Origin of the sequence: Gracilibacillus oryzae, assembly GCF_009498735.1 — a bacterium.
GTDB lineage: Bacteria > Bacillota > Bacilli > Bacillales > Amphibacillaceae > Gracilibacillus > Gracilibacillus oryzae.
On record NZ_ML762442.1, the window covers coordinates 7,386 to 65,056 of the forward strand.

The following is a 57,671-nucleotide window of genomic DNA, read 5'->3' on the forward strand; positions in this document are numbered from 1 at the left end:
ATGACAAACCAGTGAAAATAGACTGTCAATCACACTCGCCTCCTCTATTTGGTAATAAATTCTGCCCACTAATGCACTGGAAAATAGCAGTTTATGTAGAATCTAAGCACATTAGTGAGAAGGATATATTATTTGTTAGGGTTTAGATTAATGGTTGTATGATCTAGCGCTACTTTTTCCACTTTTACATTAGCCTCTTGAAAAAGTTCAATGGCATATGGGTGATTCTTGTAATCTGTCGCATAATATACTGTTTTGATTCCGCTTTGAATAATTGCCTTACAGCAATTCAGACAAGGAAAATGGGTAACATAAATTTCCGCACCCTCTGTAGATGCCCCAAACTTGGCACATTGTATGATGGCATTCATTTCTGCATGAATGGTACGTACACAGTGACCGTCTATTACATAGCATCCTTCATCAATACAGTGGACACTGCCTGACACACTGCCATTATAACCGCCTGCAATGATTCTTTTGTCTCTTACTATTGTTGCACCAACCATCAGGCGCTCACACGTGCTTCTCAATGCCAATAAATGACTTTGAGCCATAAAATATTGATGCCAAGATATTCTCTCCATGAAAATGCTCCTTACATTTTTATTTATCTGTCTTCTTAAAAGTTTAGCGATACATGTCGAATGCGTCAATACACTTATGGAATTTGAATCAAATCCTGAATTCTTTCCACTGTTTTTTCCCCAATGCCGCTCACATTTGTCAGATCTGTAACCGTCTTAAACCTGCCATTCGTCTCTCGGTATTCTATAATGGCAGCTGCTTTTACTTCACCGATTCCTGAAATTGTCATCAACTCTTCTTTTGTAGCCTGATTGACTCTTACTTTCCCGTCACTGGTCTTTGCAGTTTGTACGGCCGTTCCCTCCTCCTGCCCAGCAATTAAAATAACCATTTCATCATAAACTCGTTCCGCCATGTTAATGGATTGACTGTTTGCTTCTTTCGTTAATCCTCCTGCCCTTGCAATCACATCCTTCACACGATCCCCTTCTCTAATTTCATAAACACCAGGATGGACAACCTCTCCTTTAATATCTACCATTTTGGTAATCTCCTCTTCCTCCATCTCCGTATCTTCTTCAACTGGATCAGCTTGCATGTCTATAGAAACATTCTCTTGCACCTGCTCGCTTTCCGTTTTCACAGAAGGATTAATCAAAATCCACAAAAAAATGACAAGCCCAAATACAATAACATACCAGTATTTTCTGAAAAATGTCATAAAATCTATCCTTTTACATAGAATGATATAGTGATTTTTATAGATAAGTATTTGCTTTACTTATGCGGAAAAAACAAAGGAGGCGAATAAAAATGAAATGGGGAATTATCGGTACAGGGAATATGGGGCAAGTCTTAACACATGCCTTTATCCAGTCTCAGCTGCTTAATCAAAACGATCTGTACGTTACGAATAGAACAATAGATAAGGCCTATCTGCTAAAGGAAACATATCCTAATATCCATGTTGAAGAAAATGTCTCGGATTTAATTGCTGCTGTTGATACGATTTTCATTTGTGCAAAACCAGGTCAAATTATCCCACTGTTACATGAAATAAAAAACAGTTTATCAGAAGTTCAGCTGCTTGTATCCATTACAAGCGCCTTGTCGATTGCTGATATTGAATCAATTGTAGACTGTCAAGTGGCAAGAATGATCCCTAGTATTACGAATCAGTCCTTAGCTGGGGTTACCTTGCTTACATTCAGCAGCAAAATTAACTTACCGCGGAAGGAATCATTTATCAAAAAGGTGAAAAGTTTCTCTGAGCCTGTGGAAATAGAAGAGAATATTGTACGGATTGCGTCCGATATTGTTTCGTGCGGACCGGCATTTTTTGCCCATTTAGCACAACAATTTATTCATGCGGCGAGCAATTCAACAGATATTTCAAACGAAAAAGCAACAATTCTCATGGAAAAAATGTTTGAAGGCTTTGGCACATTACTGGCAGATAATCATTTCAGCCTGGAAGAATTAATCGATAAGGTCTGTGTTACTGGAGGAATTACTGGTGTCGGGATTGCAAGCCTGGAGGAACACGGGAAAGATTTATTTCCATACTTAATTAAGGAAACACACCATAAGTTTTATGAAGAGAAGCAGCATATACGTGAGGAACTGAGTAGAAATATTTAATATTATTATAAAGCAAAGTTTAACAGAAAACTAGTAATATGCAATGATAAGATAATGTGAAGGTTGGGACATAACAAAAATAATTAATTTAAAAACGAACAAAAAATTCTCAAATTTTCATTCACTATTGTACTAATTTAGATACTGTTAGCACACCGCCGGGAAAAAATACTCGCTTTCACCACGGGTATAAGGGCGTCATCTACTCAAGCAGAATGCACTTGAGTAGTGTCTTCTTTACCACGGGTACGGCGGTCTGCTAACTTGGTAAAGAAACCCTCTTTACCAAGTGGATATTCAGCTCGCAATTTCCTTTGTCCCATCCTCTTTCTTAACCTGCATATACCTCCACATGATCTCTGCCGCTTCGTTTGGCTCTGTATAATGCCTGATCAGCTTCGTAGTATGCTTTTTCAAAGGTAAAGTCTTTTTCCTTGTCGTTTGTTGACATTCCAATACTGACTGTAATGGTCTCTTTTTTCTCTTTTTCTATCAGAATTGGTACTTCAGCCAGCAGTTTCTGAAATTCTTTAGCGATTTTCATTGCTTCATCCTGTTTTTTATCAATTAAAACAGCGAATTCTTCCCCGCCGATTCTTCCGACAATCGCATATTCACTTTTACATATAAAATATTCATCAAGTAAGTTGGCTAATCTTTTTAATACTTTATCACCAATAATATGACCGTAATTATCATTAAATTGCTTGAAATAGTCTACATCCAAAAGTAAAAAAGTATAATCATTATTGTCTTTGACTCTATTATTAAAACTTTCAATAAAAGAGCGTCTATTGGAGATGTTGGTCAAGTCATCATGATGAGCTAAATGATATAATTTGTTTTCAATGGCTTTCTTTTCTGTCAGATCCGTTATCACTAACAAGAGCATTTCATTTTGTTCATTCTTCCCTATTGGAACAATATTCAGCTGAAAACAGGAAGAGCGGTATTTCCATTCAAAGCTGATATTCTTCCTTTCTTGAACAGGCAGTATGATGATTTCATTGTACTGAAACAGTTCCTTTACATTCTTCCCTAACAGCTGATCATTACTTGCTTCCCATCCAAAAGTATGATGTAGAATATTACGTCCAGAAGGATTAATTTCTATCAATCTACAATGAAAGTCAAATAAAAGAATCCCTTCATCTAATGACTCCAGTATTTTTCCTCTCGATATCGGCCAGATAGAATTATAGTCATACCTTTTATTGACCATAATAAGCAAAATGGCCATGATTGAAAAAGATAACGCGACCTCTCCGGGAATGGAAACAGGGATAATGGAAAAAAACATAATAAAAGTCAAAGGTGTAACAATGGCGATAGCAGAAAGGATATGGCTGATTCTGAAGGAAGAAGGCAAGTCATTCATATTTCTCATTAATAAAACAACAGTGAAAATGTTTAAAAAGTTTGGATAGGCATATAGCAGCATTCCTAATCCAGTTGGGGTAACCGATATTTCGGTAAGATTCCATGTTTCCACAAGCTGAATACTTGAACGCATCCAGCCATGCCACTGGTTTGTAAAGATAAGCAACAGAGAAATAATCGAAGGAACTGCGAGCAGACATAAATACTTCAATGTCTTCGGATTATTCTGTTTATAAAGCTCCTGTGCATAGCCGAATAATGTGACTGGACTTAAAAAGATGGTAACCTGCTGTAAATTTCTTAACCACAGCATGGTGTGATAATCATCAATTAATAACTCTAAAGCAGTAAGCAAGACAAATATACCGATGAACAACATCGTAACAGATAATAATATTCGACTAAGGGTTCTTGGTTTCTTCAGTAAAATAATCCCAACAAAAAAAAGGAATAAGCCAAACATTGATAAATAGTATGTATATGGTTCTATCCACTCCAACATTCACGCCTCCAAAATAACTTTTCTAACTATAGTGAAGAATGGTGTAATTTATCATTTTTTCTCATGTTTGTTAACTGAAGTCTACCATTCTTCCTCCTTTTTAGCTACCCTTTTCCGCCTTAATTATGACAAGTAATCCATTCTGCTTCCCCTTTATTTGTCTAAAACTAAAATCAATGTCGATCCGTTTGAGGAAGTTTCCAGCAAAAGCTGTTTTGCCATTTTCATCATTAAAGTAAAACCTTGACCAAGAGAACTTTTTGTAGAAAACCCCGCTAACAATGTTGCTTTAGGAATTTCACTTAACAGGAATCCCGGTCCATTATCTTCAATGACAACATATACCTCATCTTCTGTCTGGTAAATATTCATTTTTCCATTATTAGCGTGTTTAATCACATTTGTCACCGCTTCAGAGATAATAAGCTGGTAGCTCATTATCTTGTCTCCGTCTGTAAGTATTTCCTCAAAAGCCTTCTTAGCTTTGTTTCTGGCATACGCTATATCATGCTTATCCATCAGAAATGCCGTACATAAATGTTCGCCTTTTTTATACTGATCAACCTTGTCAGAAGAAATAAGAAGTAATTTCCCTTGGGTTGCGGAAAATAGTACATCTCGGTATACCTTCCAGTCACTCTTAGTATGTACTATCATTTCACTCATTTGAATTTGTTTCAATAATTGATAAAAATGATCAAGAAAGCCTTTCGGATATGATAATTTGCTTAATTCGTTTTCTATCATAGTGCTATTCTTTATCCAGTCCAGGCCTTGTTCTGCAAGCTCATACAATTCCAGTACGCTCTGATCTTCTATTTCGCTTTTTCCATTTATTTGTACTAATTTCATAAAAAGTGACTGATGCTTCTCTTTATCTGTAAAAATAGCTAACTGACTAACAATCCAGGCAATGGTGAATGTTGATTTAAGTTGATCATAGGAATCATTAATGATATAGGAAGGATGGTTACTTTGATCGTCGATTGATTTCTTACGTTTTGTGTTTCTTTTCCGTCTTGAAAAATATTTTCTCATTACTGATTTTCCTTTATATTTTAAAATAACTTACGATAAAGTGAGACTTTTTAGTTTCTGTACCTACTGATATTAGCGTAATTTAACTGGAATCTTAGTGTCTATACTAAATTTCTTAATTGCAAATAATTATAATATAAATTTTCAAGTCTCATTTTTCTTCACACTTCATTTTAATTTACCTCAATCTCCCTGTTAAGTACAAACGTTCAGCAATTGGTAATATTTTCTTATATGGGTATCTGCCATATTCATCTGTTTCCTATAAGATGGATGATACTAATCTGACTTTGATTAAGAAAACGAACTGGTAATCTGGTTGTTCCCGCCCCACTGTCAATATAAAGTAATTTTCCCTCTTCCCATTCATAGATCCCCTGGTCAAAGGCTGGAAATACCCCCTGATCAGGCACGACGACAGAACCGACATACGGGAATCTTATCTGCCCGCCATGGGTATGTCCACTTAAGATCAAATCAATCGGTCTGCCTGATAAGTGCTTTACAACATTCGGAATATGTGAAAGTAACAGGATGAAGTTATCAGGATTAGCATGTTCAAGCAAATGAATCAATTTTTCACTTTTCGCTAATTTTCTGCCTGTACCGATAATATGAATTATTCCTTCATTGGCTTGCATATGAACTTCCTTATCGTCCAAAACTTGAACGTGTTGTTTCTTCAATTGCAACAATAGTTCACTTGTTAGCGGATTATCCCATTCATGATTCCCTGTTATATAGAGAATATTTGGGTTTACTTTTCTCATTTCCTTTACCAGAAGAATAACGGAATCAAGTTTTGTCGTTTTTCGATCAATTAAATCACCTGTTATCACAATAAGGTCTGTTTTCGCTTTTTTGATTTCTTTCAATATTCGTTGGTGATTTTTGCCAAACGTTTTATTGTGAAGGTCACTTATTTGTAAAATAGAATAGTTGTTTCCTTTCTTTAATTTATCTGTCAGCAGTGTAACAGAAGCTGTTTTAATAAAATTGGTATCATAATAAACCTTGCTGAGCAGGCCGAAAGTGGAGATAAGTCCTGTCATATACAAAAGTTTTTTCAGCATGATACTGCCCCTCTTTCTCGACATTTTTCATTTTCTTATTGTAAATTGCCATTAAGTTAATTTTTTTTTGAAAATTATGTAGTAATCTTATTATTTTTTTCGTCTATTGTACAGAGAGATATGATGGAAGGGGGGAGAGAGCTATTCAAGATGATGTACTAATTAACAAAGTAAGAACAGGAAACAAACAGGCATTACGTTTGCTGATCGAGAATTATAAGCACCATGTTTATAAAGTTGCTTATAGTGTCGTCCATGATGAGAAAGAGGCAGAAGATGTAGCACAGGAAACGTTTATAAAGATGATCGATGCTCTCCCATCCTATCAAAATCAAGGATTTAAAACATGGATAAGTAAAATTGCCTTACATAAAGCAATAGATGCCAAAAGAAAAAAGCAGCGTAAACAAGAAGAGCTGACAAGTTTTGAAGAAGATTACTTATATCCCGACGAAGGTCGTGTTGATCAAATGATATTAGAGAAAGAACAAAACCGCCTTGTTCATAAAGCTATTGATCAAATGCCAGCCAAATTTCAGGATGTAGTGAAACTATATCATCTTGAAGGCCGGTCATACAAAACGATTGCAGACAAGCTTGAACTGAAAGAAACAACTGTAAAAATGAGGCTCTACCGCGCGAGAATGTGGATGAAGGAAAATTGGAAGGAGGAAGATTTCTAATGGAACATATTCAAAATGAAAAGCTGTCAGCATATTGCAATAATCAGTTACCGGAAGAAGAACAAACCATCATTGATAATCATCTGACAGAATGTGAATCCTGTTTCTCTCTTTATCTTGAGGCGATTGATAACTGTCATATAGACCATTCAGTTTCAGAGTCTTTTACTGATAAAACTATGGAGGAATTAGAATTGTCTCCATTATTTAATCAAGAGTCCCGTCCATCATCCAAAAAGAAAAATCGCATAATGGCCCATTATCTTCTGGCAGCTGGCCTGACATTGATATTTACATTTAGCGGTTTATTTGAAAGTGTACTTCATTTATCCGAACAGACAGATGCTGTTCCTAAAGTTTCTGTATCGGAACAGTTAATGAATAAAACAACCGATTTTCTTGATCAAATAAAGGAGGACAACAACAAATGAACAAATCACCAATATTAGCGTTATTTCTCGCATTGTTTCCCGGCTTTGGCCATATTTATTTAGGCTATAAAGTCAGAGGAGTACTTTATCCGCTTTTCTTTTTAGGAGCTTTAGGTTTAGGTATCGTTACCGGTATATTAATCTATAGTGATGCTGCTTTTCTCCTATTCTTTGCATTAGCAGGAGCTGTATGGTTTATCAATATGATGGATATAATAATCACCCTCATCAGTCGCAAAGCAGTACCTGCTGCCAATACAGGGGATGACTATTCTACTTCCAATCTGATTCAAAATGAACGTTTCACTACAATTTTACTATCATTCATGCCAGGCGTGGGCCATTTTTATTTAGGGCTTACCCATCGGGGATTAACCCTTTTGGCAGCTTTCTTCGGGATTATTTCAATGGTTTTGTTTATCTCATTCTTAACAAGCGGCGTCTTTATGATCTTTTTACTAGCACTCCCTATCATATGGGTGTACGGCTTGTTTGATGTCATTCAATTACTGAATAAAAAGCAGGCAGGTGAAATACTGCAGGATAATACCATTATGGATGATTTCGACCAGCTGCGGCAGGAAAACAAGAAAAGCAAAATTCTCGCAACAGCATTATCTATCTTCCCAGGTGCCGGCCATATGTATTTAGGTTTGCAAAAAAGAGGATTACAGTTAATGGCTGCATTCTTGTTATCCATCTATATTCTGGATGTATTGCATTTAACCTTTTTCCTTTTTGTTATCCCGATTATCTGGTTCTTCAGCTTTTTTGATGCCTTGCAATCCGCTAATAAATACGAAGAAGGTTCCCTTGATGACATTCCGATTTTCAGGCAATTAGCCAATCACCAGCGCTGGCTCGGGTTGGGTTTAATCCTGTTAGGCTGTTTCTATCTGCTGGATTCGATTTTTATGCCTTTTATTGCAGATCAATTTCGAGAAATCTATGACATCTATATCTGGCATTATTATGATCAGTATTTTCAAGTAACCATTGTTTGTCTCCTATTAATCGGCAGTGGGCTTAGATTAATGATTGGCACAAAGAAACGGAAGCAGGTGAAAGAATAATGAGACAATGGCGCGTAGGTTCCATTTCAATGGGGTTAACTTTAGTAGGTTTAGGCATTATCTTGTTTATCTCTCAATTTTTCCATTGGGAGATAAGCAAAATAGCAGTGAGCTGGATTCCTGTTCTGTTAATTGTTTTAGGAATAGAGATTCTAATCTATCTGTTTACGGCGAAGAGTGAACAGCCTGTGATTAAATATGATATATTCTCCATTCTTTTTATTATCTTTATCAGTTTTGTCTCAATTGGATTTTATGTTGGAGCAAGTTCAGGGGTACTCGCTGCTGTAGACAATTATATTAATGATCAACAAGTGTCTGGTTCACTTCCTGTGATGGAGGAAGTGATTGATGAAAATGTAGAAAAAGTTGTGATTGATTCTCAAAATCATTTAACGAAAGTAACTGCAACTGAGTCAGAATCCATCTCTATTTTTGGTACTTATCAGACAAACAGCAATAAAAAATTAACAAAAGATCAAATAGCTTCGATCCATAAAGTTGGAGAGACTGTCTATATCAGTCTTTTCCCATCACCAACTGACCATGGATTAAACTATCAATTTACAACCTATTATCCGACAATTTCTTTACCAAATGATGTAGATGTGGAAATAACGGGACATATCAATGAAGTGAACTTAAACTTAACGGATATTCAAGCAAACTGGTATGTTGACAGTACGAATGTGGCTCATTTAAAAGACAAGGAACAGGCAAATCTTACTCTAATATTAGGCAATACAGGGGAATCAGCAGAAAAAGATGTGCAGAAATTCGGAGAAGGACAATACGCTGTTCAGTTTGGGAATGTTCAGTCAGTGAAGGAATTGCAATAAGCTTAAGTTCTATAACAATTGTAATTACGGAAAGTTAAATATCGCTAGAACATCAGCTTTTAGAAAAAATAGCAAAGGACTATTAATCTAGTTCCTTTGCTATTTTTTCATTATACTCCAAAAAAGACCCTGACCTGAATATATAATTGCACTAATATGTAAAAAGCTATTGTATATTTCCAGTTAAAGTGGATGCCGTTTTTAAATGGGTTTAAGCCGTTGACACTGCTGAGTGCGATCACTGGCATGATTAATGGTGATAACATAATGGAAATCGCACTTCCTGAAGTAATAGCCAGTACGACAAGCTCCGGCGGATAAGGAAGTTTAATTGTTTCGAGTATCCCGCCAACCAATACCATAACGGTTAATGGCCCTAACCCGACAAACCCCAGCAGAATTACAATAAAAGGCAATAAATAAAGTAAATTTAAGAAAGGAAAAACTCTCTGCAGTGAATAAATGCTGTCAACTATAGTTTGTGCAAAGTTGGTCTGATTTAGCGAATAAATGAGTAAACCGGCCCCCAGCATTACACATAATTGATAAGCCTGATGCTCCATTCCCTTTTGATAAAAAGTTTTCGCATTCGCGAGTAATTTTTCCGGTCTGCGTTTGTATAGATAATAAACCATAATCCAAACGAGGACGGTGAGCGGAATTAATACTAACAACTCAATTGAAACTAATGCCTGAATAACAAAAATCGAGCCAAATAAAGTAATAAAGAGCAAAAGAAATTCCCAAACGTTATGCTTCATCTTGCTGATATCTTCTGTATGTGCCAGTACATCCTCTATCTCCTTCTCCAGTCCGGATGTAAAAGAAATGCTGTAATGTTTTTCCTCAAAATAAGAAAACCCAATCGCGAGAATTATGCCTGCGAAGGATATAAGCAACCCCTGGATAATAGAAATTCCTAATGAAGCACCCATTATCTCCACAACGTAAGCAAAGCTCGGGATGCTGACAACCCACATGACAGATAGGCCGAACCCGCGAAGTAATGGAGTTGATTTGAAATTCTCCCATGCTTCTCCCTTTTCATTTTTCAAAATATAGCTTACAAATTGATACATCATCGTAATCGACCCAAACAGCAGGAAATAGGCAATAATTTGGGTAAAAGATATGATCCCAAAATAAAATTTCCGGCTTGTATTTAGGAATTTATGTGCATAGCCCATGAAAGATTCGATATACCTTTCTTCATGCAATACCCAGCTGATCATAGGAACAACGATTAACAGACCGATCATATTTCTCATCAGCAACAAACCGTTTTCTAATTCTGTTATAATAGAATTTCCTTGATAGATCATAATAAGTAACCCCACGAGAACAAGACCAAGCGGCATTTTTATTTGTAATACCGGCCGCTTGAGTACAGTGAATAACAGCAGAAAGAATCCACTGATAACAAGCCCAATATGCCCAACTCTGCTTGGGGAAAAATAAGTATAAAAATGTATAACCGTATAGAAAATGATAGAAAACTTTAATCCTGTACTTGCAATTCGATGCATCATGCCTGCTCCTAATCTCATCTGCTTTTCTTTATTGTATAGCAGATTGATCCATTTGAAAAATCATGTGCCGGCATTTGCAGCAGCTGCATTATTACTTTTCTCAATCGCATTTACACCCATTACAACACAGATTAACTCTTCTGTCTGGAGCCTGTTTTCCGTATTGTTAATCTCAAATGCTGGTGAAGAAAAAAAGTGGTTCATCCTTTTAAATGTTGCGACAGCATTTTCTTGCTTGTCACGAATTGTAAAATCACGGGAAAATGCTGGTGAGTGGATAATGTAGGTATCCTGGCCTTTCGTAGTGTAATAGTAGGTTTTCGAAAAACTGAATAGCTTTTGTTTCAGGATGCCTAATTCCTGTTCGGGACCGTAAACAATCCATTTACTTGAAAATGGTCGGAACTTTCCTGATGCAAGCATACTCCCATTATTATCAAAGACCGAAATATTTGATTTAAACGCACTTTTCAAATCCAGCATCCCTATTTCTTCGTTCTGGGCGTTTCTTATACTGGTTTTCCCTGCTGAGAAGAAATTATCTGAAATATAGATAATCTTATCCATTGTTCTATCCCCCTGTTTTAAAGTCTTCTATATGTACGAATAATGAAAACAAAACGTTTCATACAGAAACTGCCAATAAACACTTCACTTCTCTTTCTCAATTTTTTTACGTTATAGTTTTAAGGAATAAGGGGGTATTGATGGTGAATTCCTTTGTCACATTAAATGCAGTAGAAGAAAACACAAAGCTTTATTACAAAGAGTCCTTAATCTTTTCGCCTAGGGATTACAGACGGTTAGCGCTGTGATAAGAATTTCCAATCTTAATAATAAACAGGTTCTAACTTCCCAGGATAATTCATCTATGTTATAATAAAAAAGTATCAACTTGATAATAACCCACAGCTGGCACTGTGGGTAAAGATAAGCGGTTCCCCCAGAGGGTTCGGCTGCAATCAACGCATAGACCTCACCTAGTCACTTGCAGGGTAAATAGGGAGGTCTATTTTTTATTGATCAAATTAATGATCAGTGCGAGTAATGTGATAATCAAACCGCCAAATCCAAAAAGGACCATAAAAGTTTCATACATACTCACAGGCATCCCCCCTTTCATCAAGGGCTAGCCGACCTCACCTTAAAAGAACATTATCTTATTCGATTATATCATATTTATAATAGAATACAAGAACAAATGTTCTATCACACCTGCAAAAGAATACCCATCCTGTGATGAGTTATCTTTTAGTGTGAAATAGAGAAGAACCCTGAAGCTTGTTAAACCAGCTTGCAAAGATCCCCTCCTCACTTATTTTGACTTCTTTTAGCTTATCAGAAAAAAATGAATAATTGTTCTTGCCCTTATTTTTGGCATCATACATTGCTTTGTCAGCATTTTGAATCAAGGTTACTTTGTCCATTCCATTATCGGGATACATACTTATCCCTGCACTAACAGATATGTTCACTTTGTTTCCATCAAGAGTATAAGACTGCGTTGATGACTGGATGATTCTTTTTGCAATTTTTTCTATTTCCTGCTGATCGGTCTCCTCGAACACGAGAATAAATTCATCTCCCCCTATTCTGGCTATTACATCTTCTTCACGAATACATTTTCCGATTCTGTCCACCACTTCTCGTAACAATTGATCTCCTGCATCATGTCCTAACGTATCATTCACTTGTTTAAAGTCATCAAGATCGACAAACATCAGGGCAAGATTGTGACACTGACGTTTTGAGCGTGCGAGAGCTTTCTTGATATGGCGGTCAAGCATCTTGCGGTTAGGCAAATCGGTCAAATCATCAAAGTAGGCCATATGCCGTAATTCATTCTCAAGCTCTTTTTGTTTGGTAATATCCTTAAACTGTCCATTTATGCGTATGATAGTTCCATATTGATCTGTAATCGGTTTAGACAGCTTTGTGATCCACTTTTCTCCTTTTGTTGGATGGATGATTCTAAAATCTATTTGAACTTCCTTCCCACTGAATAAAAGCTGCTCTGCCTTGTTTACTTTATTTCTATCGGCTGGATGAATGAAATCTTTCCACAATTCGCCGTTACCGTTGAATTGATTTTGTGTCATACCGAACAGGACTTCCACTCCTTTTGAAAATTTAGTATGTTTATGGGTAAGGTCGAACATAAACAAGGTAACACCATCAAACGAATTAAAAAATTGCTCATACTCCTCGATTCGAACATGTAATTGTCCATATTGGGAATGAAGGTGATCCTTTACCTCGGTTAATTGACTAATGGCATTAAATTGCATATCATACTTCCGGCCCAACCACAGTGAAATGATTGTCAGTCCAATAATCAGCATAAATTCTATTAAACTGAAAAATGTATTCATTATAGATTGATAGAATATTGTCAACAATACAAGGAATATCACTGTCACTGTTGTTAAAAACCCTAATCTTCTCATCTCTTCACCTGTACTTTCCTGTAAACTCTGCGATAGTGATAAGTAATTTTACTATAAAGGTTAATTTGTTGTAAACGATAATATTCGACAAATTTCTCATTATTTCTTTGCATGCTGGTTTATGTTGCCAAATCATAGGGGAAATCCTATCACAGCAGACCATCCTCTCTATATTAAAAAAATCTCCAGAATGTAACATTCCGAAGATTTTCTTACAGGAGTTTATTGTTCCATTAGCTGATTAATTTCGACACTGATTTTCTGTTCTGGATTATGAAGAGGATGAACGGTAGCTTGTCCATTACTTCTGTCAACATGCTCGATATAAATTTTCTCTCCATTATAGGTAACATGAAACATCTCTGGTGAATTCAGTATTTCTTGTGCGCGTTGTGCATCCATATTCTCACACTCCTTTCGTGCTATCTTTTCCGTAATGAAGCAATCTATTCATGGGATACAGTCAATTTACGCCTGTTTTCTGGCAGTTGCTGCTTTTTTCTTTGCGGCAGGTTTTCGTTTTGGCTTCGCTTTTGTTTTGGTTTTCTGCAAAGATTTCTCCAGAGCTTCCATTAAATCTGTTACATTATCAGGCTTCTTCGGCTCTTTTGCTGTTGATACTTCTTTCCCTTTTCGTTTTTGTTCAATTAAATCCAGTAATGCCGTCCTGTATTCATCTGTATATTTTTCCGGTTCGAATTCTGTTGTCAATTGATCAATCAGCAACTTTGCTGTTTCAAGTTCTTTTGCGACAATCTTGTCTTCCTCCGGGACATTCGGCACTTCCTGGTAATTACGGACCTCATCGGGAAAGTGAATCGTCTCCATAACTAATGTGTTTTTGTATATTCGTACAACAGCCAGATGTTCCTTTGACCTTATCGTGATCTTAGCAACTCCTATCTTTCCTGTTTCTTCCAATGCTTCACGCAGCAGCACATAACCTTTTGTACCGCCGTCATTTGGTGAGAGGTAATAACTTTTGTCAAAATAAATCGGATCAATTTCTTCTAATTTGACAAAATCCACGATCTCCACAGCCTTCTCTTCCTGTTCATCTTTTATCGCCTCTAAGTCTTCGTCTTCCAAAATGACAAACTTATTCTTAGTGTATTCATATCCTTTTACCATTTCATCATTTGTCACTTCTTTATCACAAACTGGACATACTTTTTCGTATTTAACAGGAGAATGACACTCCTTATGCAGATTTCGTAATGGAATATCTTTGTTTTCAGTTGCTGAATGCAGTTTCACTGGAATATTTACTAATCCGAAACTGATGGTTCCTTTCCACATTGTGTGCATTGTTTCCACCTCTTTTTAGCATAGTTTTATCGAGAACCGTATGAATCATTCGTTAATTACGAAAAATAAAGTGAGACTTTGATCAGTGGGGGTTTTTGTATCCGCCACTGAACATTTGCGAAACTCATCAGGTTGCTTAGCGTCTGTTTATCCCCCCACTTACTTTCTTCGTATTACTTGAATCATGAAGAGGGAGTATTACAGGCGGTTGGCGCTGTGATAAACAAAGAACAAAGAAGGAGTTGAACTTTATGTGGCAGCCAATGTTACCGACACTAGCCGGTCATGTCGATGAACAGGAAAAATGGTTATATGAAGTGAAATATGACGGTTTCCGCTGCGGGTTAGAATGGAAAAAGTCTGGCATCACTCTCTGGAGCAGGAACAATCATGATTTGACAGAACAGTTTCCAGAAATAGTAACATGGTGTAACAACCATCAAGAATATGTAGCGAATTTATTGCCATTGTTTCTTGATGGAGAGCTTGTCATATTGCGAACACCTTATCAATCCATCTTCTCACAAGTACAGCAGCGCAGCAGATTGAAAACAAAGAAAAAGATTGAAATGTCAAGTACTGCCAGACCAGCAAGTTATATCAGCTTTGATATTGTCGAATATAAAGGAAAATCTGTTATCAATAAAACACTGTCAGAAAGAAAAAAGCTATTAGAAACCGTTTTTCGTTCGTTTTCTTTAGAAACAAATTTATTACAGGAAAGGCTTGCAATGGTCACAAGCTTCGAATCATTACAGGAAATGGAAGCACTTGTGTTTCTTCACCAGTGCGAAGGAATTGTGGTAAAAGACCGAAACTCTCATTATGCATATGGAAAAAGAACAGAAAACTGGCTAAAGGTGAAAAATTACCGCAAGATTCTAGGAGTAGTGGCAGGATGGAACTCAAAAAACGATTATTTTCAGACAGTCATTTATAATAACAAGCAGTGGTCAGAACTGGGAAAAGTCAAAAATGGCATGAATCCGGAAGAAAGAAAAACAGTAACAACATTTATCCGTGAAAATGGAACAAAACAAAATGCATATTACTGGAAAGTAAATCCAAGTATATGTATCGAAATCAATTGCTTAGATGCGGAAAATCAGGAGTTGAGAGAACCGAATTTCAGCAGATTCCGTTTTGATTTAGAGCCGGAGGAATGTACACCAAAACAGCTGGCACTTCAATTAAGCCAACTGCCGGAAACCATTGAAGTAAATAAGCCGGAGAAGCTGCTTTTTCCTAATGTGTCAAAACAGGATCTGGTCACATACTACCGGCAAGTAGCCCCTTTTATGCTGCCTAGATTATCTGATAAACATTTAACCGTTATCAGATACCCAGATGGTATTGACGAAGATTCCTTTTTTCAGAAACATTTATCGAAAGCAGAACCTGCTTTTATTGAAACGGAAGGCGATCATTTATTGTGCAACAATCTTGATAGTTTGTTGTATTTCGCCAATCATGCAGCAATTGAATTTCATATCCCTTTTCATAAAATAAAAACAAAGAATCCTGATGAGATTGTATTCGATTTAGACCCCCCATCACTGGATCAATTTCCATTAGCAGTATTGGCAGCAAAATTAATCAGGCAGTTATTAGACTATAAAGGATTTGAATCATTTGTCAAAACCAGCGGAAAAACAGGTCTGCAAGTTCATACACCTGTTAAAGGTTCCATGAGCTTTGATCAGACAAGGGAATTAATGGAGGCAATTGCTCATGTGCTTGTGGACAAATATCCTGAATCTTTTACAACAGAACGGTTGATTAAAAACAGAGGAAATAAGTTATATATAGACTATGTGCAGCACGCACCGAAGAAGACCATTATTGCTCCATATTCCACAAGAGCAACAAAAGAGGCGACAGTTTCTACTCCATTATTTTGGGAGGAGCTTACAGAAGATCTAGATCCAAGGGTTTTCACTGTTAAGACAATTCCGGAAAGGTTAAATCAAAAAGGCTGCCCGTTCTTGATCGGCGGCTGCACCATAATTGATTGACTTGTCGTTATCAAGTACATATATCATCTGTTCCTCGCAACTTTTCCTTCGGGATATTACAGACTCTTAGTGTTGTGATAAACTTAGGAAAAATGGAAAAGAGGTGTTCTTATGGCGAATAATGGCTGTGTGAAATGTGGAAGCCGCAATGCCGCACAAAAATGACAGGAACTGGACTGTCGAAAATGTTTGATATCCAGAACAATCAGTTTGTCGTCATCTACTGCGAAGATTGCGGCTATTCCGAATTCTACAACAAGCAGGCATCAAAATCATCAAATATTCTTGATTTGTTTTTTGGATAAAAATAAAGAGGATGGGGTAAAGAAAATTTACCCCTTCCTTTAATCCGGACGAATGAATTCAATGCGCCCGCATAATTTGTTTCTTGAAACAGGAACTATCACTCTCTGCTTATTTTCAGTTACCTGCTTTGGAAGATTTATTGTTTTTCCAGATTAACTATTTATGGTACGACTCAACCTCTTCCTTCTTTTCAATCTTCCAGCAGAAAAGCTTCGTTTAATGGAACTTCTAAATGGGCCAAACCGTAATTTTCTTTTTCAAGCTGCTTGATATGTTTTTGAATTTCAACAACCTGGTATTTTGATTGGATCAGTTCATTTTTTAACATTTCCTGATATTTTTTATGCTGAGTTTCCCATTTTTCCAGGTCTTTTATTTTTTTCTCCCATTGTTTAATCCTGTTTTGTTCTGCTTCTTTAAAGGGGATGTTCACACTTAGTAAATCCTCTACCATTTCACTTAAATAATAATTTGCTTTTCTTTCCTGATTCTTTATCTGCAGTGCTGCACCCATATTGGATACAGTTGTACTCAGTTTTGCCAATAGCTTACGTTCCGCTAAATGTGAAGACTTGGAGCGATACAATTTGCCGATTTTTTGCTGAATTTGCTCATATGCCTGGCGATTTGCCTCAAATGACGGATTGACTTTTAATTTATCCAAGTCTGCATATTTCAAAATACTTTGCAGTGTCTTCTTTTCTAATATAATTTGATTCTTGGCATGGCGGATTTGCTTCTGGATCTCATTAATAATCGTTTGGTTCTCATCAAAATCGTTTTGGACGCCATCTCTTTCAATTTCCAATTCTATTAGTTCATGATGTAAGTTGATAAAGACATCATACCGGCTTTGCCACTCACTGAGAAAAGGATCAATATTTATTTCACTTACTTCCTGGGCATTCTTTAATAAAAGAAATGCCACTACCATTTCGATGATTTTATGGCGTGAAATACTCTTCATAGCAAAACGGTTGTTTGATAGCACTCTTTTTATTATCTCTACATCTGTTAAAACATCTATTGTGATAAGGCTATCCTGCCAAGCAGTGTTTATTTTATTCAGGTGATATTGAATAAAGAGTTGTTCTTTCTCCATATCATCTCCAGCTTTTAATTGATTTTCTTTTGGTATCTGCTTATATGTATGATGAAATATATTAGAAGACTGGGCAAACAAGCTGTCTTGATCTGTGTACTCCATTCCTCGCAATTTACATATTTTCGTCATTTCCAAGAAGATGTCGACATGCATTTTTTCCTCTGTTAGATCTGCCAGTTGATCTTCTTGTTCTATTCTATATTCTGCAAATTTAGTCTGACTTAATGAAAGTATATTGCCTGGTAATTGAAATAATAAAAAATATAGCATCCTTAACTCAGAGCCTTTACAACTAACAAGGCTTTTCACAAGATGTCCATCCATCCCCATCACTCCTATGTTGTCATGAAAATATTATACTCCATTTATTTGAAATGTATAGTACAAAAACAGTGTAATTGACAGAATTCTTTCTTGTTTGGATATTTAATTTCAGCCGGAAACAGAATGGGCTTCTAACTGTTTAAAGAACTTTTCCACTGTTCCTACTCCTACCCTGTCATATTTAGCAAGAATTAACAGTTCCTGTGGCAATTGGCCAATCTTTATGATATTATCTTCCTGCATCTGACGGAGGAAATTAGGAAACCCTTTAAAGTTATCTTCGGTTAAAGGGATATTTGCCAAGGCTTCTGTCATGATAATATACTCTGAACGGAAAAATAGAAACAGTTCGCCAGGATGCTGGTGGATTACATGTCTGCGGATTCTTTCCTCTTCCACGAATTGAATCAGATCTTTAAATAACCACGCTTCATTCTCTTCTTTATACCGTTTTACAAGTTTGGACATTCCCTCCATTTTCGCAGGTAATTCGCTCATAATTCGTGCCTGTTGGGCTCCGCCTAATGCGATCATAAATCGTTCCGCATTCTGGAATCGCTGCGGCAGCAAAAAAGCATCTCGAAGAAAATACGGGATTTCTATCTGTTCATTTTTATACGTTATTGTGCGGATGATCGTTTCACCTGGAATTGGTGCTGTTCTGGGTTTTGGCTTCTTTTTTGGTTCATCAGAACTTTTCACCTGATTAATTTGATCAATCAGTTTATTCTCCAGCTCTTTTAAGCGGGCATGCAGTTCCTGAATATCGTATCCATCTGCCTGTTCGATCGCAGGATCTCTATAAACTGGCACTTCTATTGTGGCAGAACCATACGTTTCCACATACCACTTGATCACAATATAAAGCGATTCCCATGCAGATAATGCCTCCGAAAAACGAAAACTTCTTGTCTGATGTGCTGCATCATTCCCTAACAGACGGATATTATTTATTGCATCACTTTGTTCTTTCATCATAAGGTCTTGATCATTTAAATAAAGAATGCGATCATGTAACCCCTTTTTCTCATATTCTGGTATATTTTCTAAACGGAAAACATGCTCGATAACTCCTTCGATAAAGACACGCGCATGTGTAAGCATTGTTCTGGGACTAGTAAATACACTGTATTCTAGTTCTCTGGCAATTTGGGCTAATTCATACGATATATCTTCAAGAAAATAATAAAAATAGGTTTGCTGCTTCATTTCATCTTACCTTTCGCTTAGATTGAGTCTTTTAAACAAAGAAAAGCAACTACCAAAAAGATAGTTACTTTTCCATCTTACTATATTGCCTCCCACAAATTCCATGGATACTGATTCGGCGGGATTGAGTCACAATACGTTTCTTCTTTTTTTACTGGATGGTCAAATCCGATACAATGGGACCATAAAGCAATTTGCTGTCCGGCTTTATTCCTTTTCGCACCATACTTTTGATCACCATAGAGCGGTAACCCTCTTGAAGCAAATTGCACTCTGATCTGGTGTGGTCGTCCTGTATGCAAGTTTATTTTGACAAGACTCAGATTACCGGAAGTTTCCAGAACCTGATAGTCAAGAACTGCTTTTTTGGCTTTTTCTTCCTTTTCAGAAGCTGTTCTTACGATATTTTCCTGTCTATCTTTAACTAGAAAATCTTCTAATCTCGCAAACTTTTTGCTTGGCAAACCGCGAACCACCGCTAAATATTGTTTGGTGACAGCATTCCTGCGAATCTGATCAGATAAACGCGAGGCCGCTTTTGATGTTTTGGCAAATACCATTGCCCCGCCAACAGGACGGTCCAGACGGTGGACTAATGCTAAATAAACATTACCAGGCTTCTGATAACGTTCTTTGATATCTTGTTTCAATAAGTTCAATAGATCCTCATCTTGTGAGCGATCTGCCTGAACCGGAACATTTACCGGCTTCTCCACTACAAGCAGATGGTTATCCTCATGCAGAATCGGAATCTCCATATTACCAAGACTCCTTTATTTAAATTGTTATCTTTATCATAACATACAATGCTGGACTGCGGGAAGTTGGGGGATATTGGGAATGAGTGTGCAGAATACAGCTTTTCATAAATGAATCTTCAATTAACGATTTTCCTGGCAACAACTGATTATTAGCAAAGCCTTTGTGTATTCGATATACAAGGGTTAACCACACTGTAATTAAAATGGTTTTACCTACAATATGTTTTTCAAAGTATTCATCTTATTTTTTCTCAGATTCGAAGGGAATCAATGACAACACTGAGAACAATACAAAAATTAAATATAAAGACTTTAATTCAAAAATTTTTAATACCCAGATATCAACGCAACCTATTAAAATTAAACCTACCATATTAAATAAAACAAAAGATATTAATTTATTATCCATTTTCTTCGTTATATAAATATTAATAGGTAATACACAACCAATAGTAAATAAATAGATTGTAAAAAAGACCATTGTAACGATCACTAGATTTTCAAACGTCGTAAAGTGAATTAAATCTGGTCCCGAAGTTCCTTCAATGAATTGAATGCTTAACGTGGTAACTAAAGCTACTACTATCGGTAATAAAATTAGCTTTATTTTAAAGTTTTTATTCATTAAATATACCTCAATTAGTTTTTATAAACCAGTACAGACGGACTGGTATATAAAAACAATTATAGTAAAAATTATATAAAACATCAATCTGAAAATCTTTTTATCAACCGTAATAGTCATTTCCATAGACAGATGGAACACGGCTTTTTCCATTATTACTGGAATGGGAGTAGTCTCTCCTCTGGGAAACAATGTCCAGACATTTTGGAATAATTTAATCAATGGAAAGTCTGGTATTTCCTCAATTGATACATTTGATGTGACGGATCATAAGGCAAAGATTGCTGGGATCATTCGTGATTTTGATGCGGAAAAAATATTGGGAAAGAGCGAAGCAAGGCGGTTAGACCGTTTTTCCCAATTTGCCTTGGCTGCAGCTGAAGAAGCTTGGGAAGATGCGAAGTTAGATCTTAATAATATCGATGCAGAAAGGCTAGGTGTCTATGTGGGATCTGGTATTGGGGGAATAGAAACATTAATTGAGAATATTGATACTCTCAGACAGAAGGGACCAAGAAGGGTCAGCCCCACTTTAGTACCTGCCATGATTTCCAATGCAGCTGCTGCTCAGATTAGTATTAAATGGAATGCAATGGGGCCTTCAATGTCACCTGTATCTGCATGTGCAATCGGAAACACCGCCATAGGAGAAGCTTTTAGACTTATTCGCTCTGGCGAAGCGGACGTCGTGTTTGCTGGCGGAACAGAAGCTGCAATAACAGATTTATCCATGGCAAGCTTTGGGAACGCTACTGCATTATCTCAAAGAAACAATGACCCTGAGAAGGCTAGTCGTCCATTTGATCAAGCTCGGGATGGGTTTGTCATGTCGGAAGGTGCTGGAATTTTGATCTTAGAATCTTTAACTCATGCACTAAGAAGAAAAGCTAAGATTTATTCGGAAGTTATTGGCTATGGTGCAAGTTCAGACGCACACCATATTGTAGCTACACACCCAGAAGGTAAAGGGGCTTTTAATGCGATGAGGTCAGCTATAAGAAATGCTAATATATCACCTGATGAAGTGAATGTGATCAGTGCCCATGCAACAAGTACAAAAGTTGGTGACATATCTGAGACAAAAGCAATGAAGCAGCTGTTTGGAGAAAAAGCATATCAGATTCCTGTAACTGCTAATAAGTCTATGCTAGGTCATATGTTAGGGGCAGCTGGCGGAGTGGAAGCAATTGCTTTAGCAATGAGCTTGAAGGAAGGGATAATACCTCCAACGATCAACTTGGAAAATCCTGATCCTTCATGTGACCTGGACTACGTGCCAACTGTTGCGCGGCAAATGAACATGAAAACAGGTTTATCTAACTCGTTTGGTTTTGGTGGGCATAATGCTGCTGTTATTTTAAAGAAATATGAGGATGAAACGATCTGTTCAAATAAAGTGAAACTTTGATCAGTGGGGGTTTTTGCATCCCCCACTAATCAATAGCTTTTGTTTATCCCCCGCTTACTTTCTTCGTGTTATTTGAAGAAATCTTTAAGTTTAAGGTATTAAAGACGGTTGGCGCTGTGATTAAGTTAACTTATTATTTCAACTTAACAGGCCCAGTGTATTCAGACAGTGGACGAAAGATTCGATTATTTTCTGCCTGTTCCAGAACGTGTGCACACCACCCTGCTGCTCTGCTTGCAGTAAAAGTTGGAGTGTAAAGCATTTCTGGTAAATCAACTGCTCTAAATACTGCCGCTGCATAAAACTCTACATTGGTATAAAGCTTTCTACCTGGTTTGTATTCCTCGAGCAAGGTAATAGCAGTATTTTCAACATGTCTGGCAATCGCGAACCAGTCATCCTCTGTTGATAAATCGCCCGTAATATCTCTTAGTGCTACAGATCTTGGATCATTCGTTTTATATACTCGATGTCCAAATCCCATCAGTTTTTGACGGTTCTCCAGTGCCTTCCTTAGCCAAGGTTCCGCATTGTCTATTGTCCCTATATCATGTAACATCTTCATCACTTCAGATGGTGCCCCGCCATGTAAAGGACCTTTCATTGCACCAATTGCGCCTGTGATTGCAGAGAAAAGATCAGACTCTGTTGATGTAATCACTCTTGATGTAAAAGTTGCTGCATTCATGCCATGTTCTGCTGTCAGTACAAAATAGGCATTAAGTGCCCTAACATGGGAGGCTTTCGGCAGCTCTCCTTTCATCATATATAAATAGTTGGCAACATGATCAAGATCTTGTTTTGGCGGGATAGGATCCAGATTATTCACTTGTCGATAGCGGTAAGTCAGAATGCTAGGTATAATGGCAATGATTCTGATTGCTTCTTCCACTGTTGGCGGCCATGCAGGTTGAGACTCCATTGCAGAAATGCAAGTTCGTAACACAGCCATCATTTCCATCTCTTCCGGTAAATCGTTCATAAGGTTTTTTAATCGTTCTGATAATTGCCTTTCTTTTGCTAACTTATCTTTGAGTTGCCTTAACTCCAATGGTTCTGGCAATCTTCCATATAAAAGCAGATGGACTGCTTCCTCAAAGTTATACTGTTTTGCTAATTGATCTGCATGATATCCACGAAAAATCAGCTTCCCGTTATCACCATCTATATCACTCAATTTGGTTTGTACTGCTACAACTCCCTCGAGACCTGGGCGAAAATTCATGAAAAATAACCTCCCCTATTAATGATTGATTTTAGTTTACAGGAGAATTATCATTATGAATATTAGTTAATTTATTTATAATTGATAAGAATTCATAATTAATTGGAGATGAGAAGATGAATATACATTGGCTTCGAACATTTGTAACAGCTGCAAAAAATGAGAACTTCAGGCAAACAGCGGAAGAGTTATTTTTGGCTCAACCAACTGTGACAACACATATTAAACAGCTTGAGAAAAACTTCCACACAAAGTTTTTCCGCCGATCTGGGCGTAATATCGTGCTAACAGAAGCAGGACATCGCTTCCTCCCACATGCAAATCTTATTTTATCCGCCTATGAAGAAGGAGCCCATGACTTAACATCATGGCATCAGGGCTATAAAAAAACACTGACATTAGCTGTTTCTCCGATCCTCGCTGCTTCCGTTCTTCCCTATATTATCAGACAGTTTATGGAGCGTTATCAGGAGATCGAAGTGATCGTACAGGTGTGCGAATCCAGTGATATTGGTGAAATGATAGAAAAAGGAGAAGCGGATATAGGATTATCAAGGATGCATCCAATTCAAACAACATTAACAAATCAAAAAATCATGGAAGAGGATGTGGTTTGTGTATGCCCGCATGATGGCGGTGACATGGAAAGCAGTCCACCAATCGATCTGGATTTCCTGATTGAAACACAGACATTATTTACTTTTAATCATCCCGAATATTGGGACAGCCTTTTAGCTGCAATAAGGGGAAAGCATCAGAGAATACGGACAATGATCGTTTCACAGGTGCATATTACCAAAAGATTTATCGAGGAGGGTTTGGGTTTTTCTTTTCTGCCGAAATCGGCGGTAAGACGGGAACTTATGGAAGGACGAATGCTTGAAGCCGACACACCGGGAATTCGTTTACCAAGGGCATCAACCTATATCATAACCCGCGGCGAATCGAAAGAAACGAGCATGTTCCAGACATTTTTAAGAGAATATTTTTCCTATTAGTCTGTTTTAAAAAACAAGCTTGTATTGAGGCTTTGAACTTTGTGAACATATTTCCTATGTTGTTGCTAGCTAGGTAAAGCAAAAAGAGCATGGGACATAACTAAAATATACGAATGATACTATAATGCAGAAAATGTACGCACATAATAAGCGTAGTCAAAATACTAAGCTCATGCGGGAACAGCGCGAGCCGAAGATCCCGCAGGAAAGCGGGATTTGCTTTCCGAGGAAGCTAAGGCCGTGCCCGCGGTAAAGAAGACACTACGAAAGCTTAGTGTGCTGGAGTAGATGTCGCACTTATGCCTGTGGTGAAAGCGAAGTATTTTGACGGAGCGAAATATGAACCAGTTTTTTCATGAACAAAAATCCGGACACGCTATTGAATGTCCGGGTTTTGATACGTACAATATAGTTTTGTTTCAGCCTCTACACCTATTAACAACATTTTTATATTGCAGACAAAAAATTATCTGTTAGAACTCCAAATCTCATTCGCTAAGTCCACGATATATTTTAATTTATTCCACTGGTCTTCTTCTGTTAATAAATTCCCGTGGTGTGTGGAAGCAAATCCACATTGCGGGCTTAAGCAAAGCTGCTCTAAAGGAACATATTGAGTCGCTTCCTCTACACGTTTTTTAATTTGCTCTTTGTTCTCTAATTCTCCTGTTTTTGAAGTAATCAGACCTAGCACCACTTTTGCACCGTCATTCGGGATATGGCCTAATGGTTTGAAACCGCCAGAACGATCATCATCATATTCCAGGAAAAAGCCATCCACTTTTTCTTTGGCGAATAATGTTGGGGCGATCAGATCATAGCTTCCTTCAAATGCCCAGTTTGAACGGTAGTTCCCACGGCATAAATGCGTTGTCACAGTTAAGTCACTTGGCTTGTCTTCAAGCACACCATTGACTACACGCAAAGCCAGATCAATTAAGAAATCTCTTGAAAATTCGCCATCATTAAATGGAATATCAGGTGAAGATAAACCAGCAATATATACATCATCAAACTGAAGGTAACGAACACCAGCATCATAGAATGCTTTCACTGCATCGCGATACGCCTGGATCACGTCGTTTGCATAATTTTCAATATCCGGATAAATGGATTCATCACGGATTCCGATATTGAATAACTGGTTCGGACTTGGAATCGTTTGTTTCGCTACCGCACGGCCACCAACAATTTCATTAAACTCTTTGAAATCCTGGATAAAAGGATGATCTGGGTTGAAAGAAATTTTTCCAGTATTGCGAACATTGTATTTTTCTGTTTCTTCCTCATTATTGAAGATATAACCAACTTCCGGAACATATCCTTCAATGCCGTTTAAATGCTCAAGAAAATCAGTATGCCAGAAACGGCGGCGAAATTCTCCATCTGTTACAAGTTCTAAACCTACTTCAATTTGTTTATCTACAATATGTGCAATTGCTTTATTTTCCACTTCGCGTAATTGTTCTGCTGAAATGCTGCCTTCCTGAAAATCTTTTCTTGCTTGTAATAGATTTTCTGGTCTTAATAGACTTCCTACATGATCTGCTTTGAATGGTCCTGTGATAGTTTTTGTTGTCATTTTTCATTCTCCTCTTTTGCTATAAATTATTCGCTCGTCATTTAGCGAATGTGTTAGTTTTTCAGATACTTGGTACTTGAAAATTATTACTGCGTCGGTTTACTTCGTTGCTAAAAATTCATGCTCTCCTTACATAAAAAAGGCCTTCTAAGAAGAAGGCCTTTAGTTAATAAAAGTCACTCTTCTTATCTTCTAGACTGAGAACAGTCTATTGGAATTAGCACCGGGTCTTCGATCAGACTGGTTGCTGAGACATCACAGGGCCAAATCCCTCCGCCTCTCTTGATAAGAGATACTATTAAATTAAATGATTAACTGATTGTTAGTTTAATATAACAAAGAATAAAAAGCAATACTTTTTTAAAAAATTCTGAATATTCTACTACTATTACTTAACAGCAGCTAAAGTTAACTGGTCACAAACCGTCTGATTCTTGCCATTATGTTTCGCCTTGTACAGCAGTTCATCTGTTTCATGAAAGAATTCCGATTTTGTAAAGTGCTTTTCAAGTTGTTTTAATCCAATACTTACGGTAATGCAATTGTTAAGTTCACTATGAAACTCATTCGCAATACGGTGACGCAACTCTTCTAAAATTTGATAGGTTGATTCCAGTGACTTGTTTGTCAGTAATACAGCAAATTCCTCCCCGCCATATCTTGCGGCAATATCTTCTTCTGTTACTTTCTCGGAAATTGCCTGAGCAACCCGCTTTAATACAATATCCCCATTGCTGTGTCCATGCAGATCATTGACTTGCTTAAAATTATCAATGTCTATTAAAGCCAGCTGAACTGGCATATCGGAAGTGACACACTGTTCATAGAGAAAATCCAGGTATTCATAAAAAGTTTTATGATTGTATAAATTTGTAAGCGGATCAATCTTCGTTAACCTTTCCATCATTGTGCTTTTGACAATTAACTGTTGTTCTTTTTCAATGGCATGATGCAAGTTATCAAGTACTTCATTTGCTCTTGATAAAACAATCCGAAAAATAGAATAACTGCCTAATATAACAAATACATAGCAGCTGAATTCATAAATCGTTATCGTATTGCGCATTTCCGGAATTAAGTATAATGACATAATGGCAATAAGATTAATATAGAGACTGAAGGTCAGCTTCTTTTGATCCAAATATACTAAGATCGCCGCCATTTGCAAAATAAACAGAATCTGCAATCCAGGGATTTCCAAATGCGTTACAATCACAGCATATATGAGCAGTGTCCCAGTCAATGTCATGAGAATATGATTGGAAATACCTCTTATTTTTATTAAATATGTAGTAATCCCCATTAATGCCAATTGAATCGTTGCCGGAATAATCAGCAGATTTAAGAAAAACCCTTCCGAATAATCTGGAAAAAAGTATACGGTAATAATCCATCCTGTCATATGTCCTGTAATTGATATAAGAAACAGTATCCAATATATAATAAGTATTTTTTCAGTCCACAGTTTGTTGTTTCTTTCAATATGATTGTAATTGGTCATTTTACCCATCCTTCGTTATTATTCCACTTTATCCATATTATTCGGGACTATCCACCTATCATAATCTTATTATGTAGTTTTATAATACCATACAGTAATAAAAAAATGACATTAATAAGCAATAGTTTCGCCGAACTTTCTTCCTATTTTAAGATCAAATGTGGTATTATTGCTGGCACAATTTAATATTTTGCTATTAAATACAGCCCATAATGAAATGGACCGTTTTGTTTAACAGGAAAGTGATCGTGGTATATCTTCATAGAAAGGAAGAATAGTCATGATTACAATATATCAGTCAACAGAAGATGGAAAATTAATAGAACTAGAAGATTTTAAACAAGACAGCTGGATTCATTGTACAGCACCGACAACGGAAGAAATACTACAGGTTGCTGAGAAATGCAGAATACCTGTAGATTATCTGCAAGATCCCCTTGATTCCGAGGAGTCAGCCAGAATAGAATATGATGAAGCAACAGATTGTACGATTATTATCAATGATTTTCCTGTACCTGGCGAGAATGAGGGCCAATTTCTATCCTACACCACCCTTCCCATTGGGATTATTATTACCAAATCCTATATTGTGACAGTCTGTCTGAAGGAAGCTCCTTTTCTAAACCAATTGCAGGATAAAATAGTTACCAAGATGAAAAGCAGGCTTGCACTACAAATATTATTTGCGGTTTCCACCTTATATCTTCAAAGTCTGGATAAGTTAAACAGACAGCGAATTACGATTGAAAAGAAATTAAAGCAATCTTTAACAAATAAGCAGCTCTTTAATCTGCTGGAAATTGAAAAAAGCTTAGTGTATTTTTTAACATCTATCCGTACCAATAATGTGGTGTTAAAGAAAATTCTGAGGGCTGAATCAATTCCTCTTTATGATGACGATAAGGATTTACTTGAGGATGTCCTGATTGAAAGCACACAGGCAATGGAAACGACGGAATTGTATTCAAGCATTTTAGATAGTATCACGAACTCCTATTCGTCCCTAATTTCAAATGAAATGAATTATGTGATGAAAACATTAACGCTTTTTACTATCTTTCTGACCTTGCCTACACTCGTTTTCAGTTTCTTTGGTATGAATGTGGCACTGCCAATAACCAATAACGGGCTATCTGGCTGGTTTATTACGATTATTATTTCTATCGTGCTTTGCATAGCAGTTGCGTTGTTTTTATGGAGAAAGAAGATATTTAAAAAATAGACAGAAAATGCCGAGCTCAAATGTATGAGTTCGGCATTTTTCAGCTACCATCATTTCGTTTATTTATTGCTGAACCAGTCAGCTTTTTCAAAATTTAGAAACGGGATTTCTGTATTGACTTCCCCTTCTACTCTATCAATTGCAGTATCAATGCCTTCCAGCCATCCACTAAAGTCAAAAACAGCTGGTTTCTGGTCACCGCCAAGGGCAAACCACACTTCTAACTGTTCTGGAAAATAAAGAGAAGTATGAATTGTGCCTGCCCAGTTTTTGTACAGATCGGAAAACAAGCCTTTATCTGTATCATTTAACAGATGATAGGCTTCCTCCCCATTCAATCCCTTCGAATAATTGGTTTCCATTAAATCCCGTCTTTTTATCGAGTCTTTCAGATAATGTCTGTTTTCTTTTAATTGCAAATCAAAATGATTGGTACAGGTATACCCTTTCCTGCATTCCACCCCGCGTGGTGATGCTTCTACAACCATTGGTTCCTGCTTCCCGTCATATAGAATATAACTGAAAGATCCACGATGAGGAATTGCTTTGAGCAACTCTACTGCTTCCTTTGTATCTGCACATTGTTCCAATACAATGCGTGCGATCATGTTACAGACAAATCCATTGCCAGGCCGTTTTCTGTTGATAAAGGTATAACCTAGAACAAGTCCTTTCTCATTCATCCCGTCACATCGACCAGTTATCCGCTGGCTGACACCAATCGTTGCATAACCAGCATCAGATGGTTTATAGAGATTTAGTATGCCATCATATGTTTTCGGATGATAATCATAGTTACGGACAAAATAGTCTTTTCCAATCATAATCGAACAGCCGGATTTCTGGATTTTTAACCTGTAGCCGCCAAATTCAAATAATACTTTTTGCCATGACCAGCCCAGTGCATCTTTCAATCCTCTAAACTCGTCCCAAATTTGAGGCGCAAATTTCTGATATACCTGTTTTGCTTCTTCTACATCGATCTGAAACAATGGTCTGCGGACTTTCCATTGTCTCTCCCTATTTTTTAAAATGTAAGAGTCTTTTAATTGTTCTCCCTGCATATAGCCATAATCATAATGAGAACCTCTGAATTGATTGATTTCCGCAAAAATTGTTTTCATGTTGAACACCTCTGCTCTTCTCTCTGTTTCACTGCCACGTCTCTCGCTGATTCATTTTACCGCTTTTTGTGATCAGATTTCAATTATGTGGTATTTAGTAATTACATAATATGGGAACATTTTGGTAAGCCTAACAGTTAGCATCAAAATTTCTATTACATATACTGTAAGCAAGAAGAAGGAAAGAGGGTCTAAAATGTGGAAGCTATCTCCTGAATTAAAAGCCATCAAGCAGGCTCTCAAACAAAACAAACTGCCAAACCATTCTGCTGATCTATCCTATGCAGAGGAGAAGATCGTCAGACAGATTGAAAAAGAAACAGAAAAACATAATCTGAACAATCTGACAAGAACAGCAGCTTATCTGGATTTTTTCACATCTTTTCCTGAATTGGAGTGGGCTTTTCTTGCCCATATGGTATCGAGAAATGCCGGCTGGAATATGACCGATTTGAAAGGAACTTTTTTATCTAAACTGTTAACATTAAAACAGCAGGAATATTTCTTTACTTTTCTGGAAAGAAGCAATTGGCTGATCTTCCAGGACGCTTATCCCCAGCTGCTTCTTTATCAGGAGAGCAAGTTACAACAAAGAAACTTATTTCATCTGCTGCCACAATTCGGTGTTTCTTCTTTTATGGTAATACTATGGAATCATTATTTACAAACCAAAAATGATAAGATGATCTCTACAGCACTAATAATTAATGAACAGCATTATATTGAAAACAGAGTGGTACATCATCCTGATTACCATGCCACGATTTTTGAATCCATTGAATTCAAGTTACAAGAACTGTTGGAATTAAATCAAATTCTTTTCCCTTCAAAAAGTGAGGAAAATACCAACGTTATCGGCCTATCTGTTCATCATTTTGCTGCTTTGAATGAAAGAATTGAGTTAGGAAAAAAATTATATCAGCTCCTGTTCGATGAAGAAAACTTTTCAGCGGTATATGATTTTGCCATCAACCATTCTCATACTGGTTCCAGAAACGATTTTTATCCGCAATTATTTAATACAGTCTTGGAAGAGACTCCATATGACAACTATCAGATAAGGCTGGAAAGATGTCAGTTACTCGCTGGTACCCATAGATTGTACAGTCCGAGACTCAGAGATGCGTGGGGGAATGTGCCGCAATTACCAGCCGATAAAGGGGACTGGTATCAGGATTGGAAAGTGATTAAATTATTGCAATCTGCCAAGCATTCAGTTTTGAAAGAAAAGATTCGGGATTCCTACTGTGATGGTTTAAAAAAACTGGAACTGGCAGTGCTTGCCAAGAGCACATTAACCAAATGATAGTCCTGTTAAAGGTAAATGATGATCACAGCGCCATCCCCCCCTTCAAGATTCAAGTAACACGAAGAAAGTAAGTGGGGGATAAACAGACGCTAAGCATCCAGATAAGTTTCGCTAATGATCAGTGAGGGTACAAAAACCCCCACTGATCAAAGTTTCCCTTTATATTCGCATTTCGTTTTGAAATGGCCGATACTTATGATAGTTCATATTTACTTGTAACCTTATGTAAACAATAGCCGTCTATTATAGGGGGTGGACTATTATATGAAAATGTCTAGATCATTACTTGCACTTGCTTTGTTTTTATCGTTATTTGGATGCAGCCATAGCACAAATGATACAAAACAGTCTGATACAGAAAATGAACAAATGTACGAAGGTCTTGTAGCAACTGAAAAGACATTGCCTGTTAATTTTTACGAGATTGCATTTGAAAGAGAAACAACACCTTTGTTTCAATACTTGATTAGAAAAGTGGTTAATCAGTCAGAATTCGAACAGACATGGGACTTTTATGAATTGGAAAACAACATACCGAACGTTAACTTTACCGAGAAAGACGTGTTGTTCATTGGAATTCAGGAGTCCGGAAGTTGTCCCTACACGATAAAAGAGGTTGAATTAAGCTCTGCAAACAATACGATGACAGTGCCTATATCTTATTTAAAACCACAAGAGGAATGTACTACTGATGCATCACCAAGAACATTTGTCATTCAAATTGATAAAGAAAAGTCTAAAAAAGTAGAAAGATTAGTTGTTGTTCAAAGCGGAGCAGAAACGAACATACCCTTAGAAAACTAACGATGGAAACCCTGATATTTGTCGGGCTTTCTAAATGTTAATCGAAATATCAACATTGCCAAAAGAAAAAGCCTATTCCTATTTTTCATGGAATAAGCTTTTTTTATGTTAGGATTGGAAAAAATCCAACAGTTCTTTTGCATGGTGGAATTCCTCGTCTGGCTTATATGGGCTGTTGGCTGGAATGCTTCTGTTTCTGTGATTCATCCATATTGCCTGCCAGCCAGCTTGCTTGGCACCAACCACATCTTTTTCAAAGGAGTCTCCGATATAAACCGTTTGTTCTGGGATACTATTTATTTCTGCTGCTACTATATCAAAAATCTCCCGTTTTGGTTTGGCGATTCCATGGGTACCAGAAATAAAAATATGATCTTTTCTGATCCATTTGTCCAGTTGCAACTGGGCTATTTTCAGTGCCTGATGGCTCTCCTCTCCATTTGTCAGGATTGCCAGCTGCTTGCCTTGCTGCTTTAGTTCTGTTAATAATTGCTTTATTTCCGGAAAAAGCGAGATTTTGCGCTGTTCCTCTTTGTATTCCTGATCAAACCGTACAGCCTCCTCTTCATCAATCTGGATCCCAAAATCTTCGAATGCTTTTGTTATTCTGCCAATCTGCCAGTCTTTAATCGATATTTCTCCCTTTTCACTTTGATCAAAAAGGATCTCACTATACTTGCGGCTTTTTCGGTAGATTTGATCCAACTGCTCATAAGTCTTGTCACTGTCGATTAATTTTTGGAACGTTCGATGGAAGGATAACGCCTGGTCATATAATGTATCATCAACATCAAAAATAATTGTTTGCAAAATTATCTGCTCCTTTCGTTTTATCATCTATATTAACACGATAAATTTTGTCAGCCAGTCAGTCAAACTGTCAGCCATTCTGCCAATCTTTCTTTTAATTCCGGATGAATGGGTTTAGAATGGTTTCTTTGATAGATTTTCTTTATTTCCAGTATGTTCACATCATCTTTTTCTTCTTTCAGTAAGTGATCCATGTCCTCTATTACATATGTTTTAACATCTGTGTTTACATCTTTTAAACGCTCTAGTTTCCGGTAATCTGATTGGATGTCAGCAGCTCCGGTGATTGCCAGCACAGGGCAGGAGATTTTTTTCAAGTCTGACAACAAATCATAAGCAAAATGCTCACGCGCCCATTTGGCTGGAAACGGAATACCTTGGACTCTGATCACATCTTTATCGGTATTCTTTATTTTTGCAAAAATGCGCTGGTTTTTCTTTTCTGTTCTTTTATCAAGCTGGAAGGTGCGAAACAACCAGCCTGAAAAGTTCTTCTTCGCTTTCAGTGCTGTAAAAGCTAATTCGCGCTGCCGTGCAGAAGCTTCCTCAAATGTTTCGCCACCACCGCTTAATAAAATGATTCCATCAAGCATCTCCCTTGCAGCTACTGCTGTTGCGATCATTGTTCCTTCACTATGGCCAAGCAGCATGATTTTTGTTCCTTGGGGCATCGTGTTTCTGGTATATTGAATGGCAGCCTGCACATCATTAATAGCATCATGCAAGCCTGTTCGCAGATGGTCCCCTTCACTCTTCCCCACCCCGCGTTTGTCATATCTGAATGTAGTAAAACCCTTACTGATTAAAAAATCCGCTAATTGTTTGTAAATACTAAAGTTCATCCATTTTTGATTGGCATTTCCGTCCCGATCCACTTTACCTGATCCCGGGATAAAAAGAATAATCGTATGTTGATCATTTTCTTCAGGTTTATTGATTGTTCCTGAAAGCATAACATCACTCTTAAACTTAATCTCCGTCATTTGCATCATTTCCTTTCTCCGGAATGATAATTGTCGTAAATTTTCGTTTTATCCGATCATTATCTGGCTCCAATTGCTGGTATTTTTGATATACGTTCTTTAATTCCTTTATCATCTCTAGAAACTCCTGATCAGATAAATACATATTCGCCTGTCTAAAGCTGATCCCGTCCTCCACTAAATTGATGTTTCCCTGCTCTAAATAATTACCATAATCGAGAATGGTGTTGGAGATAAACTGTGTAAATAACTCCAAATGCTCTTCCTTGGACAATTTCTCAAAATGCTCGGGACTGATACTTTCCGTGTTTGGCGCCAGGCTATAAACCCTTTCAACAGTCCCGCGCTTTTGATTTTCTTCCTGAATCACGAGCATTCCTGCTTGATAAAGATACTTGATATGCCGATAAAGAGTTGCATGAGGAGTCTTCGGCAAATATTCAGCAAGCTGGGAGGCTGTAAGATATTTGCCCCCAGCCAATGCCTGGATAATCTCAAATCTGACAGGATGCAAGATCTTTTTCCAATTTTTCATTCTGATCACCTTTTTTATTAGTATCTATTTTAATATTAGTATCATTTTTGATATTAATCAAGTGATTTTTTAAATTTAATATTATTGTTATGAAATGTTAGGCGAGTGATGAATTGTTGGTGTTTGTTTTAAATGATTACTGGGGAACTCGTATATAAAGCGGAAATCTCACACTCTGGCTCAGGTGATTTCCCGGTTATCTTCTTATTAAGCGGAAATCTTACCCTCTGACTCAAGTGATTTCCCGGTTATCTTCTTTTTAAACGGAAATCTCACACTCTGGCTCAGGTGATTTCCTCGTTATCTTCTTATTAAGCGGAAATCTCACACTCTGGCTCAGGTGATTTCCTCGTTATCTTCTTATTAAGCGGAAATCTTACCCTCTGGCTCAAGTGATTTCCTGGTTATCTCCTTATTAAGCGGAAATCTCACCCTCTGAGTCAGGTGATTTCCTGGTTATCTTCTTATTAAGCGGAAATCTTACCCTCTGACTCAAGTGATTTCCTGGTTATCTCCTTATTAAGCGGAAATCTCACACTCTGACTCAGGTGATTTCCTCGTTATCTTCTTATTAAGCGGAAATCTCACCCTCAGGCTCAGGTGATTTCCTCGTTATCTTCTTATTAAGCGGAAACCTTACCCTCTGGCTCAAGTGATTTCCTGGTTATCTCCTTATTAAGCGGAAATCTCACCCTCTGAGTCAGGTGATTTCCTGGTTATCTCCTTATTAAGCGGAAATCTTCACCTTAAATCAAGTGATTTCGCGGTTATTACAAAAAAATGAGCAACACCATCATGGCACTGCTCATTCAAACATTATTTTAAAAAAATAAATCTTCCTGTTGTGCTTTTATATTGACTACTGCCCGCTTTAATTCATGCTGGCATTCTTCGACGCGCAACTGTGCATTAAACAATGGTTCCATTGAAGTTCCGCTTCCATTAATTGCTTTGCCGCGGGCATCCTGAATCTGATCCTGCACTTCACGCAATTGCTGCTGTAATTGTTGAATTTCTTCGATATCTGCATCGTTCCTTGCCCGGCGAGTGGCGTCCTGAAGCTGTTGGGAGAGCAAATCAAGCTGTTCAATTTCATGGCCATTTTGAATTGGCATAAGTGATCTTCCTTTCAAAAACATTTCTTCCTTATGTTTTGTAAAAATTCAGAAATTAAACATTAAAAATATTAGTTCACATGTTTGATCTGGTCCGGATCATAACAGAATTCCTTCAATTGTGGCAGTATTTCTTTCATTTCATTATACCCTTGCTGATATAAATGAATCAGCTTTTTTCTGTCTTTTTCCATTCTCCCAACAGATAATTTCTGGATTGGACTGATAATAAAAACATTCCCTTTTCTTTCTTCCTCATATAGGTGTTGCAATTTCTCATTGTAAAGATGATGACGCTTTTCGATTGCATGCAGAAAATGGGGAAAATCTCGGTATTTTTTTCGGATTAACCAGTGAAAAGGTTCTGATTTTCTAAGATAGCCTCTGTTTTTCGTTAAAATTACGATATTTTTCTTGTTGCCATCTTTGATTGATTGCTCAATCGGAAGTGGTGCAGTGATACCACCATCAAGCAGTATCCGGTCTTCGAAATGAATAGCAGGTGCAATTAACGGAAGGGAACTGCTTGCACGGATAAGTGTAATCATATCTTGTGCATAGTTGGACTTATGGTAAAATACCGCCTCACCTGTCTTACAGTCCGTTGCACCAACAACAAATTCTTCTGTTGCCTGATAAAATGTGTCATAATCAAATGGATCTAATTCATTCATGATTGTTTCAAATAAAAAATCCATGCCAAATAACTGTCGTTTTGAAAACAAATTTCGTAAAGATAAATATTCTGGATGCTGGATATAATCAATATTGACCCTCTTGTTGCGATTGAGTTGACGTGAAATATAAGAAGAACCATTACACGCACCAGATGAAACACCGATTACATATGGGATGTAAATGTTTGCTTCCATTAAGTACTGCAGCACACCCGCAGTGTATACTCCCCTGCTTCCACCGCCTTCAAGAATTAAACCTACACCTTTCATATAATCTCCTACTCTGTTATTTTTTATATTGTCTCTCTTTCATTATACTCTTCCCAGTTAACATTATAGACTAAATTGCTTATAAATTGTTACCAGAATTGACGAACGCTTCTATTCATCATATGGTTGATTTATCAATAATTTTAAGGAGTGGTTTTGATGAATCCATTTAATAAAAAAATTACAGGGATATTTATACCAGTAAAAGATATCGAAAAAGCGCGCAACTGGTATTGTGAACTGCTGCAGATGGAACCTGCAGATGATTTCCCTGGTGGCCATCTGTATGTGTTGGAACTTGATGGAGTGAACGTGATACTCGACAGCAATGTTTACGCTGAAGAAACGATTTACAAGACACCTGCCTTTCACTTTAATACAGATAATATTGAAAATGCCTACAATTATATGCAAACAAAAAATGTTGAGCTCCTGTCAGACATTCAATTTGGTCACTTTTTTAATTTCAAGGATCCTGACGGGAACCACCTAATGATGTGTGAGTTAAAGTGAGACCTTGATCAGTGGAGGTTACAGACGATTAACACTGCGATAGAATAGGTTAACAGGAAATGCATGGACAAAAACCCTTGCATTTCCTTATCCCAATCATTCATCTAACACAACACGCGTATTGCCGATCATGTCATGGATGCCTTGTTTTTGTCTGGTAAACGCGACAAAGAGATATAACAATAACGTGATGGGAAACACACGGTGAATGAATCTTCCGACAACTTCACGGAAAATAAGGTCACTCCATCCTAATGGCATGCTGTCTTCCCGAACCACTTTTAAACCAAAGATCATCTTTCCTAATGTCTGATGGAAATATTTTGTCATAAACAAAAAGTAAAGATAAAAAACAAGCGCGCCTAAAATCCCATTCAATGTCCAATAACCTACATGAATCGTCGCACCGTCATTAATAAACTGAAATGGCAGCAGCAATATACCGTTAATGCTGAAAACGATGATAATATCAGCCAAATATGCCCAAAATCGCATCCAAAATCCGGCGTATCTTTTCGTTACATTATCTTCCATTTGCCCACCCCTTTATCGTGAATACAAATACATTGCACGCGGTGCATTGCCTTGCTGTAATAATTCCTTAATGCCGGTAAAATCTGTGTTATTTCCGAACATGTTCTGAATCTGCGCACCGAAAAACTGACCAAATGGCATCCCGTTTTCATATTCTACAACCCGGGAGCTGGCAAGATCATGCTCTTCTTTTATCATCGCAATCGTATCATCAAGGGAACCAATGGCGTCTACAAGCTCGACTTCCAATTCTTGAGAACCTGTATAAATTCGACCATCACCAAGCTCACGAACACGTTCTTCTGAAAGCCCTCTTCCCTCAACGATGACATCAACAAAGTCATTGTACATATCATCAATCATGGATTGTAATATTTGCCTTTCTTCCTCTGTCATTTCCCGGTAAGATGAGAGAATATCTTTGTGCTCACCACTTTTGATTGTATTAAAATCAATTCCCAGCTCTTCAGCCAATTGGGTGAAATTAATATTTTCCATAATCACACCAATCGAACCAGTCAAAGTTGCTTTATGTGCGACAATCTTGTCAGCTGGCGCAGAAACATAATAACCGCCCGATGCTGCTGTGTTACCCATTGACACATAGATCGGCTTGTTTGTTTCTTCTTTTATTTCATTAATCTTGTCATGGATTTCAGCACTCTCCACAACACCTCCACCAGGTGTATTAACATGTAAGACAATGCCTTTTACACTATTATCTTCTCCAGCATGTTCCAACATGTCCAAAAAGCGCTGATGATTATAGCTGGAAGTGTTCAAAAGCGAACTTGGTGTTGTATTCTGAATCACTCCATTCAAATGGAGTACTGCTATTTTACTTGCAGGGGAGCCTTCTTCTACCACTTTCTCACTAAATTCCTGATCTAAATCAGCAAAGTTAAAGGCTTCGTTCATATTTGCTGAAAGAATGCTTGACATAAACTGAAACCCCATCGAAATAAAAAACAAAGCAGCTGCAACAACTAGTGCAATCCACCGTTTCATGTTCATATGTACATACCTCCTTGTAAATGATAATCCTGAACGGACCAGCTTCACTAACCTTTACGAAACATGTCTGGAAAAGTTTCAGTTTAGCTTTGATTTCCTATCGGTAATATGTAAGAAAAACCTGCAGTCGCCATGACTGCAAGTTCGTATTGTTGATTAATTGTTTTCGTTTCTTGAATTGGAAGAAGCTTTTCCTCTTCTTTGTTGATCAGGTCTTTTTCCTTTACCATGCAGCTTTTTCCTTGGTGCGTATGAATCTTTGACCATTGTGATTCCCCTCCATTTTGAGTAGAATGCATCATAGAACAATGCTCTTTTAGGCTAACCTTTCCCTGTAAGAATATGCTTAGAAAAATCAGCAAAAAACCCGCAGATTCCTGCGGGCTTGCTTTTTAACCTATATAATTCTATCCCCAGACTTCTTCCGCAACTTCTTTGATTAGAAGAAGCTTATTCCATTGCTGTTCTTCTGTTAAAATATTTCCTTCTTCTGTTGATGCAAATCCACATTGCGGACTGATGCACAGACGATCAATATTCACATATTCTGCTGCTTCTTCAATGCGTTGTTTGATTGCTGCTTTATCTTCTAATTCACCCGTTTTGGATGAGAACAGACCAAGAACCACTAATTTATCATCACTTACATGTGCTAATGGTTCGAAACCGCCAGAACGGTCTGTGTCAAATTCCAAATAATATGCAGCCACCTTTTCTTTTGCAAATAAAATTTCCGCAATTGGGTCATAACCGCCTGAAGATGCCCACTTGGAATGATAATTTCCGCGGCAGACATGTGTTGTAATAACTAAATCTGCTGGTGCATTTTCAATTGCTAAATTATTTACTTTTAGATTCAGTTCGCCTACTTCCTGTACATTTGCACTATCATGTCTGCTTGCCCAATATTTTGGATCAACAAGCATGCCCCATGTACAGTCATCGATTTGCAAGCTGCGGCAGCCTGCATCATATAAATCCTGGATTACCGTTTGATATGCCTTCGCGATATCTTCTACAAGCTCATTTACGTCTGGATAGATTTCTTTTGTACTTTCACTGTTATCAGGACGTTGCAATTCAGCGAGAAACTGTGCCGGTGCCGGAATTGTTTGTCTTGCAACCACCGAGTCATCAGCAAATTGCTGAATAAATTTGAAATGATCGACAAAAACATGATTTTCGCCACTGATTTTTCCAGTTAATCTTGCTGTTTCCGGACGTGTTTCTTCTCCGTTAAATTGATATCCTTGTTCGATTACTTCTTTTTTCACACCATTTAATTCCCACATAAAATCTAAATGCCACCAAGAACGACGGAATTCCCCATCAGTGATCGCTTTTAATCCGACTTCTTTTTGTTTTTTCACTAGATCTTCTATTGTTTCATCTTCCACTTGTTTCAACTCTTGTGCTGAGATTTTCCCATCAGCGAATGCGGAACGTGCTTCCTTTAGCTTGTCTGGTCGCAGGAAACTTCCTACATTGTCATAACGAAATGGTGTGATTGTTCTTTTGCCTGCTGCTGTCTGTACTGGCATGATTCTCTCTCCCTCATATGTAAGTAATGTGAGATTAGTGTAGCATGAAAAAACATCCATAAGGTAAGATATAAAATCTATCGTTTGCTATAGTTTTAAACTATATCTGACTTATTTCATCTGCAATTGTTTCATGCAGGAGCTCGATATAAATTTTGGCCATCGGGCTTTGGACTACATGTTTATGGGTGATGTATCCTACTGTAATCCGTTCATCCACTTGTAATGGGACAGAGATAATATTTTCTCCATTTAATTCTTTACTGATCACCCCTGTGGAGATGGTATAGCCGTTCAGGCCGATCAGTAAATTAAACAATGTTGCCCTGTCAGTTACACGAATATTCTTAAGGCGTGTCAATGTGCTCAAGATTTCCTCCGAAAAATAAAAGGAATTATACTCCCCCTGTTCGTAAGAAAGATAAGGATAGGGCTCCAGGTCAGCTAATGTTACATAATCCTGCTGTGCCAATGGGTTATTTGAACTGATAAACACATGCGGTTTTGCTTCAAACAATTGCTGAAAAACTAAATTCCCTTCCCGCAAAAATTTGGAGATTACTTTTTCATTGAATCCATTCAAATATAATATTCCTATTTCACTTCTGAGATTGGTGACATCATCGATAATTTCATACGTTTTTGTTTCCCTTAACGTAAACTCATATTCCTCGCGGTTGTAATCTTGTAACAATCGTACAAAGGCACTTACCGCAAATGCATAATGCTGGGAGGATACGGCAAACTGCTGTTGCGAACTGTTTTGAGCATAACGGTTTTCTAATAATTCTGCCTGTTCCAGAACCTGCCTCGCATAGCCGAGAAATTCTGACCCTTCCGGAGTGATGATAATTCCTTTATTGGTTCTGGAAAAAATGGTGATGCCCATCTCCTTTTCCAGTTCTTTAATGCTGTTGGATAAACTCGGCTGACTGATAAACAGGTTTTGTGCTGCCTTACTAATGGAGCGGCTTCTTGCCACTTCAATTACATATTTGAGTTGTTGAAATGTCATTCATTTCCCTCCCTGTAGATAAATACTGTCTGTGTACTGTGTCTAAGTATATCACGTTTAATTTCCACATTGCGTGGAATAATATCCCTAAGAGGAAGGAGTAGATAAAAATGAGTAATCAAGATATACGTAAGCAAATAGAAAATATTCTGGAAAACAGTCATGTTGGTACATTAGCAACAATTAAGCAGGATCGCCCCCATTCCAGATATATGACCTATACACATGATGGGCTGAAATTATTTACCGCAACAAGCAGTGATACAGACAAAGTGGATGAAATTGAAAAAAATCCTTATACCCATATTTTACTAGGCTATGAAGGGGATGGCTTTGGTGATGCATATGTGGAATACCAAGGCAAAGTTAAAATTAATGAATCAGAAGATTTAAAAGAAGAATTATGGAATTCCTATATGGAAAACTGGTTTGATGGTCCCAATGATCCGAAATATATCGTATTGGAAATCGAACCACTGGCAATAAGGTTAATGAATAAAAATGGACAGGAGCCGAAAGAGCTGGATTTAGAATGAGACTTTTTAAAAGACCTGGGCAAGGGACTAATTGTCCGGGTTTTTTATTTGATGTTTAAAATCCCTTTATTCTTTAATTAGCCCCTTCCCTGCTCTCTTTTTGATGTTTAAACCGCTCTTATTCTTCATTCAGCACCTTCCCTGCACTCCTCTTGATGTTTAAAACACTCTTATTCTTCATTCAGCACCTTCCCTGTACTCCTCTTGATGTTTATAACGCTCTTATTCTTCATTCAGTACCTTCCCTGTATTCCTCTTGATGTTTATAACGCTCTTATTCTTCATTCAGTCCCTTCCCTGCACTCCTCTTGATGTTTATATTATTTTATGTGGTTACAGATTCCAGTTTATAGTAGAATTGGTTTAGGTGATTTTCTTAAAAGGAATTAAAAGGTACACAGATAACAGAAAATATCTGATTCATCATCAGCAATTCAGCGAAAGACGAACTGATAAAATTGTGAAGCAAATGTTGGAAGAGCTTATTAGAAAACAGGTGATCATATATGACGAAAACCGTTGTGCGTCTTGCAGCTTATAATCCTGCCTGGGAAGAACAATTTAGGTATGAAAAGCAGCGCATTCTTTCAGTGCTGGGTGACAAAGCGATCAGAATTGAACATATTGGCAGCACTTCTATATATGGCCTTTCTGCCAAACCAATCATTGATATCCTAGCAGGGGTAGAAGATCTGGAGATAGTCGATCACATTATCACACCACTTGAGAAAGTCAATTATGAATATATACCAAAACCCGAAATAATGGATCGTAAATTTTTTCGAAAGGGACCTTGGGGGCAAGGGACTGTTCATTTACATATCTGTCAGCATAATGGAAAGGAATGGGTGGAAAAATTGCTGTTTCGCGACTATCTCAGATCACATCCACAAGCAGCAAAGGCCTATGAAGACCTAAAGATGGAATTAGCCAATCTTCATACATATGACCGGCAAACTTATACAAAGAAGAAAGAGCCATTTATTCGCGAGATTATTCAAAGTGCACGAAAAACTATGTAAGTGTGTAACAGAATTCCAAGCTGATATGCGGGATGTCACAAAATAGTGAAGAAATAGAGCAATATCGAAAATGATCATTAAACCCCTTTGCAAACAGCTAACAACAATTTTCCAATTAAACATGCTAAAATAATCTTTGGATTAACTACATATTGGTAAGAGGAGATATTATGGAAAAAACAGGATTAGTTTTAGAAGGCGGCGGCAGCAGAGGTGTGTATACTTCAGGCGTGCTGCATTACTTGATGGAACAGAATATTTATTTGCCATATATAATCGGTGTATCGGCTGGTGCATGTAATGGTTCTTCCTATATTTCACGGCAAATGGAGCGAAATAAGACGGTCAGCATTGATTTTGTTAACCATCCGGATTATTTATCTTTTCGTAATCTAATCAAGAAAAAACAATTATTTGGGATGGACTTCTTATTTGACACTTTGCCGAATCAGCTTGTTCCGTTTGATTTTCAGACATATAACAATGCAGCGGAGGAATTTGTGATTGGTGTAACGGATTGTATCACAGGTGAGCCGGTATTTTATCACAAAACACAATATGCACATGATGTGTTGACACTGCTCCGCGCTTCCAGTTCACTTCCATTTTTTGCCCCTGTCGTAGAGTATGGTGATCGTATGCTGATGGACGGCGGCTTAGCAGACCCTATTCCGATTAAACAGTCGATTCGAGATGGCAACAATAAAAATGTTGTTGTCTTAACAAGAAATCGCGGATATTATAAGAAGCCTCAATCAATCAGCTGGTATATGCGCAAAAAATATAAAGACTTTCCAGGATTGTTGGAAGCAATGGAAAAACGCCATCTCATTTATAATGAAACATTGGAATATATCTTTGAGGAAGAGAAACAGGGCAATATTTTTGTGATTTACCCGCGGGAAAAGTTAACCGTTGGCCGTGTGGAGCGGAATAAAACAAAACTGATGGATTTGTATCATCAAGGAATAAAGGATGCTGAAGAAAATGTTCAGCCTTTAAAAGAATTTTTGGCATAGCTGATTACACAACAGCTATGCCAATATTTATATTAAGGGGGGAAACCCAAAATAACGATGTTACTCTTTCACTGATCCAATCAATACACCTTTCACGAAAAAGCGTTGCAGAAATGGATAGATAATAAGCAGTGGCAATGCAGAAACAATGATGACTGCATATTTAATTAAGCCTGCTGTTTTTACCTGTTCCACAAACGATTCCATCTGCCCAGCTTCCTGTGTATTCATGTCTATTTCATTGATAACCAGAATTTCTCTTAAAAACAGCTGAAGTGGATAAAGATTCTGATCAGAAATATAAATCAGGGCATTGAAATATTGATTCCATAGACTTACCCCGTGGAATAATGCCATTACTGCAATAATCGGTCCAGCTAATGGCAAGACGACTTTACGGAAAATATAAAAATCAGATCCTCCATCCATCTTTGCTGCTTCAACCAGTTGCTCTGGGATGTTCTGCTGAAAGAATGTCCTTGCAACTAAAATACTCCACGCACCTACTGCATTTGGAACAATAACAGACCAGATTGTATCCACCATTCCTAATGATTTTACAACCAGGTAAGTAGGAATTAATCCACCATTAAAAAACATTGTGAAAATAATGAACCATAAGATAATTTTTTTACCCATGACCTCTCTTCTTGACAGTGCATAGGCACAAGGTATTAAGACAAGTAAATGAATCAATGTCCCGAGAAGTGTGTAAAGAATGGTGTTACGGTACCCGATCCAGATATCACTGTTTTCAAAGACCTTTCTGTATCCCTCTAGCGTAATATCAACGGGCCATAGCCACATTCTCCCTGAACTAACCGCTCCTGGATCACTGATAGAGGCGCTGACTACAAATATTAATGGATAAAGAATGACAGCTGTCACAATTAGAAGAAATATTTTATTCACAATGTCAAATGCTTTATCAGATAAACTAACTCTCATCATTTTCACCTACCATAAGCTGTTATCACTCGTTTTCTTTGCGATCTGATTGACGGTTATCAGCAAAATAATATTAATCATCGAATCAAATAGCCCGATTGCGGACGCAAAACTGTATTGGCCCTCAAGCAAACCACTTTCATAGACAAAAGTCTGAATAACGTCAGAAGTGGAAGAGTTCAAATTGTTTTGTAACAATAATACTTTTTCAAATCCTACTGCCATAAAATTACCTAGACTTAAAATAAATAGGACAACAACGGTTGGCAGGATTCCGGGAATATTGATATAGCGAATTCGCTGCATTCTTGTTGCTCCATCGATTTTGGCTGCTTCATGGAGTTCAGGGTTAATTCCTGCTAATGCCGCCAAGTAAATGATCGAGCCCCAGCCAAGCGTCTGCCATACATCTGACCAGACAAAAATATGACGAAACCATTCCGGGCTTGTTAAAAATGGGACAGATTCGCCGCCAAGACTCGTAATCATGTGATTGGCAAGTCCTGTAATCGTGTCTAGAAAAGCAACGATCATTCCGACAATAACGACAACGGAGATAAAATGTGGTGCATATGTAATCGTTTGGACCCATTTCTTAAACGCACCATTTCTTAATTCATTCACAGCAAGCGCGAGAATGATCGGTAACGGAAACAGTGCCAGCTGGTATAAATTTAACAGCAAGGTGTTTGTCAGCAAGCGCCAAAAATAATAAGAATCAAAAAACCTTGTAAAATGGTCAAAACCAATCCAGGGACTGCCCCAGATTCCTTCCGTTGCATAAAAATCTTTAAAAGCAATCTGCACACCGTACATCGGCAGATAATGAAAAATGATAAAGAAAGTTAAAGCTGGAAGGAGAAATAAATATAGTTGCCAACTATTCTTAAATCTTCGCAAAAGCTTATGTATTTTACTTCTTTCTTTCTGCTTCTTGTCTATTTCCAGGTTAGCAGTTGTCATCCATCCAACCTCCTTTAGCTAGATTATGGAAGTACAATAGGCAGTGGATGCCCTATTGTACTTCATATATTTTGTTAAAACTTAGCTGTTCTTGAAACGTTCATATGCAGCATTCTGAATTTCCATATACTCTTCTAAGCCCATATCTTGAAGTGTTTGAACATAGTTATCCCACTCAGCAAAGGAAATTTCGCCTGTGATCAGTTTGTCTCTGGTTTCTTTGACATATTTCTCAATATCAGTTGCAAGTGCTGAGAATCTTCTGCTCTCTTCTTCTGTAAAAGTAAAAGCCGGCCATATTTCTTCAGGTATATATGGCTCTAGCCTTTCTGTTGCTTTTATGGAACTAGGAAGACTTTCCGAACCTTTAAAATAATCTTGTTTCACAATCCCTGGGTAGCCTCCCCCAAGCCATGTCATATATTTTGCTAATTCCTGTTCCATTGTTAAACCATCTGGACTATTGGTGATCTTGTCTAAATACTCCACCTCGCCATCTTCTGTTTCTTGATACGTTTCTCCCTCAAGTCCCATAAAGAATAGCTTGGCCCCTTCATCACTGTAAAAATAGTCCATCCATCGAACAGTGGCAGCTGGATTTGGATTTTCTTTGGTGATCACAAATCCTCCCATTCCAGCTAAAGAAGATCCCAAATCTGTATACATTTTGTCCCCATTTTCACCCTCCAGTGCATTTCCACCGGTAAATTTACTACCAACCTCTTCACCGAAAAGGGAAATAGTGTTGTGAAAAACGGTACTTCCATAAATGTTTTGTGCACCATTTGCTAAGAACTGGTTATAATCAATGGAGAATATATTCTGCTGGATCAAGCCTTCACTATATAATTTGTTAATATATTGCAACATTTGCTTATATTCTTCATCATCAGCGAAAAAGCGCAGTTCATCACTGTCTGAATCAACATCTATATACGGGTGCCTTATTCCTCTGTTTCCAAGACCATATGAACCTTTTATCCAGCCAACTAAACCATCAATCACTGTCCCGCCATATGGTATTTCATCTTGCTTGCCATTTCCATTAAGATCTGTTTCCTGAACTGCTTTTAAATATTGATAAAATTCTTCTGTCGTCTCTGGATTTTCCATTCCCAATTTATCTAACCACTCTTGATTGACCCAAGGACGAGCTCCATCAAGAACAGATAGGAAGTCAGGTTCATAAATCGTTGGCATGGAATAAATTTTTCCATTCGGGAAAGTTATCCCCTTCTTGATGTCTGGATTTTCATTCATTAATTTCTTTAAATTGGGTGCATACTGATCAATTAAATCATTTAGTTCAAGAAAAACACCTTGCTGTCCATATTCTAGTAAATCGAGATTGGATATATCTGCAGAGTGAAAAACATCCGGTAATGTACCACTTGCTAATGCCAGATTCCTTTTTTCTGCTAACGCATCTGTTGGAACCATTTCCCATTCCACATCAATGTTTGTCATTTTTTCATACTCATTAAAGATCATGACATCATTCCAGTCTTCATGGGTAGTTGCTGCTCTGTCTGCAAAGAATTTAAGCTGAATTTGTTCATCAACGATCGGCATTCCTGTTTCGTTAACTTTTTCGGAAGCTGTCTCTGCACTATCCTCCCCTTGTGTACCTTCTGCATTATTGCAGGCGGATAATAATAACACAGCACTTGTTGCAGCTAATAGACTTTTTTTAAGCTTCAAAACCTTTCCTCCTCAATATCCTTTAATTTCAAATTTAAAAAAATTCACCTTACGTTAACTGAACCTTTTTAGCAAATTCATAAACAACTGAAAATAATTTTAATCTGTCATCATGAAACATTGCCGACTCTTCTTTGAAAAAAATCTTTTAAATAAAGTAGATACTTGGAGTTTTGTTTGAATGCGATCACGGTATGGATTCCTTTTGAGCCAACTATACATGGCGCGAATACCAAAAAAGGGAAATCTGGAAGGAGAAATAATACAAATCTTTGTAAAACCCTCTGTATTTTGGATTTCTCTTTCTGCTTTTTATTGATTGGGCAGTTTAGCAAATGTCTGTATTATCTGGTACAATAGGCATCAAGTTCCATATTGTACCAGTATTTATTTAGTCAACCTTAACTGTTTTTATAACGCTCAAATGCGGCATTCTGAATTTCCATATATTCTTCCAAGCCCATATCGTTTAATGTCTGAATATAGTTATCCCACTCAGCAAAGGAAATTTCGCCAGTAATCAGTTTGTCTTGTGTTTCCTGCACATATTTTTCAATATCTGCAGCTAGTGCTGAGAATCTTCTGCTCTCTTCTTCAGTAAAAGTAAATGCTGGTACCAGTTGTTCTGGCAAGTATGGATCTAATCTGTCAGCAGCTTCTATTGCAGAAGGAAGACTTTCTGCACCTTGGAAATAGTCTTTTTTCACAATACCAGGATAACCTCCGCCAAGCCATGTCAGATGTTTGGCTAATTCCTGTTCCATTGTTAAACCATCCGGACTATTCGTGATACTGTCTAAGTATTGGATTTCTCCATCTTCTGTTTCTTCATAGGTTACTCCTTCTTTACCCATAAAGAATAATTTCGCACCTTCATCACTGTAGAAATGATCCATCCATCTTACTGTTGCAGCAGGATTTGGATTTTCTTTTGTGATGGCAAATCCTCCAAGTCTTACTAAGGAAGAACCAATGTCTACAAACATTTTTTCCCCATTTTCCCCTTCCAGTGCATTGGCGCCTACAAATTGTTCTCCCGTATCACCGAAAGATGTTCTCGGATTTGTAAGTACGGTACTTCCGTAAATGTTTTCTGACCCGTTTGCTAAGAACTGGTTATAGTCGATGGTATAAATATTTTGCTGAATTAAGCCTTCACTATATAATTTATTAATAAATTGCAGCATTTGCTTATACTCTTCTTCAGCTGGATAGAAGCGAAGCTGCTCATTATTTTCAGGGTCTAAATCCACATATTTATGGCGTGTTCCCAGATTTCCTAAACCATAGGCACCTTTCATCCAGCCAACTAAACCGCCAATTACTGTCCCGCCATAAGGGATCTCGTCATTCTTGCCGTTCCCATTTAGGTCTGTTTCCTGAACTGCTTTTAAGTATTGATAAAACTCTTCTGTTGTTTGCGGATTTTCCATTCCCAATTGCTCTAACCAGTCCTGATTAATCCATGGCCGTGAACCGATCAAAACGGACGTGAAATCAGGTGAATAAATGGTTGGCATCGAATAGATCTTGCCATTAGGGAAAGTTAACCCTTTTTTAATATCAGGATTTTCTTCCATTAGTTTCTTTAAATTTGGAGCATACTGATCAATCAAATCATTTAATTCAATAAAAACCCCTTGCTGTCCGTATTTTAATAAATCAAGATTGGAAAGATCTGCAGAGTGAAAAACGTCAGGCAGTGTCCCACTTGCGAGTGCCAGGTTTCTTTTTTCTTCCAACGCATCAGTTGGCACCATTTCCCATTCCACATCAATGTTGGTCATTTCTTCATACTCATTAAAGATCATGACATCATTCCAGTCCTCATTAGTGGATGCAGCACGATCCGCGAATATTTCCAGTTTGATTTGTTCATTAACAATTGGCATACCTGTTTTGCTGACATTGTCGGTATTTGCTGTCTCGGCAGTACTCTCCCCGCCAGACCCTTCTGCATTACTGCAGGCAGATAATAATAATACAGCACTTGTAGCAGCTAATAGACCTTTTCTGAGTTTCAATATATTTCCTCCTCTATCATCTTTTATTTTTTCAAATAGAATTATCCTATGGAAATTGTTTTGACTTTCTCGGCAGATTCATATGCAGCCAGAATGACCTCTACTGCTTTTAAGCCATCATAGCCAGATGTTGCCGGGTCTTTTCCCTCTGAAATATTTTGAATAAAATCTCTGATTAAGCTTTCATTCATGCTGTCTCCCCAGCCAAGGTTCTGCTCACTATAATGAACGGTCGAGACTTGTACATACTGTTTGAAAGCATCGACAGAAAGAATGCCTTCTGTTCCGATGATTTCAAGCGTCACATCGGCACCTGAGGGATAGTTTCTGTTTTTGGACCAGCTGCAATCAAGTGTTGCGAAGACGCCGTTTGTAAATGACATTGTCAGCACGCCTGCATCATCAATCGGCTTATCATGAAAAAGCTGGTCAACTTCCGCATAAACTTCTTTCACTTCACTGTTAATCAGTGAACGAATAACATCGACTACGTGTACTGTATGATCCATTACAGCCCCGCCACCTGATTTCTCTTTGTCCACAAACCAGCCGCCTGGATTTTTGCCTCGATTGGTTGCATTTATTGCAAGAACTTCACCAATTGTGCCGTTGTCGATTTCTGCTTTTGCTTGCATAATTGTTGTATTAAATCTAACTGGATAGGCAACTTGCAGCAGGACGCCGTTATCCTTACAAGCTTGGATCATTTTCTCTGCATCCTCTATTGTTGTTGCCATTGGCTTCTCCACAAGTACATGCTTTTTTGCCTTAGCTGCTGCAACAGTATGTTTACAATGGTGGATATTTTCAGATGTGATAATAACAGCATCAATATCCTGCTTCAGCAATTCTTCATATGATGAATAAAAAGTGGCATGAAGGTTTTCTGCAGCCTGTTTTCCTCTTGTTTCATCTTCATCGGTGACAGCCGTTATTTCTACATCATCCAGCTGGCTGAAGGCTTTGGCGTAGCTGTAGGCATGCATATGGGCAAAACTGATTACACCAATTTTCACATTTATCTCTCCTTCATTCATTTAGCGTAACAGGCTGGCCTGTTTCCATTGAACGAATCGCAGCCATCGAAATTTCAATAGCTTTCATTGCATCTTCAGGTGTGATCAATGGTTGCTTATTGGTTTCCACACATTCAATAAAATGTTCGAGCTCTTTATGGTGCGGATTTTTATTTAACGGGCTTTTTTGAACAATGGAACCAGGTGATGAAGCTTCCCCATTTGTTGCAATACGTAAAGATTTCTGCTGGTCACTGTTATAGGAAATCACACCATCTGTGCCTGACATCTCAAATTTTGCTGTAAAGTGATGGTGTGTCCAGCTTCCTTCCACATGGGCAATTACGCCATTTTTAAAGCGCAATGTTACCAAAGCATAGTCTTTATCTTTGACCTTCTGAATCGAGATACCTTTGGCATACACTCGCTCCACCTCGCCAAAACACCATCTTAAATAATCAAAATCATGGATAATTAAATCTAATATAAGTCCGCCACTTTTCCCGGCATCTCCATACCATTTTTCCCATTTTGGAAAAGCACTTGTCCGGGACATCCTGACAACACCAGGTTTGCCAATTTTGGATGAGTCCAGCAATCTCTTGGTAAGCTGATATTCTGGAAAAAAACGGACAACATGTCCAACAAAAAGATTGATCTGCTCTTGTTTACAAAATTGAATGATTTCCATTGCTTCTTCCACATTTCTGCCTAATGGCTTTTCGCAAATAATATTTTGGGTATAATGGGATGCTTTTTTTATGTATGTATGATGCAGATCTGTTGGTAAGCATATATCGACAAGGTCAATTGTTGTTAGTTGTTCCATTGCCTCTTCCATTGATGAAAAGACTGGTTCACCATGTAAAGCAATTGCTTCCGCCTTTTGGAGATCTAAATCGACGATTCCCGCAACTTTTACATTGTCCATCTTTTGATAGGCATTCATATGAGTTCTGCCCATCACACCAGCTCCAACTAGTAATAGATAAGTCAAATTGTTATCCTCCCTTCACTTTTTAATTTGCAGCACCTTGCCGCAAATCAAAAGTATCACATGTCAGAAACAGGTGTATATATGTCGTTTTTATAAGCGGAAATGGCGCCATTACGCTATTTTCCGGCAATTTTCCAAAGAAGAAAAGAAGATCGACATATCCAGATAAATTTGACATACCAATATGGCTGCAATGCTGTGGATTCAGGCTTTAAAACCAAAATAAATCCAACATATATTACAGCTTGATTGATTATAAAAAAACCACATGTTCCTATAGAGACATGTGGTTTTCTTACTAGTTTTTTTCAACAGTTTGCTTGCGGTATTGGCCCGGTGTTAACCCTTCTGTATTCTTAAACTTCCGGATAAAGTTGGCCACATCAAGATAGCCAATATTCAGGACAATCTCCTTAATAGAGAGGTTTGTCTCCACTAACTGCCGCTTTACTTCACCCATTCTGAGGTTCCAGACATATTGCGTAAACGTAAAGCCTGTTTCTTCCTTCATAAATTTGCTTAAAAAGGAGACTGATACTTGTAATCGTTCGGCAGCATTTTCTAAACTCAATTGATTGGAAGTATATTCCTTGTGAATATATTCTAAAAGTTTCTCCTTTATCATCACATGTTGGTTATCTTTTCTTGTATTCACTTCCTGGCAGATCCCTTTAATTAATGCCTGGACATTTGTTTCCAGCTGTTGAATGGAATGAAAGTCTGCCAGTTCATTAACTGCCTTTATCGATAAATCCAGCTTCATTTCGTAAACAGTTTTAATAATAAGATTGATAATGTCATAACACATACATTTGACTAAATAGATCGACATTTTCTTCTCACTTATGCTTTGAATCATTTTATCCAATGTCTCCTTGGCAACCTTCTCATCACCTTGTTTCAAACTCTGGATAAACTTCGCTTGTTCATTAACAGGATACCATGCCTTGCTTTCTCCCATTTCACTTATATCATCGAAATAAATAACATCATTTTTTAATGCGACAGGAAATTCCACTGCAGCAGATGCTTCAATAAAAGAACGGTTCACAAGACTTAACTCACGGTATATTTTCCCAACCCCTATTGTTGGGGAAAGCTGGGTATGTTCACATATATGTTCTTTCAATTGGATTAGAAAATGTTGCTGAATCTTTTCTGCAGATTCTTCTTCATTGGTCAAATTGACAATCATACCTATACCGTTATCATGAATTAACTCTACACCATAGCCTGTCCCATAGGAGTTGCTGACTTTCTGGAGCAATGGAATTAACTCGTCCTTATGTACTGCTTGTTTATTTCTCTCCTGCTTTTTGCCAAAAGAGACTATTAAAACATAGAATGCATGATCATGAAAAATAATATCCAGTTCCTTAAACAGGTTCCTATCATTGTCCGCTTCCCCTTTGAGGATATTCATTAACAGCTGATCCCTGACAAATGGCTGCTGGATATTGACTTTTTCCTGTAATTTCTCACTGTTTTCCACAATGGAATCAAACGTGTGCCGGATTCGGCCAAGTTCATCCTCTCTTGACAGGCTGGTATTCTGTACAGGATGCTTTGTCTTTAAATATTGAAACAGACTGTGAATCGGTCTGTATTGCTTTATTGACAAATAAATGGTGAAACTCAGGCCAATAAAGGCAATCAGTGTGACAATTAATATAATCGATGTTCGAAGGTCCGCTATACTTCCGTAAAACTGTGCGGTCGGCATTGCGGTAACATACTTCCAGCCATTCACGTCCGACTGCATCGAGATAAGCGAGTAATTACTTCCATTAATGTCTTTACTGATTACATCAGAAGAGTCTGCCATATCAATGATTGTCTCCGTTTGAACTCTTTCGCCATGGTTGATCGATGTGAGCAGTGTATTATCTTCTGAGAAAATATAAACATTCCCATCAAATTCACCTAACAATGGGTTGATTAAACTATTAATCGTCTTTTCCTTTACCATAAAAGTAACCGTTCCTAGTGGAAAAGGATTGTCAACAGGGACCGGAAATGTATAGGCAATCATCTTTTTCTGCTTTTCCTGGTTACCAGCTAACATTATGGATTGGATGACAGGCTGATTCGCTACATATAGTGTGTTGGTAAATGCTTGTCTGTCCTGTTCTGTAAATGAATACACATTGTTAATATAGTTGTCAATCGTGCCTATCCCGCTGGTTGTGTAGACATGGTCATCTGCACGGTAATGAAGCAGGAGACTCTCGGCAATCGAACTGTTAATATGGTATCGCTGCAGTTCTTCTATTGCGATCTTATCTGAATAAGGATTGGAAACCATATATGGTGTTAAACGTTCATCAAAGGAGATCTTGGCAGCTATCTCTGACAGCTGGTTCATATGGGAATCTGTTAAGTCTCTTACCAGTTCCAGTTTGTTTACATTGGAATGAACAACTTCTTCTCGCAGACTATTAACAGAATTATTATAAAAGATAGCACTGATAATAATAAATGGGATAAGAAAGACGAGCAAATAGGAAAAAAAGAACTTATAAAAGAGAGATGAGGTTAAATTTTTTAATTTGCTCAATTTATTTCCTCCTAATAAGGATTATACAAAACTTTCGTTCGATATAATCTTATCAGTTGATTGTTAAGGAAATATTAATTTTAGTTAAAAATTTCTCCAAACAATGTCAGGGAGGTCTAATATCAAGGACTTTAGTATAGAATAATGGGTGAATAACTGAGGGTATGCTGCTTGAGAAGAAAAAGGTTTCATTACCCGTAATTCGCATGTTGCTTTTGATTTTGTAACAGCATATGTTATAATAAATGTAAGAAAATATAAACTAAAACACCCGCAGCGGTAACTGCGGGTGATGGATAAGCGGTTCCCCGGAGGATCGGCTATCACTGTTGGATAGACCTCACCTACTCACTTAGTCGGTTAATAGGGAGGTCTATTTTCTGTTGATCAATGTGATGATCAAAGCGAGTAACGAAAGAATAAACGTACCAAAAGAAAACAGCACGACAAAGCTTTCGTACATACTCATAGCATCACCCTCTTTCAACAGGGGATTAGCCGACCTAACCCTAAAAGAACGTTATCCTATTCTATTATATCACATTTTTCACGAACGTATATTCTAGCACTAGCTAACAATTCTCACTTTTTCTTTGAACTGTTATCTGTGTTTAACCAGCGGATTGGGCTATTATTCACTTTATTAACCCCGGCATATTGGGTAACAGTTGGTACAACACTGTCTAAAGGAACAACATTATACGTATATGGCAGTTCTTCATCATAATTATATTGGAAAGTAAATGGATCTGACGGTGGATTCATCTTCTCCATATTCTCACTTCCGACAATATGAGACGACCATGCCCAGTTGCCTATCGTAGCCTTGTCATGCCACACGAATCCTCTGGTAAAAAGATTCTCCCCATTATTATCCCAGCTGCTTCCTGTATATGTGCCATATTTATTGGAAATATGAGAGTTAACGATTAAATTCCGGTTATAGGCATGTTGAAAGAGTTCTGCCCATTGTTCATCCATGTTCTTTGTATCCAGTCCTTGAATTTCTGCACCAATGATCGGCTCTGTAATATCAACAAATACAGAAGTATCTGCTGCAATGGAAGCACCATTTCTTGCATTAAGTGCTCGGGAAAGAGTGTCTCCGCCTCCAGCGTATTCCGCAATCGCGCTGACATTTTCCAGCACCTCTTCATGTGTCGAGTTGTCCAGATAAAGGTTGTAAGCATGACCAGTACCTTGGCGTATCATTGGAATTCTCTGCCCTACGTTCGTATAACGATTATAAGCAAGGGTTAAGCGAATTCGCTGATTGCCGTCCTTATAATTCGTTCCACTGCTGCTTACATAATCCATATAATCCTTGTCCCCTGAACCTGTTAAATGCACTTTGCTGTGAAATGCCGCAAATGCCATGATCTGTTCTTTCGTTGCTCCAGCATTGCGCATATTAGAATACACACTGTCAGAACCCAATTCTCCCGCATTATATTTTGCTTCCATAAACTGAATCGATTGATAAATATCGCTGTCTTTTGCTGGTGTCTCATCTGCTGGCAAGCCGAATTCAGACCAGGAAATCGTAATATTGGAGCCACCATTCTCTGTATCAATTAATCCATCTGCCGCAATTGAGAATTTACTGTGATCAATCCAGACATTATTCGCACCATTTACCTTAATAAATGTCCACCCAACTTCCTTGTGGTTGCCTGTATCGTCCCATTGCCACATGCCATCAAAATTCATATTTCTTATTACAATATCATTCGTTGATCGTTGCAGATTGATTTCTGTATGCCTGATTGTTTTCCCCTTTTTCGAAAAAATCGTCAGCCCATCCACATTATTAACATCCAGTTGCGAAACACCAGAGGCTGCCAGGTTTGGATTGGTAAAGCCGTTCATCGGATCGCGATATTGTTTAATAAAACGATATTTCTTCTGTTCTTCTTCTGTTAAATTTAAGGCATTCCAGCCAAGGTTTAAATCTTTCGCCACCTCGATTACTTTCACACTGTCATTTCCAGCATCAAGGATTGCCTGCAGGAACTCTCTTTCTGTCTTCACCTTTCGATAATAAGAGGTCCCTATATATTGACTACGATCATTTACACCTTCGGCAGCGTATCCAGTTACTGATAGAAAACTTTGGTCATAGTCTTTTATACTCCTTGTCGTGTTAGGGATAGAATCAATCTCTGCTGCACTTGCTGCTTCTATGCCACTGAGAAAAAATATGGATGGAAAGATTGTGAGCATAACGAAAAATATGATTACTTTGTTACCTTTCATTTCTATTCCTCCTTTATAACATGGTTGTTTTATCCATTGAATTCAAAAAAGGATCACCCTTTTGAAAACGGATTCAACTAAAGCATACCATAATCTAAGGTGCCGGAAATATGTAAAACTTGCTGAATTAATATTCATGAATTGTTAAAACAAGCATCAATCAAACCAATTACTCATGACCATTTTCATAAGAAAATATAAACACAGCAAAAAGCCCCTGGTTCATTATTAATCGCCAAGGACTCCTATGCTCAACTAGCTCTAATCCAATAATTTAAACATCCATTGATTTGCTTGTTGATATGCTTCATATACAGATACAGAGTGAAGGTTTAGTTTTTCTGTTAATTGATCAATCTTCGTCCAGTTTGCCTCCTCATAAGCTACAGCGAGCTGATAAATATCTGTCAGCAAACCAGGTTCTTCTTTTAATGCAGATTCAATTCGGTTATCTAACGATAAAGTATTTACTAATAGATCCAATGGCTGACAGAGAATTGCAGGCAGCTGTGAAAAATAGCCTACCAGAAATGCTTCTGGCTGATATTGCTGTGCTTTGAATTCTGCCAGGTTCTCACACATTTTGGCACGGTAATACGAACTTTTCACAAGTGCGTCGATTCCTTGCTTTTTGGTATGGTTCATGGAATCTCTTAGTGCAAGAATATATAACCATTTTTTGATTTCTTTTTTACCTAATAAAACAACTGCACGCTCAATCGAATTAATCCGTTCCATTCTCTGGTATGATGGGGAATTGATTAATTTTAGCAACTTATAAGAAAGAGATAAATCTTGTTGAATATACTTCGCTATATTAATTAAATAGAGATGATCGATTTGTTGAATCAGATCAACATAGGTTAAAAAACCGGAAGGAATCTCCACCATTTTCACCACTTTTGGCTTCATAAAGAAATAGCCTTGATACAGATGATAACCTGCCTTTCGGGCTTCGTTAAAGTCCTCGTCTGTTTCCACCTTCTCTGCGATCAGACGAATATGCGGATAAATCGAGCGGACAACTGCTGCGATTTTTTCCCTTTCTTTATTGTTGGAAGTGGCCATGAAATCTATTTTTACGTGGGTTAGATACTGTATCATATCAGCATCATGCCATTCCTGGAATGACTCTGGAGTAACATCATCTAATGCAAGCCTGTAACCACTTTCGGAGAGGCACTGAATTTTTTCTTTCATTTCTTTCGTTAGTGGAATATCTTCTAATAATTCAATAACAATATCATCTGGGGAGAAATGGGATAATAAATCTTTGCTAATTAAATTTTCTGTGAAGTTTATAAACACAGGATGAGATCCTGCTAATTGTTTAATCCCAATATTTAAAAATGCATGAATCATTACTTCAACAGTTGCTAAATCACCATCCCACTGCTGTGGTGCTTTTTCACTGCGATATAACAGTTCATATGCACATATTGTTTGATCTCGATCTAATATTGGCTGTTTTGCTAAAAGAACATTCTTCATCATAAATCCCACCCTGACTTTGTAATCGATAAAAAAAGACTAGAAAAATATAAATATCTGTAAATAAACATTACTTTTAATATCGACTAATAGCAAGGGAATCTTTAAGGATTTATAATAAATTTTGGAAATGGTTAAATTTTC

Annotated in this window: 54 protein-coding genes, 1 pseudogene and 1 riboswitch; of the genes and pseudogenes, 16 read left to right on the forward strand and 39 right to left on the reverse strand. The window is 37.5% G+C overall.

Going from position 1 to position 57,671, the window contains the following annotated elements; genetic code table 11:
- Window positions 1–128: 128 nt before the first annotated feature.
- The gene (locus tag F9U64_RS17430; RefSeq protein WP_153406189.1) at window positions 129–587 is read right to left on the reverse strand and encodes a ComE operon protein 2; all 459 of its coding nucleotides are present in this window, start codon (window positions 585–587) and stop codon (window positions 129–131) included.
- 74 nt (window positions 588–661) lie between these two features.
- On the reverse strand, window positions 662–1,249 hold the full coding sequence (locus F9U64_RS17435; protein WP_153406190.1) for a helix-hairpin-helix domain-containing protein: 588 nt from the start codon (window positions 1,247–1,249) through the stop codon (window positions 662–664).
- A 92-nt stretch (window positions 1,250–1,341) separates the two neighbouring features.
- On the opposite strand from F9U64_RS17435, the gene comER reads away from it, so the two are divergent.
- A complete protein-coding gene (gene comER / locus F9U64_RS17440) occupies window positions 1,342–2,169 on the forward strand; it encodes a late competence protein ComER (protein WP_153406191.1) in 828 nt (275 codons plus the stop codon).
- Between the two features lie 331 nt (window positions 2,170–2,500).
- Here comER and F9U64_RS17445 read toward each other — a convergent pair whose 3' ends face one another.
- The 3 genes from F9U64_RS17445 to F9U64_RS17455 all read right to left on the reverse strand — a co-directional run bounded on the left by F9U64_RS17445 (window position 2,501) and on the right by F9U64_RS17455 (window position 6,162).
- On the reverse strand, window positions 2,501–4,048 hold the full coding sequence (locus F9U64_RS17445; RefSeq protein ID WP_228275779.1) for a histidine kinase N-terminal 7TM domain-containing diguanylate cyclase: 1,548 nt from the start codon (window positions 4,046–4,048) through the stop codon (window positions 2,501–2,503).
- A 156-nt stretch (window positions 4,049–4,204) separates the two neighbouring features.
- Entirely contained in the window at window positions 4,205–5,089 is an 885-nt protein-coding gene (locus F9U64_RS17450) for an ATP-binding protein (protein ID WP_153406193.1), read from the reverse strand.
- 251 nt (window positions 5,090–5,340) lie between these two features.
- Complete coding sequence (locus F9U64_RS17455) at window positions 5,341–6,162, reverse strand: metallophosphoesterase (protein WP_194287429.1); 822 nt, start codon at window positions 6,160–6,162, stop codon at window positions 5,341–5,343.
- A gap of 161 nt (window positions 6,163–6,323) precedes the next feature.
- Here F9U64_RS17455 and F9U64_RS17460 point away from each other — a divergent pair, with 161 nt between their 5' ends.
- Genes F9U64_RS17460 through F9U64_RS17475 form a run of 4 tightly spaced genes read left to right on the forward strand, consistent with a single transcriptional unit; the run spans window position 6,324 to window position 9,188 of the window.
- The gene (locus F9U64_RS17460) at window positions 6,324–6,845 is read left to right on the forward strand and encodes an RNA polymerase sigma factor (protein ID WP_228275781.1); all 522 of its coding nucleotides are present in this window, start codon (window positions 6,324–6,326) and stop codon (window positions 6,843–6,845) included.
- Window positions 6,845–7,276, forward strand: coding sequence for a zf-HC2 domain-containing protein (locus F9U64_RS17465; RefSeq protein WP_153406196.1), 432 nt, complete (start codon window positions 6,845–6,847; stop codon window positions 7,274–7,276). The genes F9U64_RS17460 and F9U64_RS17465 overlap by 1 nt, the downstream gene beginning before the upstream one ends.
- Window positions 7,273–8,349 (forward strand): hypothetical protein, encoded by a 1,077-nt coding sequence (locus tag F9U64_RS17470; protein WP_153406197.1) that lies wholly within the window; start codon window positions 7,273–7,275, stop codon window positions 8,347–8,349. Before F9U64_RS17465 ends, F9U64_RS17470 begins: the two co-directional genes overlap by 4 nt.
- Window positions 8,349–9,188 (forward strand): hypothetical protein, encoded by an 840-nt coding sequence (locus F9U64_RS17475; protein WP_153406198.1) that lies wholly within the window; start codon window positions 8,349–8,351, stop codon window positions 9,186–9,188. The genes F9U64_RS17470 and F9U64_RS17475 overlap by 1 nt, the downstream gene beginning before the upstream one ends.
- A gap of 110 nt (window positions 9,189–9,298) precedes the next feature.
- Here F9U64_RS17475 and F9U64_RS17480 read toward each other — a convergent pair whose 3' ends face one another.
- The 6 genes from F9U64_RS17480 to ku form a co-directional block, all read right to left on the reverse strand.
- Window positions 9,299–10,714, reverse strand: coding sequence for a hypothetical protein (locus tag F9U64_RS17480; protein WP_153406199.1), 1,416 nt, complete (start codon window positions 10,712–10,714; stop codon window positions 9,299–9,301).
- A 63-nt stretch (window positions 10,715–10,777) separates the two neighbouring features.
- Window positions 10,778–11,284 (reverse strand): LURP-one-related family protein, encoded by a 507-nt coding sequence (locus F9U64_RS17485; RefSeq protein WP_153406200.1) that lies wholly within the window; start codon window positions 11,282–11,284, stop codon window positions 10,778–10,780.
- Window positions 11,285–11,726: 442 nt separating this feature from the next.
- Window positions 11,727–11,816, reverse strand: a complete 90-nt coding sequence (locus F9U64_RS17490; RefSeq protein ID WP_228275782.1) for a putative holin-like toxin — start codon at window positions 11,814–11,816, stop codon at window positions 11,727–11,729.
- A gap of 145 nt (window positions 11,817–11,961) precedes the next feature.
- Entirely contained in the window at window positions 11,962–13,164 is a 1,203-nt protein-coding gene (locus F9U64_RS17495) for a sensor domain-containing diguanylate cyclase (protein ID WP_153406202.1), read from the reverse strand.
- 222 nt (window positions 13,165–13,386) lie between these two features.
- Window positions 13,387–13,566, reverse strand: a complete 180-nt coding sequence (locus F9U64_RS17500; protein ID WP_153406203.1) for an H-type small acid-soluble spore protein — start codon at window positions 13,564–13,566, stop codon at window positions 13,387–13,389.
- Between the two features lie 66 nt (window positions 13,567–13,632).
- Window positions 13,633–14,472, reverse strand: coding sequence for a non-homologous end joining protein Ku (gene ku, locus F9U64_RS17505; RefSeq protein WP_153406204.1), 840 nt, complete (start codon window positions 14,470–14,472; stop codon window positions 13,633–13,635).
- Window positions 14,473–14,723: 251 nt separating this feature from the next.
- On the opposite strand from ku, the gene ligD reads away from it, so the two are divergent.
- Window positions 14,724–16,487 carry a DNA ligase D gene (gene ligD, locus F9U64_RS17510; protein ID WP_153406205.1) on the forward strand — a complete coding sequence of 588 codons (1,764 nt, stop codon included), beginning with the start codon at window positions 14,724–14,726 and terminating at the stop codon, window positions 16,485–16,487.
- Between the two features lie 111 nt (window positions 16,488–16,598).
- Window positions 16,599–16,792 (forward strand): annotated as a pseudogene (locus F9U64_RS17515) (zinc ribbon domain-containing protein).
- Between the two features lie 191 nt (window positions 16,793–16,983).
- On the opposite strand, the gene F9U64_RS17520 reads toward F9U64_RS17515, so the two are convergent.
- The 4 genes from F9U64_RS17520 to F9U64_RS23150 all read right to left on the reverse strand — a co-directional run bounded on the left by F9U64_RS17520 (window position 16,984) and on the right by F9U64_RS23150 (window position 20,817).
- Entirely contained in the window at window positions 16,984–18,222 is a 1,239-nt protein-coding gene (locus F9U64_RS17520) for a hypothetical protein (RefSeq protein WP_153406206.1), read from the reverse strand.
- 108 nt (window positions 18,223–18,330) lie between these two features.
- Window positions 18,331–19,431 carry a DUF4145 domain-containing protein gene (locus tag F9U64_RS17525; protein ID WP_153406207.1) on the reverse strand — a complete coding sequence of 367 codons (1,101 nt, stop codon included), beginning with the start codon at window positions 19,429–19,431 and terminating at the stop codon, window positions 18,331–18,333.
- An 80-nt stretch (window positions 19,432–19,511) separates the two neighbouring features.
- Window positions 19,512–20,189: an RluA family pseudouridine synthase gene (locus F9U64_RS17530; RefSeq protein WP_153406208.1), complete on the reverse strand. Its 678-nt coding sequence runs from the start codon at window positions 20,187–20,189 to the stop codon at window positions 19,512–19,514.
- Between the two features lie 244 nt (window positions 20,190–20,433).
- The gene (locus tag F9U64_RS23150; protein ID WP_228275780.1) at window positions 20,434–20,817 is read right to left on the reverse strand and encodes a pilus assembly protein PilB; all 384 of its coding nucleotides are present in this window, start codon (window positions 20,815–20,817) and stop codon (window positions 20,434–20,436) included.
- A 163-nt stretch (window positions 20,818–20,980) separates the two neighbouring features.
- Here F9U64_RS23150 and fabF point away from each other — a divergent pair, with 163 nt between their 5' ends.
- Window positions 20,981–22,225, forward strand: coding sequence for a beta-ketoacyl-ACP synthase II (gene fabF, locus F9U64_RS17535; protein ID WP_153406209.1), 1,245 nt, complete (start codon window positions 20,981–20,983; stop codon window positions 22,223–22,225).
- A gap of 133 nt (window positions 22,226–22,358) precedes the next feature.
- Here fabF and F9U64_RS17540 read toward each other — a convergent pair whose 3' ends face one another.
- A complete protein-coding gene (locus F9U64_RS17540; RefSeq protein ID WP_153406210.1) occupies window positions 22,359–23,450 on the reverse strand; it encodes a citrate synthase/methylcitrate synthase in 1,092 nt (363 codons plus the stop codon).
- 116 nt (window positions 23,451–23,566) lie between these two features.
- Between F9U64_RS17540 and F9U64_RS17545 the strand changes: the two genes are divergently transcribed.
- A complete protein-coding gene (locus tag F9U64_RS17545) occupies window positions 23,567–24,448 on the forward strand; it encodes a LysR family transcriptional regulator (protein ID WP_153406211.1) in 882 nt (293 codons plus the stop codon).
- A 466-nt stretch (window positions 24,449–24,914) separates the two neighbouring features.
- Here the strand turns inward: F9U64_RS17545 and F9U64_RS17550 are convergent, their stop codons facing one another.
- Both F9U64_RS17550 and F9U64_RS17555 read right to left on the reverse strand, forming a co-directional pair.
- A complete protein-coding gene (locus F9U64_RS17550) occupies window positions 24,915–26,030 on the reverse strand; it encodes a 5-methyltetrahydropteroyltriglutamate--homocysteine S-methyltransferase (RefSeq protein ID WP_153406212.1) in 1,116 nt (371 codons plus the stop codon).
- Between the two features lie 182 nt (window positions 26,031–26,212).
- A riboswitch (SAM riboswitch) is annotated at window positions 26,213–26,322 on the reverse strand.
- 96 nt (window positions 26,323–26,418) lie between these two features.
- Entirely contained in the window at window positions 26,419–27,531 is a 1,113-nt protein-coding gene (locus tag F9U64_RS17555) for a GGDEF domain-containing protein (protein ID WP_194287430.1), read from the reverse strand.
- Window positions 27,532–27,811: 280 nt separating this feature from the next.
- Between F9U64_RS17555 and F9U64_RS17560 the strand changes: the two genes are divergently transcribed.
- On the forward strand, window positions 27,812–28,753 hold the full coding sequence (locus F9U64_RS17560) for a magnesium transporter CorA family protein (protein ID WP_153406214.1): 942 nt from the start codon (window positions 27,812–27,814) through the stop codon (window positions 28,751–28,753).
- A gap of 59 nt (window positions 28,754–28,812) precedes the next feature.
- On the opposite strand, the gene F9U64_RS17565 is transcribed toward F9U64_RS17560, so the two are convergent.
- Window positions 28,813–29,877, reverse strand: coding sequence for a C45 family autoproteolytic acyltransferase/hydrolase (locus F9U64_RS17565; RefSeq protein ID WP_153406215.1), 1,065 nt, complete (start codon window positions 29,875–29,877; stop codon window positions 28,813–28,815).
- 196 nt (window positions 29,878–30,073) lie between these two features.
- On the opposite strand from F9U64_RS17565, the gene F9U64_RS17570 reads away from it, so the two are divergent.
- Together F9U64_RS17570 and F9U64_RS17575 are read left to right on the forward strand one after the other, a co-directional pair.
- A complete protein-coding gene (locus F9U64_RS17570; protein WP_153406216.1) occupies window positions 30,074–31,183 on the forward strand; it encodes a DUF2515 family protein in 1,110 nt (369 codons plus the stop codon).
- 267 nt (window positions 31,184–31,450) lie between these two features.
- Entirely contained in the window at window positions 31,451–31,990 is a 540-nt protein-coding gene (locus F9U64_RS17575; protein ID WP_153406217.1) for a hypothetical protein, read from the forward strand.
- Window positions 31,991–32,098: 108 nt separating this feature from the next.
- Here the strand turns inward: F9U64_RS17575 and F9U64_RS17580 are convergent, their stop codons facing one another.
- From F9U64_RS17580 to F9U64_RS17600, 5 genes are all read right to left on the reverse strand, one after another.
- Complete coding sequence (locus F9U64_RS17580) at window positions 32,099–32,800, reverse strand: HAD family hydrolase (RefSeq protein WP_153406218.1); 702 nt, start codon at window positions 32,798–32,800, stop codon at window positions 32,099–32,101.
- A gap of 62 nt (window positions 32,801–32,862) precedes the next feature.
- Window positions 32,863–33,792 (reverse strand): alpha/beta hydrolase, encoded by a 930-nt coding sequence (locus F9U64_RS17585; RefSeq protein ID WP_153406219.1) that lies wholly within the window; start codon window positions 33,790–33,792, stop codon window positions 32,863–32,865.
- The gene (locus F9U64_RS17590; protein ID WP_153406220.1) at window positions 33,770–34,318 is read right to left on the reverse strand and encodes a helix-turn-helix domain-containing protein; all 549 of its coding nucleotides are present in this window, start codon (window positions 34,316–34,318) and stop codon (window positions 33,770–33,772) included. Before F9U64_RS17590 ends, F9U64_RS17585 begins: the two co-directional genes overlap by 23 nt.
- 821 nt (window positions 34,319–35,139) lie before the next feature.
- Window positions 35,140–35,433, reverse strand: coding sequence for a hypothetical protein (locus F9U64_RS17595; protein ID WP_153406221.1), 294 nt, complete (start codon window positions 35,431–35,433; stop codon window positions 35,140–35,142).
- Window positions 35,434–35,504: 71 nt separating this feature from the next.
- Window positions 35,505–36,380 carry a patatin-like phospholipase family protein gene (locus tag F9U64_RS17600; RefSeq protein WP_153406222.1) on the reverse strand — a complete coding sequence of 292 codons (876 nt, stop codon included), beginning with the start codon at window positions 36,378–36,380 and terminating at the stop codon, window positions 35,505–35,507.
- 159 nt (window positions 36,381–36,539) lie between these two features.
- On the opposite strand from F9U64_RS17600, the gene F9U64_RS17605 reads away from it, so the two are divergent.
- Window positions 36,540–36,893: a VOC family protein gene (locus F9U64_RS17605; protein ID WP_153406223.1), complete on the forward strand. Its 354-nt coding sequence runs from the start codon at window positions 36,540–36,542 to the stop codon at window positions 36,891–36,893.
- 96 nt (window positions 36,894–36,989) lie between these two features.
- On the opposite strand, the gene F9U64_RS17610 is transcribed toward F9U64_RS17605, so the two are convergent.
- From F9U64_RS17610 to F9U64_RS17630, 5 genes are all read right to left on the reverse strand, one after another.
- Window positions 36,990–37,427 carry an RDD family protein gene (locus F9U64_RS17610; RefSeq protein WP_153406224.1) on the reverse strand — a complete coding sequence of 146 codons (438 nt, stop codon included), beginning with the start codon at window positions 37,425–37,427 and terminating at the stop codon, window positions 36,990–36,992.
- A 12-nt stretch (window positions 37,428–37,439) separates the two neighbouring features.
- Window positions 37,440–38,441, reverse strand: coding sequence for a signal peptide peptidase SppA (sppA, locus tag F9U64_RS17615; protein ID WP_153406225.1), 1,002 nt, complete (start codon window positions 38,439–38,441; stop codon window positions 37,440–37,442).
- Window positions 38,442–38,524: 83 nt separating this feature from the next.
- Complete coding sequence (locus tag F9U64_RS17620; RefSeq protein WP_153406226.1) at window positions 38,525–38,743, reverse strand: hypothetical protein; 219 nt, start codon at window positions 38,741–38,743, stop codon at window positions 38,525–38,527.
- A gap of 105 nt (window positions 38,744–38,848) precedes the next feature.
- A complete protein-coding gene (locus F9U64_RS17625) occupies window positions 38,849–39,982 on the reverse strand; it encodes a 5-methyltetrahydropteroyltriglutamate--homocysteine S-methyltransferase (RefSeq protein WP_153406227.1) in 1,134 nt (377 codons plus the stop codon).
- A gap of 100 nt (window positions 39,983–40,082) precedes the next feature.
- Window positions 40,083–40,997 carry a LysR family transcriptional regulator gene (locus F9U64_RS17630; RefSeq protein ID WP_153406228.1) on the reverse strand — a complete coding sequence of 305 codons (915 nt, stop codon included), beginning with the start codon at window positions 40,995–40,997 and terminating at the stop codon, window positions 40,083–40,085.
- Between the two features lie 110 nt (window positions 40,998–41,107).
- Between F9U64_RS17630 and F9U64_RS17635 the strand changes: the two genes are divergently transcribed.
- The 3 genes from F9U64_RS17635 (at window position 41,108) to F9U64_RS17645 (ending at window position 43,574) form a co-directional block, all read left to right on the forward strand.
- The gene (locus F9U64_RS17635) at window positions 41,108–41,533 is read left to right on the forward strand and encodes a pyridoxamine 5'-phosphate oxidase family protein (RefSeq protein ID WP_153406229.1); all 426 of its coding nucleotides are present in this window, start codon (window positions 41,108–41,110) and stop codon (window positions 41,531–41,533) included.
- Between the two features lie 506 nt (window positions 41,534–42,039).
- Window positions 42,040–42,555 (forward strand): GrpB family protein, encoded by a 516-nt coding sequence (locus tag F9U64_RS17640; RefSeq protein ID WP_153406230.1) that lies wholly within the window; start codon window positions 42,040–42,042, stop codon window positions 42,553–42,555.
- A 170-nt stretch (window positions 42,556–42,725) separates the two neighbouring features.
- The gene (locus F9U64_RS17645) at window positions 42,726–43,574 is read left to right on the forward strand and encodes a patatin-like phospholipase family protein (RefSeq protein WP_153406231.1); all 849 of its coding nucleotides are present in this window, start codon (window positions 42,726–42,728) and stop codon (window positions 43,572–43,574) included.
- A 60-nt stretch (window positions 43,575–43,634) separates the two neighbouring features.
- On the opposite strand, the gene F9U64_RS17650 is transcribed toward F9U64_RS17645, so the two are convergent.
- From F9U64_RS17650 to F9U64_RS17695, 10 genes are all read right to left on the reverse strand, one after another.
- Window positions 43,635–44,525 carry a carbohydrate ABC transporter permease gene (locus F9U64_RS17650; RefSeq protein ID WP_153406232.1) on the reverse strand — a complete coding sequence of 297 codons (891 nt, stop codon included), beginning with the start codon at window positions 44,523–44,525 and terminating at the stop codon, window positions 43,635–43,637.
- Between the two features lie 6 nt (window positions 44,526–44,531).
- The gene (locus tag F9U64_RS17655; protein WP_153406233.1) at window positions 44,532–45,485 is read right to left on the reverse strand and encodes an ABC transporter permease; all 954 of its coding nucleotides are present in this window, start codon (window positions 45,483–45,485) and stop codon (window positions 44,532–44,534) included.
- An 81-nt stretch (window positions 45,486–45,566) separates the two neighbouring features.
- Complete coding sequence (locus tag F9U64_RS17660) at window positions 45,567–47,186, reverse strand: extracellular solute-binding protein (RefSeq protein ID WP_153406234.1); 1,620 nt, start codon at window positions 47,184–47,186, stop codon at window positions 45,567–45,569.
- A 401-nt stretch (window positions 47,187–47,587) separates the two neighbouring features.
- Window positions 47,588–49,210, reverse strand: coding sequence for an extracellular solute-binding protein (locus F9U64_RS17665; RefSeq protein WP_153406235.1), 1,623 nt, complete (start codon window positions 49,208–49,210; stop codon window positions 47,588–47,590).
- 41 nt (window positions 49,211–49,251) lie between these two features.
- Complete coding sequence (locus F9U64_RS17670) at window positions 49,252–50,226, reverse strand: Gfo/Idh/MocA family protein (RefSeq protein WP_153406236.1); 975 nt, start codon at window positions 50,224–50,226, stop codon at window positions 49,252–49,254.
- A gap of 13 nt (window positions 50,227–50,239) precedes the next feature.
- Entirely contained in the window at window positions 50,240–51,223 is a 984-nt protein-coding gene (locus tag F9U64_RS17675; RefSeq protein ID WP_153406237.1) for a Gfo/Idh/MocA family protein, read from the reverse strand.
- Between the two features lie 298 nt (window positions 51,224–51,521).
- Window positions 51,522–53,780, reverse strand: coding sequence for a helix-turn-helix domain-containing protein (locus F9U64_RS17680; RefSeq protein WP_153406238.1), 2,259 nt, complete (start codon window positions 53,778–53,780; stop codon window positions 51,522–51,524).
- A gap of 373 nt (window positions 53,781–54,153) precedes the next feature.
- Window positions 54,154–54,249 (reverse strand): putative holin-like toxin, encoded by a 96-nt coding sequence (locus tag F9U64_RS17685; protein WP_139180278.1) that lies wholly within the window; start codon window positions 54,247–54,249, stop codon window positions 54,154–54,156.
- Window positions 54,250–54,362: 113 nt separating this feature from the next.
- Window positions 54,363–56,036, reverse strand: coding sequence for a pectate lyase family protein (locus tag F9U64_RS17690; protein WP_153406239.1), 1,674 nt, complete (start codon window positions 56,034–56,036; stop codon window positions 54,363–54,365).
- A 261-nt stretch (window positions 56,037–56,297) separates the two neighbouring features.
- Window positions 56,298–57,527: an EAL and HDOD domain-containing protein gene (locus F9U64_RS17695; RefSeq protein ID WP_194287431.1), complete on the reverse strand. Its 1,230-nt coding sequence runs from the start codon at window positions 57,525–57,527 to the stop codon at window positions 56,298–56,300.
- Window positions 57,528–57,671 lie beyond the last annotated feature (144 nt).

Coding starts and splice junctions, on each gene's coding strand:
- F9U64_RS17570 (WP_153406216.1), top strand. CDS start 30,074: ATGTGGAAGCTATCTCCTGAATTAAAAGCCATCAAGCAGGCTCTCAAA.
- F9U64_RS17650 (WP_153406232.1), bottom strand. CDS start 44,525: ATGATGAGAGTTAGTTTATCTGATAAAGCATTTGACATTGTGAATAAA.
- F9U64_RS17685 (WP_139180278.1), bottom strand. CDS start 54,249: ATGAGTATGTACGAAAGCTTTGTCGTGCTGTTTTCTTTTGGTACGTTT.
- ligD (WP_153406205.1), top strand. CDS start 14,724: ATGTGGCAGCCAATGTTACCGACACTAGCCGGTCATGTCGATGAACAG.
- F9U64_RS17475 (WP_153406198.1), top strand. CDS start 8,349: ATGAGACAATGGCGCGTAGGTTCCATTTCAATGGGGTTAACTTTAGTA.
- F9U64_RS17530 (WP_153406208.1), bottom strand. CDS start 20,189: ATGGAGATTCCGATTCTGCATGAGGATAACCATCTGCTTGTAGTGGAG.
- F9U64_RS17480 (WP_153406199.1), bottom strand. CDS start 10,714: ATGCATCGAATTGCAAGTACAGGATTAAAGTTTTCTATCATTTTCTAT.
- F9U64_RS17490 (WP_228275782.1), bottom strand. CDS start 11,816: ATGTATGAAACTTTTATGGTCCTTTTTGGATTTGGCGGTTTGATTATC.
- F9U64_RS17545 (WP_153406211.1), top strand. CDS start 23,567: ATGAATATACATTGGCTTCGAACATTTGTAACAGCTGCAAAAAATGAG.
- F9U64_RS17560 (WP_153406214.1), top strand. CDS start 27,812: ATGATTACAATATATCAGTCAACAGAAGATGGAAAATTAATAGAACTA.
- F9U64_RS17565 (WP_153406215.1), bottom strand. CDS start 29,877: ATGAAAACAATTTTTGCGGAAATCAATCAATTCAGAGGTTCTCATTAT.
- F9U64_RS17630 (WP_153406228.1), bottom strand. CDS start 40,997: ATGACATTTCAACAACTCAAATATGTAATTGAAGTGGCAAGAAGCCGC.
- F9U64_RS17655 (WP_153406233.1), bottom strand. CDS start 45,485: ATGACAACTGCTAACCTGGAAATAGACAAGAAGCAGAAAGAAAGAAGT.
- F9U64_RS17595 (WP_153406221.1), bottom strand. CDS start 35,433: ATGCCAATTCAAAATGGCCATGAAATTGAACAGCTTGATTTGCTCTCC.
- sppA (WP_153406225.1), bottom strand. CDS start 38,441: ATGAACATGAAACGGTGGATTGCACTAGTTGTTGCAGCTGCTTTGTTT.
- F9U64_RS17495 (WP_153406202.1), bottom strand. CDS start 13,164: ATGAGAAGATTAGGGTTTTTAACAACAGTGACAGTGATATTCCTTGTA.
- F9U64_RS17470 (WP_153406197.1), top strand. CDS start 7,273: ATGAACAAATCACCAATATTAGCGTTATTTCTCGCATTGTTTCCCGGC.
- F9U64_RS17540 (WP_153406210.1), bottom strand. CDS start 23,450: ATGAATTTTCGCCCAGGTCTCGAGGGAGTTGTAGCAGTACAAACCAAA.
- F9U64_RS17695 (WP_194287431.1), bottom strand. CDS start 57,527: ATGAAGAATGTTCTTTTAGCAAAACAGCCAATATTAGATCGAGATCAA.
- comER (WP_153406191.1), top strand. CDS start 1,342: ATGAAATGGGGAATTATCGGTACAGGGAATATGGGGCAAGTCTTAACA.
- F9U64_RS17435 (WP_153406190.1), bottom strand. CDS start 1,249: ATGACATTTTTCAGAAAATACTGGTATGTTATTGTATTTGGGCTTGTC.
- F9U64_RS17520 (WP_153406206.1), bottom strand. CDS start 18,222: ATGGATGGACATCTTGTGAAAAGCCTTGTTAGTTGTAAAGGCTCTGAG.
- F9U64_RS17550 (WP_153406212.1), bottom strand. CDS start 26,030: ATGACAACAAAAACTATCACAGGACCATTCAAAGCAGATCATGTAGGA.
- F9U64_RS17575 (WP_153406217.1), top strand. CDS start 31,451: ATGAAAATGTCTAGATCATTACTTGCACTTGCTTTGTTTTTATCGTTA.
- F9U64_RS17500 (WP_153406203.1), bottom strand. CDS start 13,566: ATGGATGCACAACGCGCACAAGAAATACTGAATTCACCAGAGATGTTT.
- F9U64_RS17525 (WP_153406207.1), bottom strand. CDS start 19,431: ATGAAGCAGCAAACCTATTTTTATTATTTTCTTGAAGATATATCGTAT.
- F9U64_RS17625 (WP_153406227.1), bottom strand. CDS start 39,982: ATGCCAGTACAGACAGCAGCAGGCAAAAGAACAATCACACCATTTCGT.
- F9U64_RS23150 (WP_228275780.1), bottom strand. CDS start 20,817: ATGAATAAAAACTTTAAAATAAAGCTAATTTTATTACCGATAGTAGTA.
- F9U64_RS17635 (WP_153406229.1), top strand. CDS start 41,108: ATGAGTAATCAAGATATACGTAAGCAAATAGAAAATATTCTGGAAAAC.
- F9U64_RS17605 (WP_153406223.1), top strand. CDS start 36,540: ATGAATCCATTTAATAAAAAAATTACAGGGATATTTATACCAGTAAAA.
- fabF (WP_153406209.1), top strand. CDS start 20,981: ATGGGAGTAGTCTCTCCTCTGGGAAACAATGTCCAGACATTTTGGAAT.
- F9U64_RS17645 (WP_153406231.1), top strand. CDS start 42,726: ATGGAAAAAACAGGATTAGTTTTAGAAGGCGGCGGCAGCAGAGGTGTG.
- F9U64_RS17455 (WP_194287429.1), bottom strand. CDS start 6,162: ATGCTGAAAAAACTTTTGTATATGACAGGACTTATCTCCACTTTCGGC.
- F9U64_RS17600 (WP_153406222.1), bottom strand. CDS start 36,380: ATGAAAGGTGTAGGTTTAATTCTTGAAGGCGGTGGAAGCAGGGGAGTA.
- F9U64_RS17465 (WP_153406196.1), top strand. CDS start 6,845: ATGGAACATATTCAAAATGAAAAGCTGTCAGCATATTGCAATAATCAG.
- F9U64_RS17430 (WP_153406189.1), bottom strand. CDS start 587: ATGGAGAGAATATCTTGGCATCAATATTTTATGGCTCAAAGTCATTTA.
- F9U64_RS17585 (WP_153406219.1), bottom strand. CDS start 33,792: ATGATGCAAATGACGGAGATTAAGTTTAAGAGTGATGTTATGCTTTCA.
- F9U64_RS17640 (WP_153406230.1), top strand. CDS start 42,040: ATGACGAAAACCGTTGTGCGTCTTGCAGCTTATAATCCTGCCTGGGAA.
- F9U64_RS17620 (WP_153406226.1), bottom strand. CDS start 38,743: ATGATGCATTCTACTCAAAATGGAGGGGAATCACAATGGTCAAAGATT.
- F9U64_RS17485 (WP_153406200.1), bottom strand. CDS start 11,284: ATGGATAAGATTATCTATATTTCAGATAATTTCTTCTCAGCAGGGAAA.
- ku (WP_153406204.1), bottom strand. CDS start 14,472: ATGCACACAATGTGGAAAGGAACCATCAGTTTCGGATTAGTAAATATT.
- F9U64_RS17555 (WP_194287430.1), bottom strand. CDS start 27,531: ATGACCAATTACAATCATATTGAAAGAAACAACAAACTGTGGACTGAA.
- F9U64_RS17590 (WP_153406220.1), bottom strand. CDS start 34,318: ATGAAAAATTGGAAAAAGATCTTGCATCCTGTCAGATTTGAGATTATC.
- F9U64_RS17610 (WP_153406224.1), bottom strand. CDS start 37,427: ATGGAAGATAATGTAACGAAAAGATACGCCGGATTTTGGATGCGATTT.
- F9U64_RS17450 (WP_153406193.1), bottom strand. CDS start 5,089: ATGAGAAAATATTTTTCAAGACGGAAAAGAAACACAAAACGTAAGAAA.
- F9U64_RS17690 (WP_153406239.1), bottom strand. CDS start 56,036: ATGAAAGGTAACAAAGTAATCATATTTTTCGTTATGCTCACAATCTTT.